Origin of the sequence: Micromonospora sp. C41 (genome assembly GCF_018070485.1) — a bacterium.
GTDB classification, from domain to species: Bacteria; Actinomycetota; Actinomycetes; order Mycobacteriales; family Micromonosporaceae; genus Micromonospora; species Micromonospora chalcea.
In genome coordinates this window covers 1-45,461 of sequence record NZ_JAGPXP010000041.1, presented here as the reverse complement: position 1 = coordinate 45,461, position 45,461 = coordinate 1, and the positions used below count along the sequence as shown (strand labels likewise).

The window sequence follows — 45,461 nt, the reverse complement described above, 5'->3', positions numbered from 1 at the left end:
ACCTCGACACAATCGCCGGAATTGCCGCTGCTGCGGGTGCTCTTGCGCCAGATCGCGCCGGTCAACTCCATCGCTTCGCCGCCTCCGAAATCGCCGCCAGAGTCTCCCCGTGCGGCATCGCCTCCGCACGGCACGACGTCCAGCTCTGCCACTCATTGATGAGCCGAGCACGAACGCTGATCGTCGGGCCAGCGTTCGCGACCCGGCTGCCGGTTGACCGCTACGGGTCAGGCGCGCTTGGCGTACGCGACGAACGCCGCCCAGCTCGACGACGTGAACGTCAGCGCCGGCCCCTGCCGGTCCTTGCTGTCCCGCACCCCCACCACGCCGGGCAGATTGTCCGCCACCTCCACGCAGTCGCCGCCGTTACCGCTGCTGCGGGTGCTCTTGCGCCAGATCGCGCCGGTCAACTCCATCGCTTCGCCGCCTCCGAAATCGCCGCCAGGGTCGCCCCGTGCGGCATCGCCTCCGCGCGGATGGACTCCCACGTCTGCCGAAGTGAGTTCACGTCCACCGTGCGCTCCACGATTGTGCCGTGCAACTGGTTGTCCAGGTAGCCCACGTCGTCACCGTCGGCCGGGGTCGCGAGCACGAAGGCACCGTTGAGCCCCGGATAGGCCCCGGCCGTCTCCGGCACCAGGTGCGGGTGGACCCGGGGTCGCCGTGCCATCTCGATCAGGTGCTCCAACTGCTCCCGCATCACCTTCGGCCCGCCGACCGGTCGAGCCAGCACCGAGTGGTCGAGCACCACCACGAACTGCGGCGGCGTCGGGCCGTCCAGCACCGCCTGCCGGGCCAGCCGGGCGGCCACCTGCTGTTCGACAGCCTCGCCGACGAACTGCGCGGCCCCTTCGTAGAGCGCACGGGCGTACTCCTCGGTCTGCAACAGACCAGGGACCACCAGCGGTTGAAAGCTACGCAGTGAGGCAGCTTCCTGCTCGATGCTCACCCACTCGCGGAACCACGGCATCAGCGCCTCCTGCATCAGCGCGTCCCGGATCCGCACCAGCAGGCCGCCGCCGTTCAGCACCTCGTCGCAGCGCTCGGTGAACTCGGCGCGCGGCGCGCGGCGGCACTGCTCGACGGCCGCCACCAGCGACGCCGAATAGCTCACCCGCTCGCCCAGCGCCTCCTGGGTAAGCCCCGCATCGGTACGTAACCGACGTAGCTCACCGGCGAACAGTTCCCACAACGGCACACGGATCATCTGCACACCTCTGCACACGGCTGCACACGGAAATCGGCCGGTCGGACGGCCGGGAAGGTGGGGGTGGAACGCCTTCCGACCCTAGCGGCGCGGTGACGAGACTGTCACGCAGTGGAATCGAATTCGTCCGATTCCCGCTACCGAGAGGAGTTGCGCCGTGCGACTGCGCTGGTTCCGCTGCCGGGGTGCGTCGGCACCGACACTGCCCCAGCGGGTACGGGGCGACAATCTGCCGGACTGGATGCGGCAACCCACCCGTCCACTCCCGACGATGGGTCCCGGCCGGGTCGGCAACCTCACCCCGGCCCAGCAGTGGCGGGCGAACGGCGGTCGCTGGCCGGTCCCGGAGCAGCGCGGCGGCGACGCCGGCAACCGGCGCGACGGCCACGAGGAGCCTCGGTGATCAGCCACCAGCTCGGGCAGCCGCCGGACGGACCCAAGCCGGATCGACCCCGGCCGTACCCGTTGCACGCCACCCCGCACACGCCGCTGCGTCCGATGTGGTGCTGCCGGGCCTGCGGCCAGCCGTGGCCGTGCCCGACGGCCCGTCTGCTGCTGCGCAGCGAGTACGAGGACAACCGGATCGGGCTGTCCATCTACCTGTGCGGGCTGCTGTACGAGGCGACGCGCGACCTCTACCGGCTGAACCCGAACGACGCGCCCGCCCCGGCCGACATGTTCGCCCGCTTCGTCGGCTGGGGCCCGTACCGCCGTCACCGGCCCGTCCCTCCGGGCGGCGGTTGTTAAGAAGGGGCCCTTCCTCTACCGGAGGCGTTAACAGGGTGCCCTTCCTTTCACCGCCAGCCGACGTCGATGCGGTCGCCTCGCTCGTCGAAGAAGTGCAGCGCGTCCATCCGCACCTGCACGGCGAGCGGGTGCCCGGGCGACACCTGCGGGTACGGCGCGAGCCGTACCGCCAGTTCCGCCGGACGACGGTGGTGGCGGCCCGGGTCGGGCAGCACGCTCGTGCGGTTGCCGCCACCCCCGCCGGCCTCCGGCGCCGGGGCTGACGCCTCCGTCGCGCGGCCGGTGAGCCGCTGCATCACCTGGTTGAACCGGCGCAGGCCGCGCTGGCCCGGTGCGGCCTGCTCCACCTGGGTGCCCATCTCGTCGACCACGATCGCGGTGGCGCCGATGTCGAGGAACGCGAGCGACTCGTGGCCGTGGTGCTCCAGGTAGCGGATACGCCCGTGCAGCACGTCACCGGCGGTGTCCGGGGCGACCGGGGTGAGCGCCTCGGCCCGCATGCCGACCACGATCCGCTCGCCGTGGTAGTGCGCCACCGCCCGGCTGCGGATGTCGTCCCAGGGCAGGTAGAGCGACTGCTCGCCGAGGTTCAGCGCGACGTACCGGTCGAGGTGCACGTAGACCGACGCCTCCAGCAGGTTCATCCGGGGGCTGCCCAGGAACGCGGCGACGTAGAGCGTGGCCGGCCGCCCATACACCTGGGTGGGGGTGCCCACGTCCTGGAGCACGCCCTTGCGCATGATCGCGACGCGGTCGGCCATGGTCAGCGCCTCGGCCTGGTCGTGGGTGACGTAGATGGTGGTGACGCCGAGTTCGCGGGTGAGGCCGGAGATCTCCGCCCGCAGTTCGGCGCGCAGCCCGCTGTCCAGGTTCGACAGCGGCTCGTCCATGAGGAACAGGCCGGGCCGGCGCACTATCGCCCGCCCCATGGCGACCCGCTGCCGCTGGCCGCCGGAGAGCTGGCTGGGCTTGCGCGCGAGTACGTCGCCGATGCCGAGCGCGCTCGCCACGTCCTGGATCCGCTCGCCGCGCGGGCCGGGCTCGATGCCGGAGAGCCGCAGCGGGAAGCCGATGTTGTCGCCCACAGTCATGTGCGGATAGAGCGCGAAGTCCTGGAAGACCATGGCGATCTTCCGGTCGCGTGGCGGCAGGTCGTTGGCCAGCTCACCGCCGAGCAGGATCGCACCGGAGGACGGGTCCTCCAGCCCGGCGACCATGCGCAGCACCGTCGACTTCCCGCAGCCCGACGGGCCGAGCAGCACCATGAACTCGCCGTCGTTGACGTCCAGATTGATGGTGTCGACCGCGACTGTTCCATCCGGGAACACCTTGGTGACATCCTTGAGCGCGACGGTCGCCACCGCCACCTCCCCAGTTTTCTCTCCCCAAACCCGGGAATGACTGTGACCAGGATCATCTGATTCGCACATCGGGTAAACGTGCCATGTTCGGCTCGTGACAGTCCTATTAAGCGGTATTCGCCGGGCTCCGCAGTTAAGTGACCTGCCGGTAACCACTTTTACGGCATTTCGCCGAGGAACACGCGGCGTACCACGCGCTCGGCGGCGTGCCCGTCGTCCAGCGCGCAGAACCGCGACCGGAACGCCGCCCGGGCGCGCTCGGCCGCCTCGTCGTCGACCGCGCCGGACCGGAACACGTCGAGCAGCCCGGGGAAGTCCAGCGCGACCGCGCCCGGCGGCTCGGCCAGCAGGTCGAAGTAGACGCCCCGGGCCACCCGGTAGGCGTCCCAGTCCGGCGCGTAGACCACTATCGGCCGGTCCAGCACCGCGTAGTCGAACATCGCCGAGGAATAGTCGGTGATCAGTACGTCCGCCGCCAGGTAGAGGTCCTCCACCCGGTCGTACGCGCTCACGTCCAGCACGCCGTCCGCCGCCGGTCCCCGGGGATGCCGCTCCCGGTCGTGGAAGTAGTGGCTGCGCATCAGCAGCCGGCCCCGGGGCCCGAGCACGTCGAGCATCCGGTCCGGGTCGAACGGTGGCCGCCACCCGGGCAGGTGCTCGCGGTGCGTCGGCGCGTAGAGCACCACGTACTCGTCGGGTGCGATGCCCAGCGCGGCGCGGACCTGGCCTCGGTCCTCGGCGGTGGCCAGCGCCAGCCGGTCGTTGCGCGGGTAGCCGACCTCGAGCGTGGTGTAGTCCGCCGGGTACGCCCGCTCCCACATCTGCGTGGAGAAGCTGTTCGAGGTGATGCTGTAGTCCCAGCGGTCGACCCGGCGCAGCAGCCCGGCGAAGTCCATCCCCATCGCGCCCACCGGGTAGCGCTGCTGGTCCAGCCCCATCACCTTGACCGGCGTGCCGTGGTGGGTCTGCACGTGCACGGAGCCCGGCCGCTTGCGGACGAAGTCCGGGAAGTTGACGTTGTTGACCAGCCAGCGGGCGCGCGCCAGCACGCGGTGGTACTCGCGGGTGCCGGCCACCACGTACTCGACACCGGGCGGCAGCGCGGCCACCCGGTCGCGGCGGACGATCCACACGCCGCGCACCTGCGGCGCGAGCCGGCGGGCCGCCTCGTAGATCGCCGCCGGGTTGCACGAGTAGCCCCGGTACCAGTAGGCCGCGTACACGGCGAGCGTCGGGTCGACCGGCCGGTACAGCTCGGCCCGGTAGTACTCGCCCAGCGCCAGGTCACGGGCCCGCCGGGCGGTACGCCGCACCACCGGCGTGACCCGTCGCCGGGCCCGCCGCGCGGTCCGCCGGGCCGTCTCCGTCGCCTGGTGCGCCTCGCGCAACGCGCTGAACGTCCGCCATCGGCCGGCCGCCACCAGCCGGTGCTTGAGCCCTTCCGGGCCGGGCGGGACCGGATAGCCCTCGGGCGGCAGGAACCGCACGTAGTCGGCGTGCATCTGGGCGAAGAACGGCGCGCGCAGCTCGGGCGCGATCCGGTCGCCGTTGCCGAGCACCGTCAGGTAGTGCCAGATCATCCGCTCGAAGACCGCCGGCCGCAGCCCGGTCACCCGCCAGCGGTCCATCAGCCCGAACACCCGGTGCCACTGGGCGAACACCTCGAAGTGCCGGTCCCCCCGGGTCTTCGTGATCGCGCCGGTGCGGCGCTGCCGGTAGTTCAGGCAGATCCGGTCGAGTACGCCGATCCGCCCGGCGGCCATCAGCGCCGGATAGCTGAACGAGACGTCCTCGTACCAGCCCGGCTCGAAGCGCAGCCCGTGCTCGATCAGGAACTCCCGCCGTACCACCCGGTTCCACGCGGTGTGCAGCAGCTTCAGCGTCTCCGGCCGGTCCCGCAGCGTGAACGTCGTCGCGCCGGGCGGCACCGGGAACACCTCGCGCATCGCGCTGCGGGTGCCGATGTTGTTCCAGTGCGCCCGGACGTGGTCCACGATCAGCACGTCCGGCGCGGTGTCGCGGAGCCGGTCCGCGACGTGCGGCAGGCAGCCGGGCACCAGCCAGTCGTCCCCGTCGACGAACCACACGTACTCGCCGACGGCCCGGTCCAGCCCGATGTTGCGGGCCGGACCGAGCCCCACGTTCTCGGCGAGGCGCACCGGGCGGACCCGGGGGTCGCGCAGCGCGTACTCGGCCAGGATCTCGCCGCTGTCGTCGGGGGAGGCGTCGTCGACGCCGATCACCTCGATGTCGGCGAACGGCTGGTCGAGGATCGAGTCGAGACATTCCCGCAGGTAGCCCTGCACCTTGAAGGCCGGCACGACGAAGCTGATCAAGGTCACCCCGGCCCGCCCTCCGTCAGCCCGGCGAGCGCACACCCCCACGGGCGCGGGCCGGCAGGACCACCCAGGCGAGGACCACGCTCGCGACAAAAACCACGAGAAGGTACGCACCGAGTGTAGCCAGAGCGATACTCGCATATCCGGCGATCAGCCCGATTGCCAGCAGCAGGGAACGCCCCGGCCAGCCCAGTGTGGCGGCGTGCAGCGGCGGAGCCGACTGCCGCTTCTCCAGCCGGGCGGTCAGGTCGTAGTGGTGCAGCGTCAGCACCAGCACGTACCCGAAGATCAGCCAGGCCGGTGCCCGGCCCGCCACCCCGACCGCGATGGCGAACAGATACTCGGCGGCCCGCAACGCAGCCGGCACCAGCCAGTCCAGCGACCCCTCGTGCGGCGCCCGCGAAGCCTGCGCGGCACCCAGCAGCAGCACCAGCGCGAGCACCGGCACGAAGACCGGCAGGTCGCCGCCACCGTGCACCGCGAGCAGCGCCCACACCAGCGTCCCCGCCGCGCCGAGCGCGCCCAGCACCGCCAGCAGCAGCGGCCGCCGCGTGGTCGGCAGCGTCCGCGCCAGCACGCCGTCGTCACGGTGCAGACCCGCGTCCACAGTGGCCATCACCGGCACCCGCATCCACCGCGCCCGCAAGGTCCGCAACCCCCCGGTGTACGCGAACGCCAGCGTCCCCCAGACCAGCACCGCGACCAGCGCCACCAGCGGCCCGAACAGCGCGGCGGCGATCGCGATCAGCGCCCACCGCTCCCCGATCGGGAACACCACAGTGCGCTTCAGCCAGTACGACACCGAGCCGGTGTCCGCCTGCACTCGCGTCGACGCGGCGTTCAGCTTCCCGCCGATGCCGCCCGCGTCGGCGGTCACCACCTTCGGCCGCCGGGCCGCCTCGTCGTGCAACGCCCCGTACCAGGTGTCGGTCATGTGCCGCACCGTCTGCAACGTCATCGCGGCCAGCGCCAGCGCCCAGCCGTAGCGGAACCCGGCATGCGTGGCCCCGAAGCCGAGCCCGGCGTAGACCACGTACTCCTTGAACCGGTCGGCCATCGTGTCCAGCCAGCCGCCCCAGGCGCTGAAGTGCCGGGTGTAGCGGGCCAGTTGCCCGTCCACGCAGTCGAGCACGAACCCCAGGTAGAGCAGGACCGCGCCGGCCACCAGCGCGGGCCGTCCACCGACGCCGAACAGCACCGCCGCGGCCACCGCGAACGCCACCGAGACCATGGTGACCCCGGTCGGGCCGATCCCGATGCGTGCCGCCGCCTTCGTGACGTACGGGGACCAGGTGCTGACGAAGAACGTGGTGAAGAAGTCGTCCCGCTCCTTCACCGACAGCTTCAACTCGGCCCGGTCCTCGTCGACAGCGGCCACCGCCGCCTCGGCCGCCGCCCGCTGCGCCTCGTCGCCGACCCGGTGCGCCACGAGCAGACGTACCCGCTGGGCGAAGATCAGCGTGCCGCGGGCGGCGAGGTCGGCCACGAGCCGGTCCACCGCGTTCCGCGGCCCGCCGTCCGCGATGCCGACGCCCGGCGCGGACGCCGGGTCGGTCAGGCGCGCGTCCGGCGCATCCGGCGCGGCGCCTGCGGCGCGGCGGGCGGCGTCGGCGAGCGCCGGCAGGTCGGCCGGGCCCACCCGCAGCGCGCCGCCGAACACGCCGCTCGCGTCGGCGGCGTCGACCTCGACCACCTGGCCGCGCTCCTCGCGCACGGTGGCCTGCCCGGGAGCGGGCGGATCGGTGAGCACCAGCGCCACCGTCGGCCCCACCGGGCTGGTCGCGAGATGCTTGAGTACGGCGGTGTGCGCCACCAGGTCCGCGCCGCTCACCAGCACCGGGCCGGTCGCGGCGGCCACCAGGTCGGCCAGCTCGGTCAGGTCGGCGGCGATACGCACGTCGTCCGCCCCGGCCCGGCGCCACTGCGCGGCCAGGCGCTCGGTGAGCGGTTCCCCGGCGGGCCGGCCGGGCTCGGTGAGGTGGCCCGCCGCCGGGTCGGCGGCGAGCACGATCGCGAGCGTCACCGCTTCGCCGCGTCGGCGTAGGCCGCCAGCGCCTCGTCGATCGTCCCGTCGACGATCAGCCGTCCGGCGTCGAGGTAGAGCCCCCGACGGCAGAACCGGGTGAGGTCCTTGTCGTTGTGTGACACCAGCACCAGCGTGCGCCCTTCCGCGAGAAGTCGCTCGATGGTCGCATAGCACTTCGCGCGGAACTCCGCGTCCCCGACCGCTGTCACCTCGTCCACAAGCAGCACCGGATGCGGCAGGTGCGCGATCACCGCGAAGCCCAGCCGCACCTTCATCCCCGACGAGTAGTGCCGCACCGACGTGTCGATGGCGCGTTCCACCTGCTCACCGGCGAACGAGACGATCTCGTCGAAGTGTTCCCGCAGGTACGCCGACGACAGTCCGTGCAGCCCGCCCACCAGGTACAGGTTCTCCCGGCCGGTCAGGTCCCCGGAGAACCCGGCGGACAGTTCGAGCAGCGGCGCCACCCGGCCGTGCACCCGGATCGAACCCTCGTCCGGGATGAGCACACCGGCGATCAGCCGCAGCAGCGTGCTCTTGCCGGTGCCGTTGCGCCCCACCACGCCCACCGTCTCGCCCGGTTCGATCCGGAACGACAGGTCACGCAGCGGCCAGAACCGGCCCGCGTCCGGGTCGCGGGCGCCCCGGTGCACGATCAGCTCCCGCAGCCGCAGCTGGCGGCGCCGGTTGCGGACGAACCGGATGCCGAGCCCGTCCGCCTCGATGATCGGGGCCATTCAGAGTTCCTTCAGCACTGCCGGTTCGAGGCGGTGGAACGCCCACCAGCCGAGCGCCAGCACCAACACGCTGCCGGACACCGTGATCGCGAGCAGCCGGGCGTCCGGGAACTCGTCCGGGTACCAGACCGCGTGGTGCAGTTGGAAGATCCCGACCAGCGGGTTCAGCTCGTACCCGATCTTGAGCCAGCCCGGCATGCCCGACTCCTGGACCAGGTCGAGCGGATAGATGATCGGCGTCGCGTAGAACAGCAGCCTGATGATCAGCCGCATGGTGCGCTCGATGTCGCGCATCAGCACGTTGCCCGCCGACAGCAGCAGCGCCAGGCCCACCAGCAGCACGAACTGCACCGCCACCGCCAGCGGCAGCGCCAGCAGGCTCCAGCCGGGGCGGATCTTCCCCTGACTCGCGTAGATCGCCGCGACGGCGACCAGGATCGGCAGCCCGGCCAGGTACTCGGCGAAGCGCCCGGTGACCCGCCCGATCGGGAAGATCGGCCGGGGCAGGTTCATCGTGGTGATCAGCCGGGCCTGCCCGCTGAGCGCGTTCGCGGCCTCGGTCAGCGCCGAACTCGCCCACATCCAGGCGAAGATCCCGGTGATCAGGAACAGCGGGTACGACCCGGCCGCCTCGCCCAGGTGCCGCCGGGTCGCGCCGGAGTAGAGCACGCCGAAGACGAACCAGTAGATCAGGCCCATGCCGAGCGGTTCGATCAGCGACCAGAAGTAGCCCAGCACCGACTGCTGGTACTTCACCGCGAGGTCCCGGCGGACCAGGATGCGCAGCGAGGTGCGGGCGGACCAGAGCGCCGCGACGCCTGACGTCACCGCATGATGGTCGCTTTGTCAGTCGCGCTCCCGGGCCGGGTGCGGGCCGGGATCACCCCAACGAGGTCAGCACTCGATGACGTTGACGGCGAGCCCGCCCCGCGCGGTCTCCTTGTACTTGACCTTCATGTCCGCGCCGGTCTCCCGCATGGTCTTGATGACCTTGTCCAACGACACGTGGTGCACCCCGTCGCCCCGCAACGCCAGCCGGGCCGCGGTGATCGCCTTGATGCTCGCCACCGCGTTGCGCTCGATGCACGGGATCTGCACCAGGCCACCCACCGGGTCGCAGGTCAGCCCCAGGTTGTGCTCCATGCCGATCTCGGCGGCGTTCTCCACCTGCTCCGGCGTACCGCCCAACGCCTCGGCCAGCCCGGCCGCCGCCATCGAGCACGCCGAACCCACCTCGCCCTGACAGCCCACCTCCGCACCCGAGATCGAGGCGTTCTCCTTGAACAGCACACCGATCGCGCCCGCCGCCAGCAGGAACCGCACCACGCCCTCCTCGGACGCGCCCGGCACGAACCGGGTGTAGTAGTGCAGCACCGCCGGGATGATCCCGGCAGCCCCGTTCGTCGGCGCGGTCACCACCCGCCCACCCGCCGCGTTCTCCTCGTTGACCGCCAGCGCGAACAACGTCACCCAGTCCATCGCGCGCAACGGATCCCCGCTACCGGTCTCCGCCTCCAGGCCGCGCCGCATCTCCGCCGCGCGCCGCCGGACCTTCAACCCACCCGGGAGTACGCCGTCACGGGTGCAGCCGTTCTCCACGCACTCGCGCATCACCCGCCAGATCTCCAGCAGCCCCGCGCGTACGTCCGCCTCGCTACGCCAGGACACCTCGTTGGCGAGCATCACCTCACTGATCGACAGACCCGTCTCCGAGGTGACCTTGAGCAGTTCCGCGCCGGTGAGGAAGGGGTGCCGCACCCGGGTGCTGTCCGCCTTGATCCGGTCCGCCCCGGCGGCCGCCTCGTCCACCACGAACCCGCCACCCACCGAGTAGTACGTGCGCGTCCGCACCTCGTTCCCGGCCACGTCGTACGCCGCGAACGTCATCCCGTTCGGGTGATACGGCAACGACCGCCGACGATGCAGCACCAGATCCGTGTCCGGATCGAAGACGATCCCCTGACTGCCGAACAAGTCGAGCCGCCGCTGGGTGCGGATCCGCTCGACGCGCGGCCCCACCGAGTCGGTGTCGACGGTCTCCGGAACCTCGCCCTCCAGCCCCAGCAGCACCGCCCGGTCACTGCCATGCCCATGCCCGGTCGCGCCGAGCGAACCGAACAGCTCCGCCCGTACCCGCGCCACGTCAGCGAGCTGCCCGTCAGCCTTCAAACCCGCCACAAACGTACGGGCGGCCCGCATCGGCCCGACCGTGTGCGAGCTGGACGGCCCGATACCGACACTGAAAAGATCGAAAACACTGATCATTTGCTGCTTTCCTCGCCGTCGTCCCCGTTGTGCGGATCCGAGCCGGTGCGTGGGGTTGCCGCCCCCGCCAGGCGGGACGGCCGGCGCCCGGGGTGGGGGCGCCCGACCGGCGAGCCTACCCCGCCCTCATGAATACCCGCCCCCACTCCGCCCCATGCCCGCCCGCGAGCGAGCGCTGCCCCCTCCGGCCCCCACTCCCCCCGTCGATCTTGGAGTTGTGGCGCCCGGATGGCGGCATTTACGACCTTCGTGAACCACCACAACTCCAAGATCGCCGCACAGCGCGGCGGGAGAGCGGCTCCCGGCTCCCGGCTCCCGGCTCCCGGCTCCCGGCTCCCGGCTCCCGGCTCCCGGCTCCCGGCTCCCGGCAGATCTTGGAACCAAACGGCCCCCATAGGGACCCTTTCCTTCCAAGATCTCCACGAATCCCACTCAACGGAACGCCAGTCCCGCACCACGGAACGCACTCGCCGCAACACGCGACCGAGCGCGGCTCCCACCGCACGCCACCCCGTCAACTGCCGCGACCTTGCACTTCCCGCCCCGTCAATCCAGAGCAAATAGGGCACGTCGAGGGCCTCAAGTGCAAGATCGCGGAAGGCGGGAGACGGAAGGCGGGAGACGAAAGCGGGAGCGGGAGGGGGCGGGAGGGGGCGGGAGGTAGGGCTGATGGTGTGGCCAGCAGTGCGGAAGCGCTGAGCAGGAACCGCAGTTCCCCGACCCGTGACTGCGGGACCACCTCGGACCGGAAACCGCGGCGGCGACCCGGGAGTCTCCGCGGTGAGTCGGTGGGGACGGTCCGGGGTATGCACCTACGGGTGCCCGGGTCGCCGATCATCCTCGGGGCCGAGGGCGCGGCGCGCACCCCTCTCTACCGTGGAATCAGCGCGGCGGATCGCCGCAGAAGTGGGAGACGACGATGAGTCGCAAACTGGTCCGGCCCCGCCAGGGGCGCATGATCGCCGGTGTCTGCGCCGGCCTGGGGCAGCGGTTCGGCATGTCGGCCGGCCTGGTCCGGCTGCTGTTCCTGCTGTCGCTGCTGCTGCCCGGCACGCAGGTGATCATCTACCTGATCCTGTGGGTTCTGATGCCGAACGAGGACCGCTACCTCGCCACCCGCTGACGCGACACGAAGCCGGGACACCGGCACACACGCGACACGCCCGCCCCGGACCATCGGGGCGGGCGCGCGGCGTCAGCGCACGAAGATCAGGGCGCGGTGTAGGTGACAGTCACCTTCTCGTAGCCGAGCGAGCGCAGCAGCCCTTCCAGCATCTTGCGGGTGTTCTCCTCGGCGCGGGCGGCGAGCCCACTGTCGCGGGCCGCCGCGGTGATCCGGTCCTCGGCGAGCTTGTAGATCTGCTGCTGCCGGTTGGGGTCGCCGGCCACCAGGTCGTTGAGCCGGTTGATCAGGCCGCGCTGCTGGGCGAACACGTAGCTCTTGTCCATGTCCAGGTCGGTCTCGCCGAGCTGCGGCGCGGGCAGCTTGATCTCGGCGGACTTGCCGTCCTCGGAGACCGTCACCGCGCCGTCGGCGATCTTCGCGAAGTCGACGTACGCCTCGACGCGGCCCGCCCCGACGAACAGCGTGCGCTCGTTGAGCAGGAAGTCGGGCACGTTGCGCCGGTCGTTCTGCACGTCCACCACGACCTGGAAGTTGCCCTCGGCGGCGACGTAGCGGCTCAGGTCGCGGATCGACTTGAGCAGCGGCGGCTGGCTGCGGTCGGTCTGTTCCTTGGCGAACGGGTTGCGGAAGTCGGGCAGCAGACCGGTGGCCTGCACGCCGAGCAGCACCACCACCGCCAGCGCCGCCGCGCCGAGCACCCAGAGCAGGCCACGAGCCGCGCCGCCGCCCGACGCCGGGGCGCCCGGACCGGGCTCGCGATCGGGATCGCGGCCCGGGTCGGGCGAGCCTTCCGCCCGGTCGCGAAGGGACTCGCTGGTGGGGTAGTCCGGGAACTCCCGGGTGGGCTCGTTGATGTCACCGTCGCGGGCCATCGCCCTCACCGTCCTCGTCCGACACATCGACTGACAAAGACGGTACGGCCACCGTGCGACAGTCGCTCGCCGAGCGTCCCGATCGGGTGAAACCGCAGGTCAGGCGAACGCGGACAGGCCCGTCAGCCGCTGGCCGATGACGAGCTGGTGGATCTCGGAGGTGCCCTCGTAGGTGAGCACGCTCTCCAGGTTGTTGGCGTGCCGCATCACCGGGTACTCGCCGGAGACTCCGTTCGCGCCGAGGATCGTGCGGCACTGCCGCGCGATGGCGAGCGCCTCCCGGACGTTGTTCAGCTTGCCCACGCTCACCTGGTGAGGCTGCAGCGAGCCGGCGTCGGCGAGACGGCCCAGGTGCAGCGCGAGCAGCATCCCCTTGTTCCACTCCACCGCCATGTCGGCGAGCTTGGCCTGGGTGAGCTGGAAACCGGCGAGCGGGCGGCCGAACTGGGTGCGCGTGGTCGCGTACTCCAATGCGGTTTCCAGGCAGTCGCGGGCCGCGCCGAGCGCGCCCCAGACGATGCCGTGCCGGGCCTCGGTCAGGCACCCCAGCGGCGCCTTCAGCCCGATCGCCTCGGGCAGTCGCGCGTCGGCCGGCAGCCGGACGTCGTCGAGCGCGATCTCGCCGGTCAGTGACGCGCGCAGCGACATCTTGTGCCGGATCTCGCGCGCCGTCACCCCCGGCGTGTCCATGGGTACGGCGAAGCCGCGCACGCCCTCGTCGGTGCGCGCCCAGATCACGCCCACGTCGGCGATCGGCGCGTTGGTGATCCACAGTTTGCTGCCGTTGAGGATCCAGTCGTCGCCGTCGCGGCGGGCCCGGGTGGCCATCGAGCCGGGGTCGGAGCCGTGGTCGGGCTCGGTGAGCCCGAAACAGCCGATCGCCTCGCCGGCCGCCATGGCGGGCAGCCAGCGCTGCTTCTGCTCCTCGCTGCCGAAGCGCCAGATGGCGTACATGGCCAGCGATCCCTGCACCGAGACCAGCGAGCGGACGCCGGAGTCGCCGGCCTCCAGTTCCAGGCAGGCCAGCCCGTACGCGACCGCGGACGCGCCGGCGCAGCCGTACCCGGTCAGGTGCATGCCGAGCAGGCCGAGCTTGCCGAACTCGCGGGCCAGCTCACGGGCCGGCACCTGGCCGTCCTCGTACCAGCCGGCGACGTGCGGGCGTACCCGGTCGGTCACGAGCTGGCGCACGACGGCGCGGATCTGCCGCTCCTCCTCGCTGAGCGACGCATCGATGTCGAGCAGGTCCAGAGGAGTCATGGCGTCACCTTAACCAAGGCTCAGCCGGGCGTCACTCGCCCTGGTCGCCGAGGACCAGCACGCGCGCGTGGATCTGGTTGCGCTGCTGCAGCGCCGCGCGCAGCGCCCGGTGCAGGCCGTCCTCGAGGTAGAGGCCGCCGTTCCACTGGACCACGTGCGGGAAGAGGTCGCCGTAGAAGGTGGAGTCCTCCGCGAGCAGCTTGTCCAGCGCCAGTTCGCGCTTGGTGGTGATGAGCTGGTCCAGCCGCAGCGGGCGCGGCGGGATCTCGGCCCACTGCTTCAGCGTGAGGTTGTGCTCCGGGTAGGGACGCCCGTCCCGGACCGCCCTGAAGATCACGGCGTGCTCTCCTCCCCCAGGCCCGGCTGACGATGTGGATGTCAGCCTAACCGCTCAGGTCCACCGTCCCCGCCGCACCACATCCTGCACCGGACGCCGCCCTCTACGCAGCGACGGTGACCGATGGTCAACAGCCCGATAACCCACTGTGATGGCTCCGACGGGGCTGAGTTCCGGCGGTACCCCGAACGCCTCCCGGTACGCCTCGATCCGCTGCGGCGGAATGCCGAAGAAGCAGGCGCCCAGCCCTTCGTCCACGGCGGTGAGCAGCATCAGCAGCGCCGCGAAGCCGGTGTCCACGTACCAGTAGGGCACCGGCCAGCGGTCCTCGGCGCGGTCCGCCCAGCCCTTGTCCGGCTCGGCGTAGCGGTCCAGGTAGGCGTCACGGTTGGCGTGCGGCACCACGATCAGCGGCGCCCGGCGCATCCCGGCCAGCCAGCGTTCCCGGCCGCCGCCACCGGGCGTGGTCGCCGCCCAGAACCGTTCCCGGTCCTCGGGTTCCTCCAGCACCAGGAAGCCCCAGCCCTGGGCGAACCCGGCCGACGGCGCGCGGACCGCATGGTCCAGCAGGCGGTCCACCACCTCCGGCGGCACCGGGCGGTCGGGGTCGTAGTTGCGCACCATCCGGCGGCGGCGGACTACCTCGGCGAACTCCACGCTCATACCTCCGGCCGGACGCCCCAGGCGCCCCGCCAGGTCTGCCCCGGCTCCAGCGTGATGACGTCCCTGCCGGAGCGGAACGCATCAGGCGGGCAGGTCATCGGCTCGACCGCCACCGACCGGCGGTGCCGTTCCCCGCCGAGCGTGTCGCCGGTGAACACCTGCCACCAGCCGAACTCGCGGTCCGCCCAGATCCGCAGCCCGGACGAGCCGTCCGGCGAGCCGAGCGTCACCGCCGAGCCGCCGTCGGCGTCCCGCTCGACGTCACCGAAGGCGGTGTCGAGGACCAGGTCGCCGATCGGGCGCGGGCTGGTGAAGTCGAACTCGGAGCCGGTCACCTCGGTCGCACCGACCGGAAGCAGGCGGCCGTCCACCAGCACCCGCCGCCGGGCCGGCAGGTGCAGCCGAATCCCGTCCACGCCGGCCTTCGGCAGTTGCAGGTAGGGGTGCACGGAGAAGCCGAACGGCGCCGGCTCGCCGGACAGGTTCGTCGCCTCGTGCTCGGCCCGCAGCCCGTCCGGGCCGACGCTCCACCGGGCCCGCAGCCGCAGCGCCCACGGGTAGCCGGGGCTGGGCGGCAGGTCGTAGCCGATCGTCACGCTCTGGGCCGACTGCTCGATCAGCTGCCACCGCGCCCAGTTCACCAGGCCGTGCAGCGCGTTGTGCCGCTCCGGCTCGGTGAGGTCGAGCTGGAACGACCGCTCCCCGAACGAGTAGACGCCGTCCCGGATCCGGTTCGGCCAGGGCGCGAGCACCTGACCGGCCGAGCCGGGGCAGACCTCGTCCTCGGCGTACCCGTCGAGGTAGTCCACGCCGTCGTGCCGGTAGGCCCGCAGCCCGCCGCCCACCTCGACCACGACGGCCTCGTGGCCGTCGGCGGAAATGGTCCACTGTGTACCGGACGGTGGCTGCACGTCGATCCCCATGTCGGCGACCCTACCGTCAGTGGCGCTCCTCGGCGGGGGTGGTCGAGCGATAGCGCAGCAGCGCCGGGAACGCCACCACCAGCAACACCGCGAGTACGGCGGCGGCCAGGCCACCACCGACCATGGCGACGCCGGTGCCGAACCCGGCGGCCGTCGCGCCGGCCCGCAGATCGCCCAGACGCGGGCCACCGGCCACCACGACGGTGTTCACGCCCTGGAGGCGGCCCCGCATCCGGTCCGGCGCGTAGACCAGCAGCATCGACTGGCGCAGCGTGGCGCTGACCAGGTCGGCGGCGCCGGCGACGCCCAGCAGCACCACCGCCACCCACAACTGCCCGGCCAGCCCGGCGAGCGCGATCGCCACGCCCCAGCCGACCACCGCCACGGTGAGCGCGAGGCCCTGCCGGCGTACCCGGCCGATCCACCCGGAGGTCAGGCCGCCCAGCATCGCGCCGATGGCGATCGAGCTGTAGAGCCAGCCCACCGCCGAGGCGCCGCCGAAGCGTTCCTGCGCCAGCTCGGGGAAGAGCGCCCGCGGCATGGCCAGGATCATCGCGATCAGGTCGATGGCGAAGGACAGCAGCAGCACCCGCGTGGTGGCCAGGTAGCGGAAACCGTCGACGATGCTGGCCAGCCCGGCCTTGCGGACGCCGCCGTCCGGGTCCGGCGCGGGCGGCATCGCGGGCAGCCGCAGCGTGGCCCAGAGCGCCGCCGTGTACAGCAGCGCGTCCGCCGCGTACGCGATGGGCAGCGCCGTCCCGACCTCCCACCCGGCGAAGATCAGGCCGGCGGCGAGCGGGCCGAAGACGGCGGCGGCGGTGAACGTGGTGAAGTTCAGCGTGGTTGCCGCCGGGACCAGCTCGGCCGGCACGAGCCGGGGCAGGATCGCGCTGCGGGCCGGTGAGGTGATCGCGAAGGCGGTCGACTGGAGGGCGACGAGCAGCAGGAGCAGCAGCGGGCTGCGCACGCCGGCCAGCGACTGCACCAGCAGCCCCAGCGTCGACGCCCAGAGCACGCAACCGCCGACGAGCAGCACCCGGCGGCGGTCCCGGGCATCGGCGATCGCGCCGCCCCACAACCCGAACAGCAGCAGCGGCACGAAACCGGCGATGCCCAGCAGGCCGACCCAGAGCGAGCCGCCGGTCAGGTCGAACATCTCCACCGGCACCGCCACGGCGGTGAACTGGAAGCCGAACATCGCGATCGCGTTGCCGGTCCAGACCCGCCGGTACGCGGGCACGCGCAGCGGGCGCAGGTCGATCGCCCAGCGGCGCGCACCCCGCCGCCGGGCCTGCGTGACGTCGGTCACGGCGCGAGCCGCTCGACGACGAAAACCCCGTTCCCGGTACGCCGGAAGCGCAGCCGGTCGTGCAGCCGGCTGGCCCGGCCCTGCCAGAACTCGACCGTCTCGGGCCGGACCCGGAACCCGCCCCAGTGCGGCGGCGCGGGGATCGGGTCCACGTCGGCGAACCGTTCCGCCGCCGCCCGGTACGCCTCGTCGAGCGCGGCGCGGTCCGGCACCACCGTCGACTGGGCGCTGGCCCACGCCCCGAGCTGCGAGCCGCGCGGCCGGCTGGCGAAGTACGCCTCGGTCTCGGCCCGGTCCACCGGCTCGACCCGGCCGGTCACCGTCACCTGCCGCTGCATCGGGAACCAGGGGAACACCAGGCTGGCCCACGGGTTCCCGGTCACCTCGGCACCCTTGCGCGACCCGTGGTTGGTGTAGAAGACGAAGCCCTCCGGGTCGTACCCCTTGAGCAGCACGGTGCGCCCGCTGGGCCGGCCCCGGGCGTCGGCGGTGCCGAGCACCATCGCGTTCGGCTCGGGCAGCGGATGTGCCACCGCGTCGGCGAACCAGCGGGCGAACTGGGTGTGCCAGTCCGGCGCCAGGTCCGCCTCGGTCAGGCCCAGGTCGGCGGCGTACTCGTTACGCATACCGGCCGGTGCGGGTGTGTCGCCTGTCACTGTGCTCGTCCCTCTCCCGGGCGTGCCGGCGTCCCCCGACGCTGGCCAGGCCCCGGTACCCAGTCTTCTCCCTCTCTCACCGACGGCCAGCGGCGGGGATGTCGTGTGGCGCACAGTGGCTGTGGGTCGCGCAGTCTGTTACCCACCGGGCAAGATGTTCCGAACCACATCCCTGAAGGGTCGCCTGAGCTGCGGGGCTCGATCAGCCCGCCCGGGCGCGCCGAGCCGAAGCCAGGAGACGACATGTCCGATTTCAAACCGGGCCTGGAGGGCGTCGTAGCCTTCGAGACCGAGATCGCCGAACCCGACCGCGCGGGGGGTTCACTGCGCTACCGGGGCGTGGACATCGAGGACCTGATCGGCCAGGTCTCGTTCGGCAACGTCTGGGCGCTGCTGGTGGACGGCCGGTTCGGCCCGGGCCTGCCGCCGGCCGAGCCGTTCCCGGTGCCGGTGCACTCCGGTGACATCCGCGTCGACGTGCAGTCCGCGGTCGCCATGCTGGCGCCGTACTGGGGGCTCAGCCAGCTTCTCGACATCTCCGACGAGCAGGCCCGCGAGGACCTGGCCCGGGTGTCGGTCACCGCGCTGTCCTTCGTCGCCCAGTCGGCGCGCGGCCTGGGCCTGCCGGCCGTGCCGCAGAAGGAGATCGACAAGGCGGAGACCATCGTCGAGCGGTTCATGAAGCGCTGGCGGGGTGAGCCCGACCCGCGGCACGTCAAGGCCGTCGACGCGTACTTCATCTCGGCCGCCGAGCACGGCCTGAACGCCTCCACCTTCACCGCCCGGATCGTCGCCTCCACCGGCGCGGACGCCGCGGCCTGCATCTCCTCCGGCATCGGCGCGCTCTCCGGCCCGCTGCACGGCGGCGCCCCGTCCCGGGTGCTCAGCATGCTGGAGGCGGTCGAGCGCAGCGGCGACGCCGACGGGTACGTCAAGGGCGTGCTCGACCGGGGCGAGCGGCTGATGGGCTTCGGCCACCGGGTCTACCGGGCCGAGGACCCCCGCGCCCGCGTGCTGCGGCGTACCGCCAAGGAGCTGGGCGCGCCGCGCTTCGAGGTCGCCGAGGCGCTGGAGAAGGCCGCGCTGGCCGAGCTGCAGGCCCGCCGCCCGGACCGCGTCCTCGCCACCAACGTCGAGTTCTGGTCGGCAGTGGTGCTGGACTTCGCCGAGGTGCCGGCGCACATGTTCACCTCGATGTTCACCTGCGCGCGGATGGGCGGCTGGTCGGCGCACATCCTGGAGCAGAAGAAGCTCCAGCGGCTGGTGCGCCCGTCGGCGACGTACGTCGGCCACGGCTCGCGCAAGCCGCAGGAGGTCGAGGGCTGGGACGCCATCCCGCACGGCGTCTGACGTCTCGCCCGGGGCCCCGCTTCCACCCGCCGGTGGAGCGGGGCTCCGGCATTTCCGGGACCGGCTCGCGGCCCGTGTGGCGGACGCCTCACCGACCGGGGTGGGACAGCCCGCCGGACGTGCCCGGACAGGTGCGAGGATTGCCGTGGCAGTGTCGCCGGAACGGGCTCGGACGCCCGCCGCCACGCGGCAGCACCTCGTCCGCGCCCTGCCAGCTCACCTCTCGCCCATGCGGAAGGATCTTCAAGACCGTGGCTGACGCACCGACCATCCGGATTCCCGACGAGATCAGGCCCGCCGACGGACGATTCGGCTGCGGCCCGTCCAAGGTCCGTCCGGCCGCGGTCTCCGCCCTCGCCGACGTCGCCACCAGCTACCTGGGCACGTCGCACCGGCAGAAGACGGTCCGCGACCAGGTCGCCCGGCTGCGCCGCGGCCTGGCCGAGTTCTACTCCCTGCCCGAGGGGTACGAGGTGGTGCTCGGCAACGGCGGCACCACCGCGTTCTGGGAGGTCGCCACGTTCGGCCTGATCCGTGACCGGGCCCAGTTCGCCAGCTTCGGCGAGTTCGGCGCCAAGTTCGCCAAGTCGGTCAAGGACGCACCGTTCCTCGGTGAGCCGACGGTGCGCAAGTCCGACGCGGGCAGCGCCCCGACGCTGGTCGCCGAGGCCGGCGTGGACGTCTACGCCACCCCGCACAACGAGACCTCCACCGGTGTCGCGGTGCCGATCAGCCGGGTGGCGGGCGCCGACGAGGGCTCGCTGCTGCTGGTCGACGCTACCTCCGGCGCGGGCGGCCTGGACGTGGACGTCGCCCAGACCGACGTCTACTACTTCGCGCCGCAGAAGTGCTTCGGCTCCGACGGTGGCCTCTGGCTGGCCCTGATGTCGCCGGCCGCGCTGGCCCGGGCCACCGAGATCAAGGAGTCGGGCCGCTACCTCCCGGCCTTCCTCGACCTGGTCACCGCGATCGACAACTCGCGGCTGGAGCAGACGTACAACACCCCGGCGCTGGCGACCATCTTCCTGGCCGCCGAGCAGACCGACTGGATGAACTCCCAGGGCGGGCTGGCCTGGGCGGCCAAGCGCACCGCCGAGAGCGCCGGCATCGTGTACGGCTGGGCCGAGCGCTCGTCGTTCGCCACCCCGTTCGTGGCGGACCCTGCGCTGCGGTCCAACGTGGTCGCCACCGTCGACTTCGCCGACGGGGTGGACGCCACGGCGATCGCCAAGGTGCTGCGCGCCAACGGCATCGTCGACACCGAGCCGTACCGCAAGCTGGGCCGCAACCAGCTGCGGGTGGCGCTGTTCCCGGCCGTCGAGCCGGCCGACGTCGAGGCGCTCACCGCGTCCATCGACTACGTGGTCGAGCGACTCTGATCACGCCGTCACGGTGCGTGGCCGTCAGGGCTCCGGCGGCCACCCACCGTGATCATTACCGCAGCTCAGTCACGACATGCCGGGGTGTCGCAGTCCCCATCGGCGGGTAGATGAGCGTACGGTGGTGCGAGACGCCCGGGTGGCCGGCTCCCGTGGCGTGACGGCCAGCGAAGCGGGACGGAGGCAAGCCCATGCGCCCAGTACGCTTCGTCGCCCTCTCCGAGGACGGCCAGGCCCTGGTGCTCGCCGACGAGGTGGGGCGCCTGCTGGCGCTGCCCATCGACGAGCGGATCGCGTCGGCGCTGCACGCCGAGCCGGGTGCCCCGCCGCTCGCTGTGGTGCCGAGCGCCACCGACCCGACGCCGTCGCTGTCCCCACGGGACATCCAGGCCCGCATCCGCTCCGGTGAGTCCGCCGAGGACGTCGCCCGCATCGCCGGCGTGCCGGTCGACCGGGTGCTGCGCTACGCCGGCCCGGTGCTTCAGGAGCGGGCCATGCTCGCCCAGCACGCCCGCCGCACCCGGCTGAAGGGCGCGGAGAAGCCGACCCCGCTGGCCGAGGTCGTCAACGGCCGGCTGGCCCAGCACGGCATCGACACCGAGAAGATCTCGTGGGACGCCTACCGCCGCGACGACGGCACCTGGCGGATCATCGCGACCTGGCCGTCCGGCAAGGCCACCGCGCAGGCGGTGTGGGACCTGGACAAGACCCGGCAGAACGTCGCCCCGCACGACGACATGGCGCAATACCTCTGCGCCGAGCGGCCCACGCCGATCCTCGGCCAGGAGCCGGCGCCGGAGCGGGGCGGTCACGCGCTGCCCGGTCCGTCGCGTGGCGAGCCGAGCCGGGGCGGGCACGGCCTGCCGGCCGCCTCCGAGCACGCCCGTCCGGGGCGTGACCCGATCCGCGCCGGCCGGGACGCGCTGCTCGCCTCGCTGGACCGGCCGCTCGGCGGCACGTCCGGGCGCGGTCTCGACACCCGCTCCCCGGCCGCGCAGGAGGCGCCCCGCCAGCGGGCCGTCGCCGGTGGCGCCGCCGCGCTGCTCGGGGGCGGGCAGGGCTCGGCCTTCGACGACGACTCGGACGCGCCGAAGGAGATCCCGGCCGTACCCTCGCTGGCAGTGCTGCGGCCGCGGCGCACCGGTGCCGCGGCGGCGACCGGCGGCGCGGGCGGCGAGTCCACCGAGGCCGGTGGCAAGCCACGCAAGCGGCTGCCGAGCTGGGACGACGTGCTCTTCGGCACCGGCCCGGCGGCCCGCGAATCCTCCTGATCCGCAAGCTCCACCCTGGCTCGTTGAGAGGGCACTCCAGGTGCCGGCGTGCCAGGGTGGAGTCATGGAGTACACGAACCTGGGACGCACCGGCCTGTCCGTGAGCCGACTCTGCCTCGGCACGATGAACTTCGGTCCGCAGACCGACGAGCCGGACAGCTTCGCCATCATGGACCGGGCGCTCGAACACGGGATCAACTTCTTCGACACCGCGAACGTCTACGGCTGGAAGCTCGGTGAGGGCGTCACCGAGCACATCGTCGGCCGCTGGTTCGCGCAGGGCGGCGGGCGCCGCGACAAGGTCGTCCTCGCCACCAAGGTGTACGGCAAGATGGGCGAGTGGCCCAACGAGCAGGGCCTGAGCGCCCGGCACATCATCCGGGCCTGCGAGGACTCGCTGCGCCGCCTCCAGACCGACACGATCGACCTCTACCAGATGCACCACATCTCCCGGGCCACGCCGTGGGAGGAGATCTGGCAGGCGATGGAGACGCTCGTCGCGCAGGGCAAGGTGCTCTACGTCGGCTCGTCCAACTTCGCCGGCTGGCACATCGCGCAGGCGCAGGCCGCAGCCGGTAAGCGCAACTTCCTCGGCCTCGTCTCCGAGCAGTGCATCTACAACCTGCTGACCCGGTACGTCGAGCTGGAGGTCGTGCCGGCCGCCCAGCACTACGGGCTGGGCATCATCCCGTGGTCGCCGCTGCACGGCGGGCTGCTCTCCGGCATCATCCGCAAGATGGCCGAGGGCAGTGCGGCGCGCGGCACCACCGGCCGCTCGGCCGACGCGCTGGCCGAGCACCGCGGCACGATCGAGGCGTACGAGAAGCTCTGCGCCGACCTGGGCCACGACCCGGCTGACGTGGCGCTGGCGTGGCTGCTGTCCCGTCCGGGTGTGACCGCCCCGATCGTCGGCCCGCGCACCATGGACCAGCTCGACCGCAACCTCGGCGCGCTCGACGTCCACCTGGACGAGCCCACGCTGACCCGCCTGGACGAGCTGTTCCCGCCCGTAGGCAACGGCGGCCCCGGCCCCGAGGCCTGGGCCTGGTGAAAGGAAGGGCCCCTTCTTAACGCCTCAGGTAGAGAAGGGGCCCCTTCTTAACACGCCGCCGAATTAGCACGCCGCCCGCATCAACGCGCCGGCGCGAGCGCCCACGCGGCGATGCGCGTGTGGCGGGGCGTACTGCCCGGGTGGCTGCGGGTCAGCATCACCTCACCGGCCGACCACTGTGGGCCGGCGTACCCGTTGAGGGTGTCCCGGTCGGCGTGGAGGTCGGCCTCGGGCACCCGGTCACCGGGGCGGGCGATGGTCAGGTGCGCCCGGAACGGCTTGTCGTCGCAGGGCAGCCCGGCCTCGCGCAGCCCGCCGCGGATCGAGCGGGCGAGCGCGTCGAGCGCCTCGACGTCGCCGCGTACGTCGACCCAGAGCACAGTGGACCGGCCCTGACCGAAGCTGCCGCCGCCCGCGAGGCGCAGCAGTGGGGCACGAGCTGTCCGGGCGGCCGAGGCGAGCGCGTGCTTCACGTCGGGGAGCCGGACGTCCGGCACCTCGCCGAGGAAGGCCAGCGTGAGGTGCAGGTCCGCCGGATCGGCCAGCCGGGCGTGGCGGGCGGCCGCGACCCGCAGGCCCTTGACCCGGGCGGTCAGGTCCTCGACCGCCACGGCAGGTGGGTAGATCGCCGCGAAGAGACGCACCAGGTCAGCGGTGCCGCTGGTGGTGCGCGGCGCGGGCGGCCGGCAACGTCAGCCCGGCGGCGTGCAGCAGCCCTTCGACGCGTACCCGTTCGATCTCCCGGTCGACGCCGTCCAGTTCGGCCAGGTGCTCGTCGATGCCGAGCGCCCGGCAGGCGGCGCGCAGCCGTTCGTCGTACGCCTCGATGACCGCGCCGTGCCACACCACGCTGCGGTCGTTGGCGGCGAGCCGGTGGCCGCCGAGGCGGCGCAGGTCGGTGGCGAGCTGGTCCAGCGGCCGTCGGCCGTCCCGGTCGAACTCGGTGAGGTCGATGTCGCGGGTCAGCGCCTCGGCCTCGATGGCCCGGTCGAGCCGCGCGATGGTACGGCGTTCCCGGCGCTGCTCCCGCCACTCGGCCCACCCGCACGCGACCCGGTCGATGATCTCGTCAGCGCAGAACAGCAGCGCGAACAGGGCGGGCAGGCAGCAGACGGCGAGGATCGCCAGCGCCAGCAGCAGTCCCTGCCCCACTTCCACACATCGACGCTAAGCCCTGCCGCACCGGCCCGCCACCCGTTTGGGTAATCGGGCCGGTACGACCGGCTATCGGGGCTACTTGGCTCCGGGCGACACGACGTAGAAGCGGGGCATCGGGAGCACCCGCATCCGCAGCCGGGCGCCGGAGCGGCGCAGCTGCCAGGTGAGCGCCAGCAGCGCGGCGGTCAGCGAGATCAGGCCGCCGGCCCAGATGCTCGCGCCCGCGCCGTAGTGCTCGGCGACCCAGCCGATCAGCGGCGCGCCGACCGGGTTGGTGCCCAGGAACACCAGCACCCACAGCGCCATCACCCGTCCCCGGAAGGAGGCGTCGACACCGAGCTGGACGCGCTGGTTGGCGGCCTGAGCGAAGTAGATCATGAAGAACCCGGCGGGCAGCAGCAGCGCCACGACCAGCCAGTACGCCGGGGCGAGCCCGACGAGCGTGCCGAAGACCGCGCAGCCGATCGCGGCACCGAGCACGAGCCAGACCGAGGGCCGGCTGCGCCGTCCGGTGCCGGCCAACGCCCCGACCAGCGCACCGGCCGCGAGCGCGGTGCTGAACAGGCCGAACGAGGCGGCGCCGGTGTTGAACACGGTCTTCGCGAGCGCGGCGAGGGTGAGCTGGAAGTTGAACAGGCTCATCCCGATCACCGACATGAGGACCATCGGCAGCAGGATGTCGGGGCGGCGTGCCACGTACCGGAGGCCGTCGACCACCCGGGCCTGGTCCCGCTCGCCGACCGGCGGCAGGTCCTTGCGGTGCAGTTCCTCGGTACGCATCCGGACCACGTTGACCAGCGGGGCGATCGAGCTGAGCGCGGTGACCAGGAAGACCGGGCCGACGTCGACGGCGGCGATGGCCAGGCCGGCGACGGCGGGGCCGACGATCCGGGCGGAGTTGAACACTGCCGCGTTGAGCGAGAGCGCGTTCGGCAGCAGCGGCATGCCGACCAGCTCGGAGACGAACGCCTGACGGACCGGTGTCTCGACCGCGTTGGAGACGCCGAGCAGGGCGGCGAACGTGAAGACGTGCCAGAGCTGCACCAGGCCGGTCAGGACCAGGACGCTCATGGCCAGCGCGAGCACGGTCCAGAACGCGTTGGCGACGAAGAGCAGCATCCGCTTGTCGTAGCGGTCGGCGAGCCGTCCGGAGAGCAGCGTGAGCAGGAGTACGGGCGTGAACTGCAACGCGGTGACCACGCCGAGCGCGGTCGCCGAGTTGTCGCTGAGCTCGAGCACGAGCCAGTCCTGGGCGATGAACATCATCCAGACGCCGATCAGTTTGATCAGCTGCCCGGTGGCGAAGAGTCGGTAGTTACGGACCCGTAGGGACTGGAACATCGTGCTCAATTTGGCCTGCACTCTAGGTGCGCCTCCTTGCGTCGGTACGCTTCATCCACAGCTGACGAAGCGAACCGCGGGCGGCGGTGTCAGGCGCGAGCGATGCCCTGGAGGATGTCCGCGGCGCGCCGTAGCGTTTCGCGTTCGTCCTCGGTGAGCTCGGCCAGCCGGGTGGCCAGCCACTCGTTGCGGGCCCGCTCGAACTGGTCGAGTACGGCCCGTCCCCCTTCGGTAGCCGCCAGGATGACCTGCCGTCCGTCGGTCGGGTGGGGGGTGCGTTGCACGAGGCCCCGCTCCTCCAGCTTCGCGACGATCTTCGTCATCGTGGGCGGCTGCACCCGTTCGACATCAGCGAGTTCCCGTGGTGTGAGGGCGCCCGCCAGGTTGAGGCTGGTGAGCGCCGACAGCTGGGTGACTGTGAGGTCGCCGACCGGCCGGGCCTGTCGGACCCGCCGGTTGAGCCGGGTGATCGCATCTCGCAGCTGAGGGGCCAGCTGCGCCGGTGGCACGCGTTTCGCCGTCACCGTCCGCTCCGTCACGGTAGTTAGCTTAACTAATGAGCCTGGCTAACGACACGCGTTATGACCAGGCTCACCAGCGTCAGAGCAACACGGACTCGACCGGCCCGCGCAGGAAGTACACGATGAACAGCGCGGCGACCCCGTACAGGAGCGGGTGGACCTCCCGGGCCTTACCCTTCGCCACCTTCAGCAGCACGAAGCTGATCACGCCGGCCCCGATGCCGTTGGAGATCGAATAGGTGAACGGCATCAGCGCGATGGTGAGGAACGCCGGGATGGCGATCTCGTAGTCGGTCCAGTCGATCGTGCGGACCGCCGTCATCATCAGGAAGCCGACCACCACCAGGGCCGTCGACGCGGCCTCGAACGGCACGATCAACGACAGCGGCGCGAGGAACATGGCCAGCAGGAACAGGCTGCCGGTGACCAGGTTGGCCACGCCGGTCCGGGCGCCCTCCGCGACACCTGCGGCGCTCTCGATGTACGACGTGTTGCTGGACACCGAGGCGGCGCCACCGGCCGCGGCGGCGATCGAGTCGACGAGCAGGATCTCCTTGGCCTTCGGCGGGGTGCCCGTCTCGTCGAGCATGTCCCCTTCCTGGCCGATCGCGACCATCGTGCCCATGGTGTCGAAGAAGTCCGTGATCAGCAGCGTGAAGATGAACATCAGCGGCACCAGCCAGCCGACCCGGCTCCACGAGTTCAGCACGTTGAACTGGCCCAGCAACGACAGGTCGGGCACGTCCACGATCTGCTTCGGCAGCTCGGGCACGTTCAGCGCCCAGCCCTTCGGGTTCGGCTTGCCGTCGACGAAGGACGGGCCGACGTTGGCGATCGCCTCGACCACGATGGCCAGCACGGTGGAGGCGAGGATGCCGATCAGGATCGCGCCCCGGACCCGGCGTACCACCAGGACCAGCGTGATCAGCAGGCCGACCACGAAGACCAGCATCGGCCAGCTGACGATCTTGCCGTTGATGCCCAGCCCGACCGGCACGGTGGAGTTCGCCGCGTCCGGCACACGCCGGACGAACCCGGCGTCGACCAGGCCGATGATGGTCAGGAACAGACCGATGCCGACGCCGATCGCGGTCTTGAGCTGCGTCGGCACCGACCGGAACACCGCGGTACGCAGTCCGGTGAGCACCAGGATGCCGATCAGCACACCCTCGATGACCACCAGGCCCATCGCGTCCGCCCAGGTCATCTGGGGCGCGATCTCGTACGCGACGAGCGCGTTCACACCCAGGCCGGCCGCGAGCGCGATCGGGAACCGGGCCACCACGCCCATCAGGATGGTCATCAGGCCGGCGACCAGCGCGGTCGCCGCGGCGAGCGCCGGAATCGCCAGCGAACGGCCGTCGCCGTCCTTCCCGCTGCCCAGGATCAGCGGGTTCAACACCACGATGTACGCCATCGTGAAGAACGTGGCGAAACCGCCCCGAAGCTCCCGGCTCAGCGTGGACCCGCGTGCCGAGATCAGGAAGAAGCGGTCGAAGCCGTTACGTGGATGCGCGGGATCGGGCGGAGTGCCGTGATCCGGCGGTGGAGCAATGGACATGGTTCCTCATCTGGTCATCGGCCGGGTTTTGTCGCGCGCATCGTCCCAGATCACCTGGCGGGCAGGGAAGAACGATCACGTAGGCTGGGCCGGTGTCACAGGAGCAACAGCCGCGGCCGGAGCCGCTCGACCCGCCGATGGTGCCGTTCGCCGTCGCCGGGCTGATCGCCTGGGCGGTGGCCGGTCTGGTGCTACTGATCTTCTTCCGGGACTGGCTCACCGAGTCCGGGCGTCAGAACTGGCTCTGGACCTGCCTGGCCGGTTTTCTGTGGGGCTTTCCCGGCCTGGCGGTGATGATGCGGCACGACGCCAACCGGCGTCGCCGACGCGCGGCCGCCGCGCAGCGGCCGCGCTGACCGGTCAGGGGTGGCCGTACGGCTCCGCCGGCTCGGACGCCTCGACCGACCCGGGGGCCCGGCTGACCGTCATGGCCTCGACCGCGCTGTCGTCGTAGACGGTGGGCAGCTCCTCGACGGGCGTCTCGGGCGTCTCCACAAGCGTCTCCGAGTGCGCGCCGCACCCGTGGTCGGCGCTGACCACCCGGCCGTCGTCGGGCGCGTAGAAGTTGCCGCACGCGCCGAAGGCCAGTCGCAGCGCCCCGGCCAGCGGCAGGTAGAAACCGCAGGTGCCGCAGCGGGCGGCGGCCGGCGCGGCCGTCGAGATCGCGGCGTCCGGGCCGTGGTCACCGTCGTACCAGCGCTGGGCGGTCTCGGCGCGCCCCTCCCGGGACAGCACCCGGGCCCGGCCCAGCCCCAGCTCCCAGGCGGTCTCCTCGACCGCCGGGTCGTCGGAGAGCAGGTAGCCGGGGGCGAGCCGCTCGTCGTCGGCCGGGGTGGGCAGCAGGTCGCCCGGGCCCAGGTCGCCCGGCTTGAGCCGCTCCTGCCAGGGCAACCAGCCCGGGGCGAGCAGCGCGTCCGGGCCGGGCAGCAGCACCGTCTCGCAGATGGTGACGTGCCGGCTGCGCGGCACCCGGGTCACCGTGACGGCCCAGCGCCAGCCGCGGTAACCGGCCATCCGGCATTCGAAGTAGTGGGTGACGACCCGGTCGCCCTCGGCGACGGCCTGGAGATGGTCGCCGATGTCTGTCGGCTCCACCTCGGTGATGGCGTCGCGGGCCACCTCGACGGCGGCGGCGCAGACCTGGTCGAGCCGGGGAGCGCGGGCGGAGGCGGGCCTGGTCACCGGACCATTGTTCCCCATGCCGGTCCACGGGTGACAGGCACTCCCCGGAGTCGTTCTCCGCGGGTGATGCGGCGCGCGTGGATCGAATGGGCGAGGATGGGACGCATGGCGCTGTCCTCCCGCTCCGGCCGCTCCTTTCTGGGGCGGACCGTCGGCACCGGCATCCGCGCCACCCGGCTGCTGTTGCGCGGGTCTCTGCACGGCGGGCGCTGGATGACCCGCCGCGCCGGCACCGCCCGGGCCCGCAGCGCCGGCAACGAGGTGGGCATGGTCCGGCTGTTCGACCTGCACGCCCTCTCCTGCGCCGGCGACACGCTCATCGCCATCGGCCTGGCCGGGACGATCTTCTTCGACGTGCCGCTGGGCGAGGCACGCAACAAGGTCGCCCTCTACCTGCTGGTGACCATGGTCCCGTTCGCCATGCTCGCCCCGGTGGTCGGCCCGCTGCTCGACCACTTCCGCCACGGCCGGCGGTACGCGCTGGCCACCACCATGCTCGGCCGCGCGTTCCTGGCCTGGCTGATCTCCGACTACATCGGCGGCTTCGGGCTCTACCCGGCGGCGTTCGGCGTGCTCGCGCTCTCCCGGGCGTACGGCGTGGCCCGCTCGGCAGCGGTCCCCCGGCTGCTGCCCGAGGGCCTGGGACTGTCCCAGGTCGGGGCGCGGGCGAGCGTCTACGGCACGGTGGCGGGCGCGCTCGTCGCGCCGATCGGGCTGGCCGCGTTCTGGTTCGGGCCGCAGTGGCCGCTGCGGGTCGCGTCGGTGATCTTCCTGGTCGGCATGGTGATCTCCCTGCGGCTGCCGCCGAAGGCCGACTCCGAGCCGCCGGAGCGGATGCCGCACCCGCTGCGCGCGATGCGCCGCCGTGACGGCGAGCGCCCGCTGGGCCGGGGCCGCCCGGCCGGCCGCCTGGTGATCGCCACGCTGATCGGCGCGGCGGCGCTGCGCGGGCTCTACGGCTTCCTGCTGCTCTTCCTGGCCTTCGCCATCAAGGCCGGTGACCTGACCACCGACTTCTTCGGCCGTAACCTCGGCGCCCAGGGCGCGCTGGGCCTGGTCGGCGGCGCGTTGGCCGTCGGCACGTTCCTGGCCACCGCGATCGGCACCCGGCTGCGCATCCACCGGCCGACCGCGCTCCAGTCCAGCGGCACGATAGTGGTGGCCGGCGTGGCGGTGCTCGCCGCGCTGAAGTTCTCCCTGCCCATGGTGGCGCTGCTCTGCCTGGTGGCGGCGATGATGAGCGGGATCGCCAAGCTGACGGTGGACGCCTCGATCCAGGAACGCATCCCGGAGCGGCTGCGGGCCAGTTCGTTCGCGCACTCGGAGACCGCGCTGATGCTCGCGTTCGTAGCCGGGGGCGGGCTCGGGCTGGTGCCGTTCACCGGGCTGATCGGGGTGACCGTCGCCGCCGTGGTGGCCGCGCTGGTGGCCGTACGCGGCGTGCTGGTCGCCGGCAAGCTGCGGGGTGAGCACCTGGTCGGCCGGCCGCTCGGCGACGAGGAACTGGCGGCGGAGCAGGCCACCCGGGCCGCGGAACCGGCCACCACCTCGTTCGACGACCCGGCGCCCACGTCACCGGCGCCCCAGCGTGCCGGCCCGCCCGACGACGACGGGCTCGCGCCGCCCGGCTTCCACATCTACCGGCCCTCCTCATCGGTGGGCGGTTCCGGCGTCGAGGACACCGAGCGGCGCGACCCCCGGGGGCCGGTGGCGTGACCGGGCTGCTCGTGGTCACGGCGGTACCCGCCGAGGCCGAGGCGATCCGCGCAGGCCTGACCGCATCCGCCGCGCCGGACGGGACGGCACCGCCGGACGTGACGGTGCTGCCGGTCGGTGTCGGCCCGGCTGTCGCCGCTGCCGCCACGGCACGGCTGCTGGCGCTGGCCGAGGCGGCCGGGCGGCCGTACCGGGCGGTGGTCAGCGCCGGCATCGCCGGTGGCTTCGTCGGCCGGGTCGCGGTGGGCGGCACGGTGCTCGCCGACCGCAGTGTCGCCGCCGACCTGGGCGCCGAGTCACCCGGCGGGTTCATCCCGGTCGAGGACCTGGGGATGCCCCCCGAGCTGCTGGGCGGCGGCCGGATCGTGCCCGCCGACCCGGGCCTGCTGGCCGGGCTGCGGGCCGCCCTGCCGGGGGCGACTGTCGGCACGGTACTCACCGTGAGCACGGTGACCGGCACCGCCGCGAGCACGGCGGCGCTCGCGCAACGGCACCCGGACGCGGTGGCCGAGGCCATGGAGGGGTACGGCGTGGCGGTCGCCGCCGCCCAGGCCGGTGTGCCCTTCGCCGAGCTGCGTACGGTCTCCAACCCGATCGGTCCGCGCGACCGGAGCGCGTGGCGGATGCGCGAGGCGTTCGCCACGCTGACCAGCGCCGCAGCCGCCCTCCACTGATCTTGTCCACCTGTGGACAACCCTGTGGACAACTCGCCGGGCTGGGGACGACGGCCTCAGATGGTGACGACGACCTTCGCCCGCGCGTGCTCGGTTTCGAGGTAGCGGATGGCGTCGGGCACCTCGTGGAGCGAATAGGTACGGTCGATGGCCACGGTGAGCCGGCCGGCCTCGGCGTGCTCGCGGAGCGCGTCCAGGTGCGCCCGGCCGGGTGAGGTGGCGAGCGCGACGATGCGCTGCCGGACGAAGGGCGCCGTCAGCCGTCCGCGGGCGAGCAGCCCGACCGGTCCGATGAGGCTGCCGCCGCGGTAGACGCCGCCGCCGGAGAGCACGAGCGTCCCGGTCGGCGTCAACGCGCGCCGCAGCGCGCGCAGCGAACGGTTGCCGACCAGGTCGAACACCACGTCGTACCGGCGCCCGGCGCGGGTGAAGTCGTCGCGGGTGTAGTCGACCACGTGGTCGGCGCCGAGCGAACGGACCAGGTCGATGTTGCGGGTGCGGCACACGCCCGTCACCGTCGCGCCGAGCGCCTTGGCCAGCTGGACGGCGAGCGTGCCGACGCCGCCGGACGCCCCGTTGATCAGGACCCGGTGGCCGGGCCGGACCTGCCCGGCGTCGCGCAGCCCCTGGAGCGCGGTGACGCCCGCGAGCGGCAGGGCGGCGGCCTGCTCCGGGGACAGGTTCGCCGGCTGGGGCGCGACCAGGCGTTCGGGTACGCACACGTACTCGGCGAACGCGCCGTCGGCCTCGCCGAGGTCGGCGAAGACGGCGTCGCCGGGACGTATCTGCCGTACCCCGGCGCCGACGGCCTCGACCCGCCCGGCCACGTCGCGGCCACGGATGCGCGCCCGGGGCCGCGTGAGGCCGAGCGCCAGCCGCGACAGCCGGGGATCGCCGCGCATGACGTGCCAGTCGTACGCGTTGAGCGCGGCCGCCTCGACCCGGACCAGCACCTCGTCGGCGGCGGGTACGGGCGTGTCGACGTCGGCCAGCGCGAGTGTCTCGGGTGGGCCGTACCGGTCCTGGACGATCGCTCTCACGGTCCCGCTCCCTCCCAGGTGTACGGCGTACACCTCGATGGGACCAGGCTAGGTGTACGCCGTACACCAGTCAAGGCGGATACTGTGACAACCGCCCCCGGGAAGGCGAGGAACCACATGCCGAAGCAGGCGGAGAAGGTGCGCCGGGCACCGCTGAGCAGGGACCGGATCCTGCGTGCCGCCGTCGCGCTCGCCGACGGGACCGGCATCGAGTCGCTCAGCATGCGCAACCTCGCCCAAGACCTGGGCGTCGTGCCGATGGCGCTCTACAAGCACGTGGCGAACAAGGACGAACTGGTCGACGGCATGATCGACGTCGTGGTCGCGGAGATCGATCCGCCGGAGCCCGGCGACTGGAAGCAGGCGATCCGGCGGCGCATCCTCTCGGCGCGACAGGTGCTGCTGCGCCACCCCTGGGCGCCGCTGGCGATCGAGTCCCGCAGCACGGCGACGCCGGCCGTGCTGGCGTACCTCGACTCCACCGTCGGGGCGCTGCGCGCCGGAGGGTTCTCCACCGACCTCGCCCACCACGTGATGCACGCGATGGGCAGCCGGGTGCTGGGCTTCAGCCAGGAACTGTTCGACGCCACCCGGCAGGCCGGCCGGTCCGGCGCGACAGTGCCCGAGCCGCCGGCCGACCTGCCGCCGGAGATGGCCGCCCGGTTCCCCAACCTCGCGGCGATCGCCACCGCGGCGTCGCACGACGGCGACTCGGTCGTCGGGCCGGGCTGCGACGACCAGTTCGAGTTCGAGTTCGCGCTGGACCTGCTGCTCGACGGCATCGAACGGCTGCACCGGAACGGCTGGACGTCACACCGGACGCTGTGACGGGCGGCCCGGTCCCCGGGGTTACGGTGGGGACGTGGCGCTCTCCCTGGCGATCTCCCCCTGCCCCAACGACACGTTCGTCTTCGACGCCCTGGTGCACGGCCGGGTGCCCGGCGCGCCGCCGGTCGAGGTGACCTACGCGGACGTCGACGTGACCAACACGGCCGCCGAGCGGGGCGCGTTCGACCTGGTGAAGGTCAGCTACGCGGCGCTGCCCTGGCTGCTGGACGACTACCACCTGCTGCCCTGCGGCGGCGCGCTCGGCCGGGGCTGCGGCCCGCTGGTGCTGACCCGCGGCGACCGGACCGACCTGTCCGGCGCGACGGTGGCGGTGCCCGGCGAGCGGACCACCGCGTACCTGCTGTTCCGGCTCTGGGCGGCCGACCAGGCGCCGGCGCGCATCGAGGTGGTGCCGTTCCACGAGATCATGCCGGGCGTGGCCGCCGGCCGGTACGACGCCGGCCTGGTGATCCACGAGGCGCGCTTCACCTACCCGCGGCACGGGCTGACCGCGCTCGTCGACCTGGGCGAGTGGTGGGAGGGCGACACCGGGCTGCCGATCCCGCTGGGCGCGATCCTGGCCCGCCGGGGCGCTGTCGACCCGGCCGAGGCCGCCGCCTGGATCCGCGAGTCGGTACGCCAGGCGTGGGCCGACCCGGCTGCGAGCCGCGAGTACGTCCTCGCGCACGCGCAGGAGATGGAGCCCGACGTGGTGGACCGGCACATCGGCCTCTACGTCAACGAGTTCACCGCCGACCTGGGTGAGGCCGGCTTCGCCGCCGTGGAGGCGCTGCTGGACCGGGCCGCCGACGCCGGGCTCGTCCCTCAGACCTCCAGCTCGCGCGCCACCGCGTGGACCAGCTGAGCGATCTTCTGGGAGGTCTTCCGATCCGGGAAGCGACCCCGGCGCAGGTCCGGCTGGACCTTCGCCTCCAGCACCTTGATCATGTCTTCGACCAGGCCGTGCAGCTCCTCGGCCGGCCGGCGGCGCAGCTCCGCCACCGAAGGCGGCGCCTCCAGCAGCTTGACCCCCATCGCCTGGGCGCCCCGCCGGCTGTCCACGACGCTGAAATCGACCCGCTGGCCACCCTTCAGGTCGGCGACACCCGCCGGTAGCGCGCCCTTCGGCAGGAACACGTCGCCACCCTCGTCACTGGTGACGAACCCGTACCCCTTGGCGGCGTCGTACCACTTCACTCGACCCGTCGGCACCTGTTGAACCCCGCTCCACTCGAACCGTCTACCCCTCCAAGGCTAGCCCGATGATCCGGTCCAGCGCCCTCGGGAATTCGACGAGATCATCAAGCACCAGGTACGCCCCGGCCTCGGTCAGTTCGTCGACCGAGCAGGGACCGGTCGCCACTGCCACGCCTGGGATTCCCGCAGCTCGCGCGGCGGCCATGTCGGCCACGTGGTCACCCACGTAGAGCGTCGCGCCGTGCTCGCGCAACGCGACCGCCTTCTGCTCGGCGAACACGTCCCCGGCCAGCTCGTCCACCGGTAGCCCGAGGTGGTCCAGGTGCAGCTTCGCCAGCCGGCCGATCTTCGCGGTCACCACCATCGTCCGGCCGCCGCGCGCCTGCACCGCGCGCAGCGCGGCATCCGCGCCCGGCATCGGCACCGTCGGAGTGATCGCGTACGCCGGATACAGCTCCCGGTAGAGCGTCACCGCCTCCTCGATGCGCTCCGGCGGGAACCAGTGCGCCAGCTCGGTGCGCAGCGGCGGGCCCAGCCGCGACACCGCCAGATCCCCGTCCACGTGCACGCCGGTCCGCGCGGTGAGCGCCCGGAACGCAGCGGCGATCCCGGGGCGGGAGTCGACCAGTGTCATGTCGAGGTCGAAGCCGACCATCAGCGGAGGCATGCCGAGAACCTACCCAGCGGGCTAGCGTGGTACGACGATGACCACCTCACTCGCCGACCACCTGCGGGCCCTCCCCGACGAGTCCCTCGCCGCGCTGCTCCAGCTGCGGCCGGACCTCGTCGTACCGGTGCCGGCCGACGTGTCCGCCCTCGCCCTGCGCGCCCAGTCCCGGGTCTCCGTGGCCCGGGCGCTCGACGGGCTGGACCAGTTCACCCTCCAGATCCTCGACGCCGCCCGCCTCACCCGCGGCCCCGAGGGCGCCACCTCCACCGACCAGATCCTGGCCATGGCCACCGCCGGGCCACGACCCCCCGCGCCCACCGCGGTCCGCGCCGCCGTCGACCGGCTCCGGGCCCGGTTCCTGCTGTACGGCCCCGAGCACGACCTGTGCGTGGCCGGGGGCATCGACGAGGTGTCCCCGTACCCGGCGGGGCTGGGCCGGCCGGCGGCGGAGCTGGACCCGCGCGTGGCGGCCCTCTGCGCGGACCCGGCGAAGCTGCGGCGGACGCTGCTGTCCGCCCCGCCCTCGGCCCGCGCCGTCCTGGACCGGCTCGCCGCCGGACCGCCGGTCGGCACCGTCGCGCCGGGCGCGTTGGAGGCCCCCGCCACCGGCGCCGAGGACGTGCTCCCGCCGGACCTGGTGAACGGCGGCGCGCCGACCGGCTCCCCGATCCGCTGGCTGGTCGAGCACCGGCTGCTGGTGCGGATGTCCGGCGGCCGCAACGGCACCGTCGAGCTGCCCCGCGAGGTGGGGCTGGTGCTGCGCCGCGACTCCGGCCCGCTCGGCCCGCTGCGCACCAGCCCACCCGCGGTGTCCGGCCCGCCCCGCGAGGTCAAGTCCGTCGACTCGGCCGGGGCCGGGCAGACCATGGAGGTGGTCCGGCACACCGAGGCGCTGCTGGAGGCGCTGATCGTGGAGCCGGCCCCGGTGCTGCGCTCCGGCGGCGTCGGCGTCCGCGACCTGCGCCGGCTCGCCCGTGGACTCGGGCTGGACGAGACGACCACCGCGCTGCTGTTCGAGGTCGCGTATGCGGCCGGGCTGACCGGTGAGATGGAGCTGACCGGCGCGGCCACCACCCGCTACGGCGGCGACCAGCAGATCCTGCCCACCGGCGGGTACGAGGTGTGGCGCGCGGCGTCGCTGGCCCAGCGCTGGGAGCAGCTCGCCCGCGCCTGGATGTCGATGCCCCGCCAGGCCGGCCTGATCGGGCAGCGCGACGACCGGGACCGGCCCATCTCGGTGCTCTCCGCCGAGGCGGAACGAGCCGGCGCGCCCGCCGCCCGGCGTGCGGTGCTCGCCGTGCTCGCCGACCTGCCGGCCGGCACCGCGCCCACCCCGGACGAGGTGCTGGAACTGCTGGACTGGCGCGCGCCCCGGCGGGCCCGGGGGCGGGAGACGGCGCACCGGGAGGTGCTGGCCGAGGCGGCCTCGCTGGGCGTGACCGGGCTCGGCGCGCTCACCACGTACGGGCGGCTGCTGCTCGCCGAGCTGACCGACGCCGACGAACGCGGCGACGACCCGCTCGGGCTGCGCTCCGACGCCGAGTCGGGCGACCCGTCGACCACCGTCCGCGCGCTGGACGGGCTGCTGCCCGCCCCGGTCGACCACGTGCTGGTGCAGGCCGACCTGACAGTGGTGGTGCCCGGCCCGCCCGACCCGGCGCTCGCCGCCGAACTGGACGTGGTGGCCGAGCACGAGTCGGCGGGCGGGGCGAGCGTGCACCGGGTCACCACGGGAAGCATCCGGCGGGCGCTGGACGCCGGCTACACCGCGGAGGACCTGCACGCGCTGTTCCGCCGCCGGTCCCGTACCCCGGTGCCGCAGGGCCTGACCTATCTGGTCGACGACGTGGCCCGCAAGCACGGCGGGCTGCGCGTCGGGTCGTCCGGCGCATACGTGCGCAGCGACGACGAGGCGCTGCTCACCGAGGTGCAGGCCGACCGGCGCCTGGAGCCGCTGGCGTTCCGCCGGCTCGCACCCACCGTGCTGGTCACGCCGTACCAGGTCAACCGGATGCTCACCGCGTTGCGCGACGCCGGGTACGCCCCGGTGCCCGAGGACGCCAGCGGAGCGACGGTGCTGGCCCGGCCGAAGACCCGGCGGGCGCCGGCCCGTACCGGGATCGGCCGCGCGGTGGACCCGCTCGCCACGCCGAAGCTGCCGATGCCCCGTCTGCTCGGCGTGGTGGAGCAGATCCGCCGGGGCGACGCGGCGGCCCGGGCCGCGCGGCGGGCCCCGGCGGTGGTCCGGGGCGGCGCGGCGGCGGGCGGTCCCGCCCCGGTGCCCGGTCACGGTGACGCGCTGGCGGTGCTCCAGCAGGCGGTACGGGACAAGGCGCTGGTCTGGGTCGGCTACGTCGACGCGCACGGGGCGACCGCGTCCCGGCTGGTCCGGCCGGTGTCTATCGGCGCCGGCTACCTGCGCGCCGAGGACGACCGGACGGAGATGCTGCACACGTTCGCGCTGCACCGGATCACCGCGGCCGTGCTGGAGGAGTGAGGCGTCACTCCCCGTTGCGGCGCAACGTGCCCACCACCGACACGGCCAGCAGCAACGCGAACGCCGCGCCGGCCGACTCGCCGACCGAGTCCACGAAGCCCTGCTGCTGCACCAACAGCCCGAACAGGAACCAGCCGAACACCCCGACGGCGGCGGCCGCGTAGCCGAACAGGACCGCCGTGGGCACCTCCTGCTGCTGCGTCCGCTCCTCGTCGGGAAGCACGTCCTGGTCAACGGTCATGGCAGTCCCTCCCCGTCCCGGCTTGGACCCGGCTTCCAGAGTGGCACCTGCCGGACCGGGCGGACAGGGGTTAAAACCCTGATCCGGGCCGTCCGGTCACGGGTGAGGGCGGGTTCCGGGCCGGTTCAGGTGCCGGGGCGGCGGCCGATCACCACCACGCGGGTGCCGACCGAACCCAGCTCCCACAGGCGTACCGCGTCGCGGTGCAGCAGGTTCACGCAGCCGTGCGAGCCGATCGCGCCGTTGTGCAGGTATGTCGTGGTCTCGTGGAAGCCGATCCCGCCGTTGAACTGCTGCCAGTACGGCAGCCACACCTCGTACGGGTTGGACCACTCGCGCGGGTTCTTCCGCCCCACCGAGTACGTGCCGGCCGGGGTGGCGTAGCCGGACATGCCGGTGCGGGTCACTGTCGGGCCCATCACCACCTCGCCGCCGCGCATCGCCCAGACCGTCTGCCGGGTCAGGTCGACGCAGAACGTCAGCCGGGAACCGGCCTTGCACCGCGCGGTGTCGGTGGCGGCCAGCCGCTTCGCCACGTCGTACGTGGTGGGGCCGGCGCGACCCGAGGACGGGCTGATGCCGTACCGGACCTGGAACTTCTTGATCGCGGCGCAGTCGGCGGCGGACTGCTCGCCGTCCACGGTCAGCGTCCCGAAGCCGCCCAGCCGGGTCAGGTACGTCTCCACGGCCCGCTGGTGCTCGCCCTGCGGGCACCCGGCGGACGCGCTCGGCTTCGGCCCGGGTTTCGTCGTCTTCGTCGCCTCCGGCGATCGGGAGGGTTTCGGCGAGGCCGTCCGGCTCGGCTGCGCCGACGGGGACGTGACCGGCTGCTCCGGCGTGGGCGACGCGCTCGCCCCCGATGCTCCCTCCGTCAGCCCGACCGGGCCGGGGGTGCTCCCCCCGGCGCCGTCCGCCTGCGGATCGAGCGCGCAGGCGCCGACACCGACCAGCACGACCACCGCCAGGGCGGTGACCCGGGCGAGAAACCGGACACGCTGCATGGGCCCTCCCTGGACAGTCGTCCCGCTTGCTAGACGTGTGGGACGAGTATGACGTTGCCTGTCCAGCCGGACTTTTTTGCGCAGCCCTCCGGCGTGCAACACTGGTTGGTCGGCCTCCGGCAGGTCAGCCGGGGTGCGGCGGGGTTCCGGGCAGCGGGGTTCCGGGCGATGCGAGAGGACGCTGGCGTGAGCGGTGGACCACTGATCGTGCAGTCGGACAAGACGCTCCTACTGGAGATCGACCACCCCGACGCGCAGGCGTGCCGGATGGCCATCGCGCCCTTCGCCGAGCTGGAACGCTCCCCCGAGCACGTGCACACGTACCGGCTGACGCCGCTGGGCCTGTGGAACGCGCGGGCCGCCGGCCACGACGCCGAGGGCGTGGTCGACTCGCTGATCAAGTACTCCCGCTACCCGGTGCCGCACGCGCTGCTGGTCGACGTGGCCGAGACGATGGACCGGTACGGCCGGCTCCAGCTCGCCAACGACCCGGTGCACGGCCTGGTGCTGCGCGCGCTGGACCGGGTGGTGCTGATCGAGGTCGCCAAGAGCAAGAAGCTCGCCGGCATGCTCGGCGCGAAGCTCGACGACGACACCATCGCGGTGCACCCGTCCGAGCGGGGCCGACTCAAGCAGGCGCTGCTCAAGCTGGGCTGGCCGGCCGAGGACCTGGCCGGGTACGTGGACGGCGAGGCGCACCCGATCGAGCTGGCCGAGGCCGGCAAGGACGGCGGCAAGCCGTGGACGCTGCGGTCGTACCAGCGGGAAGCCGTCGAGGCGTTCTGGGCCGGCGGCTCCGGCGTGGTGGTGCTGCCCTGTGGCGCCGGCAAGACGCTGGTCGGCGCGGCGGCCATGGCCGAGGCGAAGGCGACCACGCTGATCCTGGTCACCAACACGGTGGCGGGACGGCAGTGGAAGCGGGAGCTGATCGCCCGCACGTCGCTGACCGAGGAGGAGATCGGCGAGTACTCGGGCGAGCGCAAGGAGATCCGCCCGGTCACCATCGCCACGTACCAGGTGCTCACCTCGCGGCGCGGCGGCGCGTTCACCCACCTGGACCTGTTCGGCGCCCGCGACTGGGGCCTTGTCGTCTACGACGAGGTGCACCTGCTGCCCGCGCCGATCTTCCGCTTCACGGCGGACCTCCAGGCCCGTCGCCGGCTCGGCCTCACCGCGACTCTGGTACGCGAGGACGGCCGCGAGGGCGACGTGTTCAGCCTGATCGGCCCGAAGCGGTACGACGCGCCGTGGAAGGACATCGAGCAGCAGGGCTGGATCGCCCCGGCGGAGTGCACCGAGGTACGGGTGACGCTCACCGACGCCGAGCGCATGGCGTACGCGACGGCGGAGGCCGAGGAGCGCTACCGGATGGCGGCCACCGCCCGCACGAAGCTGCCGGTGATCCGCGCCCTGGTGGACCGGCACCCGGACGAGCAGGTCCTCGTCATCGGTGGGTTCCTCGACCAGCTGCACCAGTTGGGCGAATACCTCGACGCGCCGATCGTGCAGGGCTCCACCACGAACAAGGAACGCGAGCGGCTGTTCGACGCGTTCCGCTCCGGCTCGTTGCGGACGCTGGTGCTCTCGAAGGTCGGCAACTTCTCCATCGACCTGCCCGAGGCGGCGGTGGCGATCCAGGTGTCCGGCACGTTCGGCTCCCGGCAGGAGGAGGCGCAGCGGCTCGGGCGGGTGCTGCGCCCGAAGGCCGACGGGCGGCAGGCGCACTTCTACACGGTGGTCTCCCGGGACACCATCGACACCGAGTACGCCGCGCACCGGCAGCGCTTCCTGGCCGAGCAGGGGTACGCGTACACCATCGTGGACGCCGACGACGTGCTCGGGCCGACGCTGCCGACTGTCGACTGACCCGGCGCGCGGCCGGGCGGGCCGCCGTGGTGCGGCCCGCCCGGTCTCGCGGTCAGCCTTTGCCGCTGGCGCGGAACGCGACCCAGGCGTCGCTCATCCGGTCGGCCTGGCCCGGGGTGAACATGTTCATGCAGGAGTCCTGCGTGTAGTCCATGAAGTTGTGGATCGGGTCCAGCCCCGGCGCGGTGCAGGTGTCCGCGCCGATCGGGCAGTTGAACTGCGGCGCCGCCTCACGCGGCGTGTCCGCCACGAAGTCGCCGGACGCGGAGCAGCCGTGCGCGAACGTGTGCTCCAGCATCAGCCAGTGCCCGACCTCGTGCGTCAGCGTGTCGCCGAGCGCGTACTTGCCGGCCGTGCCGCCCGGCATCGACTCGTCCAGCATCACCACGCCGTCGATGTAGTCGCGGCCGTTGTTGTAGCCCTTCGGGAAGTACGCCCAGCCGAGCAGCCCGTCACCGATGTTCGCCGCGTAGACGTTCAGGGTGCGGGAGTCGCCGGTGTAGAGCGCCTTCTTCATGTCCCGCTCGTTCTTGCCCGGCACCACCGTGTACCAGGTGCTGTTGACGGTCCACGTGGTGTCGACCAGTGAGAAGCGGAACGGCGTGTCCGACGCGTCGGCCGCGGTGCGGCCCGCGAACGAGTCGTTGAGCACCGTCATCTGCGCCGAGATGAGCGTGTTCCAGCGGGCCTTCTCGGCCGCGCTCAGCTCGTGGTCGGAGATCATGTGGAAGACCGTCGGCACGGTGACGCTGCCGTTGGCGAGGCGCGGCGAGTCCTTGATGACGCCGTACGCCTTGGCCTCGTTCGTCGAGTAGAGCGCGGGCTCCTTTGCGGTGGCGCCCTCACGTACCCGGGCGGCGCTGTGGTTGTCCGCGCCCGGCTCGCACTCGGCGGCGGCGGGAGAGGCGGCCGTGGCCGCGACGGGGGCTCCGCCGGCGGTCAGGAAGGTGGCGGCGGCAGCGACGAGCACTGCCAGGTGGATCGTCGGTTTCCTGTGCATCGTTGCACCTTTCGGAAGGCATGAAAGGAGTACCGACGCGGGGTTGTCAAAGCTGCGGATCGATGACGTCGTCGTCCCGCCATAAGACCACGTCAATGGGCATCGGCAACAGTCCCCCGCGAGGAGGGCTCGACCTGAGGCGGGTCAGCGGTGCTCAGCTTCCGGGGCACGGCTCTGGAATCTGCTCGCTCTGTTTCGCCATGTCAGCAATCACCGCTCGCAGCATCTCCTGGAGCCCTTGCAGCGCCTCACCCGGGTGGTCCCGAGCCACGAGAGAGACGGGAACTCAGAACACGTAGCGACGAACTCCTGGTCTTCGACGGACCGCGCGACGCGGTACGTGTAGTGCGAGAAATCGGGGCGGGATTGAGACATCACCCGATCGCTCAGTTCCCTTCCAACCGGAGAACGCCGAGCTCTTCCGTCCGAGCCATGACGGAACTGACGAAGGCGGCGAATCCCACCTCAGGGTCGGGTTGCCGGACAGGGGCGTCAACGTCGCGGGATGAAGTCACCAAGCAGGTGGCGTCGTAAAGCCCAGCAGCGCAGAGGCGCTTACACAGCGTCACATACCGGTCGACGTACGACGTCCCAGCAAAGGTTGGGTCGATCGGGAAAGTGCCGCTTCGCGGCGTTCCCGGACGTGTCGACCCCGGCGCATCCTCCACAAGCAGGACGTAGCCGAGCCATGGCCTGAGCCGACCGAGCAAGCCGTGGTCATAGGCTCGCCGGAGGTCGACCGCGCTGCCGATGGCCTCCTCGTTCCTGTTGTTGAAGTTGTTTCCGAACGATGGACCGACGTGTGACTTGAGCTCCACAGCGGCAACGAGCTCACCGTCGTGGACCACTACCAGATCCCACTTCTTCGCCGGCCGGAAGTAACCAGGCACCTCCAAGCCCGAGCGATGGCGTACGGCGTCGTCGGGGAAGCCAGCGTCGCGGAAGAGCTGAGCGAGCAATTCCGTCATTGCGTCGAGGTGACCACCACCGGTCACGGCGCCGCGCCCGCCGGTATCCGTCTTGCCACCTATGAGCTTCTTGGCAGCCTGAGACTCGCGTACCAGCCAGGAACTACGAACCGCCTCTTCCAGCCGCCGGTCCACCGAACAGATCCCCCATCGCCTCGATGCCGTACACGCGCAAGGCAGCCTCCGTGGCCGCTTGCGAGTCTCGCGCATCGAAGGCCGTCGCCAAAGCAGCGCGGTCATCCAAAGAGATGCTGCCCGGCCTAGGAACACGGATTCGGCGCAGATACTGGGCCTGAAAACGAAGGGTGCCGCCACGCATCCTAACGGCATATGCCTCCACAAAGGCCTGTGCAACACCCGACAACAAGAGCCCACCCAGGACTCGCAGGTCCCAGACGTCGGAGACGATGTAGTACAGGTTGTGGTGCGGGTAGTAGCCACCCGCATCCAACACCGGATGGATCGCTGACTTCATGTCCGGAAAAAGCAGTTTTGGGCGATCAACCAGCGCGGGGTCGACTCTGTCGATCGTCCGATACCACTGGCCCGGCCGTCGTCCCGCAACATGTCGGCGCTTAAGAGCGACCGCGTGCCGTTCGTAGTACGCGCGCAGTCGTGGCAACCAGGACAAGTCGACGAGTACACCGTCCTCGTCCCACGGGTTGACCAGGTAGTGGCCGGACCACTCGAACTTCCCTGACGCGGTGTCCCTCACCATCGACAGCGGCAGCAGCCGCCGTGGCTCAACATCCGCATACTTCGTTACGAAGACCTTGTCGGCGCCGGTCGCTACGCCGATCCCGACCCGCGTGCCGGTGCTGCGATCCTCCAACAAAGGGAATCTGTCGTTCAGACTCTCGATGAGCGCCAACCGTGAAGGCGAACCGGTCGGCCAAGGCCCCTCACCAGTGAACCAGTGGGTCAACCGCGCTGCCGTGAAACTTCCGCTAGACACCGCTGTGGGGGCGTTGGCACGAATTGACTCCACCAACTCTGGTGCATCCTGCGGACCAAAACTACGTCGGGTGTCCACCACCGTGCTGGCACCCTGCGCAGCACGCCGGAGCACCGTGATGGCTGGATACGCGGACACCTGCTCCTCGAACGCATCGACATCGTGCATGCTGATGGTGAGATCAACGCTGTAGCTGCTACTGACAAGCTCTCGCAAGTGCCGCCCGTACTGGTTACGCATCCACCGATCAGCGCAGATGAACGCGAGGACGCCGCCTGGCCGGAGGGATTTCAACCCTCGCTCGTAGAAACCGACATAGAGATCAGACCGACCGGTCATGGTAGGACACGCGGCACGATAGGCGAGCATCCGGTCAGCCGGCACGTCTTCCAGGCGGACGTATGGCGGGTTACCGACGACAAAGTCCACGTTCACCGGCGGCTGCGGGTCGAGCAAAAAGTCACCCTGCTGCACCCACGCCTGGGCCAACTCGCTCGCCTCAGGGAGCGACCAACCATCGTCGGTCAACACGTTCCGAACGAGCGTCCTGCTGGCCGCCACGCTCGGCCCAAGTAGGTCGAAGGCCCTCAGCGCCGACTTGGCGTCAAGAATCGACCGGTCGCGCTTGCGACACGAGGCGCTGACCCGCCCGGCCATCGCCGCCAGAAAGGCGCCGCCGCCACACGCGGGCTCAACAGCCACCAGCGTGGCCAGGTCACGATCAGCCGTGAAGCCAGCGAGATCAAGAATGAGGTCGACAATCCAGCGACGCGTAAAGACTTCACCATGCTCGACAGGGTTCGCCGAGACGGCGGACAACACCGACGTCATCTCACCTGACGCGAGCTGCCGCCCTGCTATCGCCTTCACCTGACGAGCATAGGACAGCCGAGTCGTCGCCCTTCACGCCAGCACGCCGCGCTCTACCCGCAACCTGGTCAAATGCTGAGTCAAGGCGGCAGATCAGTCCTGGGTCGCCGTTACGGCGTCGGCGATCACCCGCGCGACGCACTCGTAGTCGCGTACCAGCGGCCCGACCAGCTTGGGGTCCGGCTCGAACGCGGCGACCAGTCCGCGTACCAGATCTCTCAGCCGGTCGTCCGGGCCGAGGCGCCGCCCCCGGTGCCGGCGCGCGACGCTGCGCCAGCGGCGCAGGCCGACGTCGGCGAGCCGTTCGTGGAGCTCCGGCGCGGGCACCGGGCAGCCGCTCGCCCACAGGTCGGCGAGGCCCCGCAGGATCGCCTCCCGCGTCGGGTCAGTCACGCAGGTAGCGGGCGCGGCGGCCGAAGTCGCGGAAGCCGAGCCGCCGGTACAGCCCGGCCGCCGGGTTGTCGTCGTTGACGCAGAGCCACGCGCCGTCCGTGCCCGCGTCGGCGAGGCCCCGCAGCACGCGCGCCACCAGGTACGCGCCTACTCGCCGCCTGCGCCAGCCCGGCACCACGCCGACCTGGTCGATCCAGTTGTCGAGCACGGTGGCGAAACCGGCCGCATCCCCGTCCGGGCCGCGCGCGAGCAGCGTCAACTCCGGCCGGAAGTCCTCGTCGTCGCGCAGGTCACCCAGCCACTCGTCGGCCTCGGGCTCCACGAAGCCGGGCCGGTCGGCGAACGATGCGCGGTAGGTGGCGAACAACTCCGGCCCCAGCGTGGCGGGCTCCACTGTGACGCCGTCCGGCGCGGTGACCTCGGGCAGCGCGTCGAGGTCGTGCCGCAGCACCCACTCCAGGAACGTCCGCGTGTAGCCGCGCTTGGCGACCAACTCCTCCGCGCCTACGTTCCACGTCTCCGTGGTGAGCAGCAGCCCACCGTCGCCGGAGTGCTTCTCGGCCCAGTCGAGCAGCGCGCCGCCGAGCCCGCGCCCGCGCCAGGCCGGGTGCACCAGGCCGGTGGCGGTGGCCGGCGTCCGCCCGGCGCCGACCCCGACGGCCGCTACCAGGTCGTCACCCGACCACGCCCCGTGGGTACGCGCCTGAAGCAGCCGCGCCCGCACCAGCGGGGTACGCCCGAACAGCGGCAGCCCGCCGTCAGTGGCGAGGCACGCCTGCGCCAGGCCGGTCAACGCGGGCAGGTCGTCCTCGCCGACTTCCCGCCACACAAGCGCACCCGTCCCGCCCACGCCCACTCCCGTCCCCCGCCCGACCCAGCACTCCGACGCAGTAGGCCAAACCC

The 45,461-nt window shown here is 72.1% G+C and carries 45 protein-coding genes; 14 read left to right on the top strand and 31 right to left on the bottom strand.

Features of this window, described 5'->3' with window-relative positions:
* Positions 1-227: 227 nt before the first annotated feature.
* Together KBX43_RS28650 and KBX43_RS28645 are read right to left on the bottom strand one after the other, a co-directional pair.
* Positions 228-416 carry a DUF397 domain-containing protein gene (locus KBX43_RS28650; protein WP_124779012.1) on the bottom strand — a complete coding sequence of 63 codons (189 nt, stop codon included), beginning with the start codon at positions 414-416 and terminating at the stop codon, positions 228-230.
* Positions 407-1,207, bottom strand: a complete 801-nt coding sequence (locus KBX43_RS28645; RefSeq protein ID WP_210888265.1) for a helix-turn-helix transcriptional regulator — start codon at positions 1,205-1,207, stop codon at positions 407-409. The genes KBX43_RS28650 and KBX43_RS28645 overlap by 10 nt, the downstream gene beginning before the upstream one ends.
* A gap of 157 nt (positions 1,208-1,364) precedes the next feature.
* Here KBX43_RS28645 and KBX43_RS28640 point away from each other — a divergent pair, with 157 nt between their 5' ends.
* Together KBX43_RS28640 and KBX43_RS28635 are read left to right on the top strand one after the other, a co-directional pair.
* Positions 1,365-1,610: a hypothetical protein gene (locus KBX43_RS28640; RefSeq protein WP_043327123.1), complete on the top strand. Its 246-nt coding sequence runs from the start codon at positions 1,365-1,367 to the stop codon at positions 1,608-1,610.
* Entirely contained in the window at positions 1,607-1,954 is a 348-nt protein-coding gene (locus KBX43_RS28635) for a hypothetical protein (protein ID WP_209959756.1), read from the top strand. The genes KBX43_RS28640 and KBX43_RS28635 overlap by 4 nt, the downstream gene beginning before the upstream one ends.
* 47 nt (positions 1,955-2,001) lie before the next feature.
* Here the strand turns inward: KBX43_RS28635 and KBX43_RS28630 are convergent, their stop codons facing one another.
* The 6 genes from KBX43_RS28630 to KBX43_RS28605 form a co-directional block, all read right to left on the bottom strand.
* Positions 2,002-3,315, bottom strand: coding sequence for an ABC transporter ATP-binding protein (locus KBX43_RS28630; RefSeq protein ID WP_043330711.1), 1,314 nt, complete (start codon positions 3,313-3,315; stop codon positions 2,002-2,004).
* Positions 3,316-3,473: 158 nt separating this feature from the next.
* Positions 3,474-5,657 carry a bifunctional glycosyltransferase family 2 protein/CDP-glycerol:glycerophosphate glycerophosphotransferase gene (locus tag KBX43_RS28625; RefSeq protein ID WP_210888261.1) on the bottom strand — a complete coding sequence of 728 codons (2,184 nt, stop codon included), beginning with the start codon at positions 5,655-5,657 and terminating at the stop codon, positions 3,474-3,476.
* A gap of 16 nt (positions 5,658-5,673) precedes the next feature.
* The gene (locus KBX43_RS28620; protein WP_374226031.1) at positions 5,674-7,677 is read right to left on the bottom strand and encodes a DUF5941 domain-containing protein; all 2,004 of its coding nucleotides are present in this window, start codon (positions 7,675-7,677) and stop codon (positions 5,674-5,676) included.
* Positions 7,674-8,417: an ABC transporter ATP-binding protein gene (locus KBX43_RS28615; protein WP_030503547.1), complete on the bottom strand. Its 744-nt coding sequence runs from the start codon at positions 8,415-8,417 to the stop codon at positions 7,674-7,676. The genes KBX43_RS28620 and KBX43_RS28615 overlap by 4 nt, the downstream gene beginning before the upstream one ends.
* Positions 8,418-9,245, bottom strand: a complete 828-nt coding sequence (locus KBX43_RS28610) for an ABC transporter permease (protein WP_210888259.1) — start codon at positions 9,243-9,245, stop codon at positions 8,418-8,420.
* Positions 9,246-9,311: 66 nt separating this feature from the next.
* On the bottom strand, positions 9,312-10,682 hold the full coding sequence (locus tag KBX43_RS28605) for an L-serine ammonia-lyase (protein ID WP_210888257.1): 1,371 nt from the start codon (positions 10,680-10,682) through the stop codon (positions 9,312-9,314).
* Positions 10,683-11,601: 919 nt separating this feature from the next.
* On the opposite strand from KBX43_RS28605, the gene KBX43_RS28600 reads away from it, so the two are divergent.
* The gene (locus tag KBX43_RS28600; RefSeq protein WP_043327136.1) at positions 11,602-11,805 is read left to right on the top strand and encodes a PspC domain-containing protein; all 204 of its coding nucleotides are present in this window, start codon (positions 11,602-11,604) and stop codon (positions 11,803-11,805) included.
* Between the two features lie 86 nt (positions 11,806-11,891).
* Here the strand turns inward: KBX43_RS28600 and KBX43_RS28595 are convergent, their stop codons facing one another.
* The 7 genes from KBX43_RS28595 to pdxH form a co-directional block, all read right to left on the bottom strand.
* Complete coding sequence (locus tag KBX43_RS28595) at positions 11,892-12,680, bottom strand: DUF4230 domain-containing protein (protein ID WP_043327138.1); 789 nt, start codon at positions 12,678-12,680, stop codon at positions 11,892-11,894.
* Positions 12,681-12,779: 99 nt separating this feature from the next.
* Positions 12,780-13,940 carry an acyl-CoA dehydrogenase family protein gene (locus tag KBX43_RS28590; RefSeq protein ID WP_104115486.1) on the bottom strand — a complete coding sequence of 387 codons (1,161 nt, stop codon included), beginning with the start codon at positions 13,938-13,940 and terminating at the stop codon, positions 12,780-12,782.
* Positions 13,941-13,971: 31 nt separating this feature from the next.
* Positions 13,972-14,277: a type II toxin-antitoxin system VapB family antitoxin gene (locus tag KBX43_RS28585; RefSeq protein ID WP_013283726.1), complete on the bottom strand. Its 306-nt coding sequence runs from the start codon at positions 14,275-14,277 to the stop codon at positions 13,972-13,974.
* A 54-nt stretch (positions 14,278-14,331) separates the two neighbouring features.
* On the bottom strand, positions 14,332-14,934 hold the full coding sequence (locus tag KBX43_RS28580; RefSeq protein ID WP_043327142.1) for a nitroreductase family protein: 603 nt from the start codon (positions 14,932-14,934) through the stop codon (positions 14,332-14,334).
* A gap of 2 nt (positions 14,935-14,936) precedes the next feature.
* Positions 14,937-15,863 (bottom strand): aldose 1-epimerase family protein, encoded by a 927-nt coding sequence (locus KBX43_RS28575; protein WP_043327144.1) that lies wholly within the window; start codon positions 15,861-15,863, stop codon positions 14,937-14,939.
* A gap of 16 nt (positions 15,864-15,879) precedes the next feature.
* Positions 15,880-17,172, bottom strand: a complete 1,293-nt coding sequence (locus KBX43_RS28570; RefSeq protein ID WP_043327145.1) for an MFS transporter — start codon at positions 17,170-17,172, stop codon at positions 15,880-15,882.
* Positions 17,169-17,798 (bottom strand): pyridoxamine 5'-phosphate oxidase, encoded by a 630-nt coding sequence (pdxH, locus tag KBX43_RS28565; RefSeq protein ID WP_051611271.1) that lies wholly within the window; start codon positions 17,796-17,798, stop codon positions 17,169-17,171. Before pdxH ends, KBX43_RS28570 begins: the two co-directional genes overlap by 4 nt.
* A gap of 273 nt (positions 17,799-18,071) precedes the next feature.
* Here pdxH and KBX43_RS28560 point away from each other — a divergent pair, with 273 nt between their 5' ends.
* From KBX43_RS28560 to KBX43_RS28545, 4 genes are all read left to right on the top strand, one after another.
* Positions 18,072-19,178 carry a citrate synthase 2 gene (locus tag KBX43_RS28560; protein WP_043327149.1) on the top strand — a complete coding sequence of 369 codons (1,107 nt, stop codon included), beginning with the start codon at positions 18,072-18,074 and terminating at the stop codon, positions 19,176-19,178.
* Positions 19,179-19,429: 251 nt separating this feature from the next.
* Positions 19,430-20,557, top strand: a complete 1,128-nt coding sequence (serC, locus tag KBX43_RS28555; RefSeq protein ID WP_210888255.1) for a phosphoserine transaminase — start codon at positions 19,430-19,432, stop codon at positions 20,555-20,557.
* A 191-nt stretch (positions 20,558-20,748) separates the two neighbouring features.
* Positions 20,749-21,828, top strand: coding sequence for a septation protein SepH (gene sepH / locus KBX43_RS28550; protein ID WP_043327153.1), 1,080 nt, complete (start codon positions 20,749-20,751; stop codon positions 21,826-21,828).
* A gap of 64 nt (positions 21,829-21,892) precedes the next feature.
* Positions 21,893-22,879, top strand: coding sequence for an aldo/keto reductase (locus tag KBX43_RS28545; protein WP_113972155.1), 987 nt, complete (start codon positions 21,893-21,895; stop codon positions 22,877-22,879).
* A gap of 80 nt (positions 22,880-22,959) precedes the next feature.
* Here the strand turns inward: KBX43_RS28545 and thpR are convergent, their stop codons facing one another.
* The 5 genes from thpR to KBX43_RS28520 form a co-directional block, all read right to left on the bottom strand.
* Complete coding sequence (thpR, locus tag KBX43_RS28540) at positions 22,960-23,523, bottom strand: RNA 2',3'-cyclic phosphodiesterase (RefSeq protein WP_210888253.1); 564 nt, start codon at positions 23,521-23,523, stop codon at positions 22,960-22,962.
* 4 nt (positions 23,524-23,527) lie between these two features.
* A complete protein-coding gene (locus tag KBX43_RS28535) occupies positions 23,528-24,037 on the bottom strand; it encodes a hypothetical protein (RefSeq protein ID WP_030503563.1) in 510 nt (169 codons plus the stop codon).
* A 75-nt stretch (positions 24,038-24,112) separates the two neighbouring features.
* Positions 24,113-25,399: an MFS transporter gene (locus KBX43_RS28530; protein WP_064448807.1), complete on the bottom strand. Its 1,287-nt coding sequence runs from the start codon at positions 25,397-25,399 to the stop codon at positions 24,113-24,115.
* A gap of 68 nt (positions 25,400-25,467) precedes the next feature.
* A complete protein-coding gene (locus KBX43_RS28525; RefSeq protein ID WP_030503565.1) occupies positions 25,468-25,917 on the bottom strand; it encodes a MarR family winged helix-turn-helix transcriptional regulator in 450 nt (149 codons plus the stop codon).
* Between the two features lie 61 nt (positions 25,918-25,978).
* Positions 25,979-27,460: an NCS2 family permease gene (locus KBX43_RS28520; RefSeq protein ID WP_043327162.1), complete on the bottom strand. Its 1,482-nt coding sequence runs from the start codon at positions 27,458-27,460 to the stop codon at positions 25,979-25,981.
* 92 nt (positions 27,461-27,552) lie between these two features.
* Here KBX43_RS28520 and KBX43_RS28515 point away from each other — a divergent pair, with 92 nt between their 5' ends.
* Positions 27,553-27,816 (top strand): DUF2530 domain-containing protein, encoded by a 264-nt coding sequence (locus tag KBX43_RS28515; RefSeq protein ID WP_030503567.1) that lies wholly within the window; start codon positions 27,553-27,555, stop codon positions 27,814-27,816.
* Positions 27,817-27,820: 4 nt separating this feature from the next.
* On the opposite strand, the gene KBX43_RS28510 is transcribed toward KBX43_RS28515, so the two are convergent.
* On the bottom strand, positions 27,821-28,660 hold the full coding sequence (locus KBX43_RS28510) for a DUF3027 domain-containing protein (protein WP_043327164.1): 840 nt from the start codon (positions 28,658-28,660) through the stop codon (positions 27,821-27,823).
* 87 nt (positions 28,661-28,747) lie between these two features.
* Between KBX43_RS28510 and KBX43_RS28505 the strand changes: the two genes are divergently transcribed.
* Positions 28,748-30,358, top strand: coding sequence for an MFS transporter (locus KBX43_RS28505; RefSeq protein ID WP_113972157.1), 1,611 nt, complete (start codon positions 28,748-28,750; stop codon positions 30,356-30,358).
* Positions 30,355-31,032, top strand: coding sequence for a futalosine hydrolase (locus KBX43_RS28500; RefSeq protein ID WP_113972158.1), 678 nt, complete (start codon positions 30,355-30,357; stop codon positions 31,030-31,032). The genes KBX43_RS28505 and KBX43_RS28500 overlap by 4 nt, the downstream gene beginning before the upstream one ends.
* A gap of 56 nt (positions 31,033-31,088) precedes the next feature.
* On the opposite strand, the gene KBX43_RS28495 is transcribed toward KBX43_RS28500, so the two are convergent.
* Complete coding sequence (locus tag KBX43_RS28495; protein ID WP_113972159.1) at positions 31,089-32,072, bottom strand: NAD(P)-dependent alcohol dehydrogenase; 984 nt, start codon at positions 32,070-32,072, stop codon at positions 31,089-31,091.
* 117 nt (positions 32,073-32,189) lie between these two features.
* Here KBX43_RS28495 and KBX43_RS28490 point away from each other — a divergent pair, with 117 nt between their 5' ends.
* Positions 32,190-32,900 (top strand): TetR/AcrR family transcriptional regulator, encoded by a 711-nt coding sequence (locus KBX43_RS28490; RefSeq protein ID WP_104115467.1) that lies wholly within the window; start codon positions 32,190-32,192, stop codon positions 32,898-32,900.
* Between the two features lie 34 nt (positions 32,901-32,934).
* The gene (locus tag KBX43_RS28485) at positions 32,935-33,765 is read left to right on the top strand and encodes a 1,4-dihydroxy-6-naphthoate synthase (protein ID WP_113972160.1); all 831 of its coding nucleotides are present in this window, start codon (positions 32,935-32,937) and stop codon (positions 33,763-33,765) included.
* Here the strand turns inward: KBX43_RS28485 and KBX43_RS28480 are convergent.
* A complete protein-coding gene (locus KBX43_RS28480; protein WP_030503574.1) occupies positions 33,726-34,112 on the bottom strand; it encodes a cold-shock protein in 387 nt (128 codons plus the stop codon). The genes KBX43_RS28485 and KBX43_RS28480 overlap by 40 nt on opposite strands.
* A gap of 28 nt (positions 34,113-34,140) precedes the next feature.
* The gene (locus KBX43_RS28475) at positions 34,141-34,764 is read right to left on the bottom strand and encodes an HAD family hydrolase (RefSeq protein WP_113972161.1); all 624 of its coding nucleotides are present in this window, start codon (positions 34,762-34,764) and stop codon (positions 34,141-34,143) included.
* Positions 34,765-34,801: 37 nt separating this feature from the next.
* On the opposite strand from KBX43_RS28475, the gene KBX43_RS28470 reads away from it, so the two are divergent.
* On the top strand, positions 34,802-37,264 hold the full coding sequence (locus KBX43_RS28470) for a helicase-associated domain-containing protein (protein ID WP_113972162.1): 2,463 nt from the start codon (positions 34,802-34,804) through the stop codon (positions 37,262-37,264).
* Between the two features lie 4 nt (positions 37,265-37,268).
* Here the strand turns inward: KBX43_RS28470 and KBX43_RS28465 are convergent, their stop codons facing one another.
* Positions 37,269-37,505, bottom strand: coding sequence for a hypothetical protein (locus KBX43_RS28465; RefSeq protein ID WP_030503577.1), 237 nt, complete (start codon positions 37,503-37,505; stop codon positions 37,269-37,271).
* Between the two features lie 125 nt (positions 37,506-37,630).
* Positions 37,631-38,506: a L,D-transpeptidase family protein gene (locus KBX43_RS28460; RefSeq protein ID WP_064448815.1), complete on the bottom strand. Its 876-nt coding sequence runs from the start codon at positions 38,504-38,506 to the stop codon at positions 37,631-37,633.
* Positions 38,507-38,692: 186 nt separating this feature from the next.
* Between KBX43_RS28460 and KBX43_RS28455 the strand changes: the two genes are divergently transcribed.
* Positions 38,693-40,372: a DNA repair helicase XPB gene (locus KBX43_RS28455; protein ID WP_210888251.1), complete on the top strand. Its 1,680-nt coding sequence runs from the start codon at positions 38,693-38,695 to the stop codon at positions 40,370-40,372.
* Positions 40,373-40,424: 52 nt separating this feature from the next.
* Here the strand turns inward: KBX43_RS28455 and KBX43_RS28450 are convergent, their stop codons facing one another.
* The 5 genes from KBX43_RS28450 to KBX43_RS28430 all read right to left on the bottom strand — a co-directional run bounded on the left by KBX43_RS28450 (position 40,425) and on the right by KBX43_RS28430 (position 45,408).
* Positions 40,425-41,372: a zinc metalloprotease gene (locus KBX43_RS28450; protein ID WP_069088087.1), complete on the bottom strand. Its 948-nt coding sequence runs from the start codon at positions 41,370-41,372 to the stop codon at positions 40,425-40,427.
* 386 nt (positions 41,373-41,758) lie between these two features.
* On the bottom strand, positions 41,759-42,475 hold the full coding sequence (locus tag KBX43_RS28445; protein ID WP_210888249.1) for a PaeR7I family type II restriction endonuclease: 717 nt from the start codon (positions 42,473-42,475) through the stop codon (positions 41,759-41,761).
* Positions 42,444-44,165, bottom strand: a complete 1,722-nt coding sequence (locus tag KBX43_RS28440) for an Eco57I restriction-modification methylase domain-containing protein (protein ID WP_307851615.1) — start codon at positions 44,163-44,165, stop codon at positions 42,444-42,446. Before KBX43_RS28440 ends, KBX43_RS28445 begins: the two co-directional genes overlap by 32 nt.
* 93 nt (positions 44,166-44,258) lie before the next feature.
* Positions 44,259-44,558: a hypothetical protein gene (locus KBX43_RS28435; protein ID WP_210888247.1), complete on the bottom strand. Its 300-nt coding sequence runs from the start codon at positions 44,556-44,558 to the stop codon at positions 44,259-44,261.
* Positions 44,551-45,408, bottom strand: coding sequence for a GNAT family N-acetyltransferase (locus KBX43_RS28430; protein ID WP_210888244.1), 858 nt, complete (start codon positions 45,406-45,408; stop codon positions 44,551-44,553). Before KBX43_RS28430 ends, KBX43_RS28435 begins: the two co-directional genes overlap by 8 nt.
* Positions 45,409-45,461 lie beyond the last annotated feature (53 nt).

Excerpts from the sequence above, each read along its gene's own strand:
- KBX43_RS28510 (WP_043327164.1), bottom strand. The coding sequence starts at position 28,660 with ATGGGGAACAATGGTCCGGTGACCAGGCCCGCCTCCGCCCGCGCTCCC.
- KBX43_RS28505 (WP_113972157.1), top strand. The coding sequence starts at position 28,748 with ATGGCGCTGTCCTCCCGCTCCGGCCGCTCCTTTCTGGGGCGGACCGTC.
- KBX43_RS28575 (WP_043327144.1), bottom strand. The coding sequence starts at position 15,863 with ATGGGGATCGACGTGCAGCCACCGTCCGGTACACAGTGGACCATTTCC.
- KBX43_RS28465 (WP_030503577.1), bottom strand. The coding sequence starts at position 37,505 with ATGACCGTTGACCAGGACGTGCTTCCCGACGAGGAGCGGACGCAGCAG.
- KBX43_RS28590 (WP_104115486.1), bottom strand. The coding sequence starts at position 13,940 with ATGACTCCTCTGGACCTGCTCGACATCGATGCGTCGCTCAGCGAGGAG.
- KBX43_RS28600 (WP_043327136.1), top strand. The coding sequence starts at position 11,602 with ATGAGTCGCAAACTGGTCCGGCCCCGCCAGGGGCGCATGATCGCCGGT.
- KBX43_RS28615 (WP_030503547.1), bottom strand. The coding sequence starts at position 8,417 with ATGGCCCCGATCATCGAGGCGGACGGGCTCGGCATCCGGTTCGTCCGC.
- KBX43_RS28475 (WP_113972161.1), bottom strand. The coding sequence starts at position 34,764 with ATGCCTCCGCTGATGGTCGGCTTCGACCTCGACATGACACTGGTCGAC.
- sepH (WP_043327153.1), top strand. The coding sequence starts at position 20,749 with ATGCGCCCAGTACGCTTCGTCGCCCTCTCCGAGGACGGCCAGGCCCTG.
- KBX43_RS28545 (WP_113972155.1), top strand. The coding sequence starts at position 21,893 with ATGGAGTACACGAACCTGGGACGCACCGGCCTGTCCGTGAGCCGACTC.
- KBX43_RS28605 (WP_210888257.1), bottom strand. The coding sequence starts at position 10,682 with ATGATCAGTGTTTTCGATCTTTTCAGTGTCGGTATCGGGCCGTCCAGC.
- KBX43_RS28595 (WP_043327138.1), bottom strand. The coding sequence starts at position 12,680 with ATGGCCCGCGACGGTGACATCAACGAGCCCACCCGGGAGTTCCCGGAC.
- KBX43_RS28450 (WP_069088087.1), bottom strand. The coding sequence starts at position 41,372 with ATGCACAGGAAACCGACGATCCACCTGGCAGTGCTCGTCGCTGCCGCC.
- KBX43_RS28520 (WP_043327162.1), bottom strand. The coding sequence starts at position 27,460 with ATGTCCATTGCTCCACCGCCGGATCACGGCACTCCGCCCGATCCCGCG.
- KBX43_RS28470 (WP_113972162.1), top strand. The coding sequence starts at position 34,802 with ATGACCACCTCACTCGCCGACCACCTGCGGGCCCTCCCCGACGAGTCC.
- KBX43_RS28645 (WP_210888265.1), bottom strand. The coding sequence starts at position 1,207 with ATGATCCGTGTGCCGTTGTGGGAACTGTTCGCCGGTGAGCTACGTCGG.
- KBX43_RS28560 (WP_043327149.1), top strand. The coding sequence starts at position 18,072 with ATGTCCGATTTCAAACCGGGCCTGGAGGGCGTCGTAGCCTTCGAGACC.
- KBX43_RS28650 (WP_124779012.1), bottom strand. The coding sequence starts at position 416 with ATGGAGTTGACCGGCGCGATCTGGCGCAAGAGCACCCGCAGCAGCGGT.
- KBX43_RS28490 (WP_104115467.1), top strand. The coding sequence starts at position 32,190 with ATGCCGAAGCAGGCGGAGAAGGTGCGCCGGGCACCGCTGAGCAGGGAC.
- pdxH (WP_051611271.1), bottom strand. The coding sequence starts at position 17,798 with ATGCGTAACGAGTACGCCGCCGACCTGGGCCTGACCGAGGCGGACCTG.
- KBX43_RS28460 (WP_064448815.1), bottom strand. The coding sequence starts at position 38,506 with ATGCAGCGTGTCCGGTTTCTCGCCCGGGTCACCGCCCTGGCGGTGGTC.